Raw genomic sequence first — 56,470 nt, forward strand, 5'->3', positions numbered from 1 at the left:
GGGCACAGGAGAGGACGCAGCCTCACGGCGAGCCAATAGCGTCAGGACGATAGCCGACAACGAACCCCACCACCTGCGCCGACGACATCTCGCACGGCTTCAACGCGCTCCGACCGCCGGACAGGCGATAAAGGTTGAAGCTTACGCGGTCCGCGCCGCCGAGCTCCTCGGCGTAGAGCCAGACGCGGCGACGGTCGGGCGACACGTTCAGCGTCGCGCCGTAGCGCCGTCCTTCGAAGACACCCTCACTGTAGCCGCTCGGAAGGCGGTCGAGGGCGGCGAGGAAGGCGTCCATGATCACCGTCGCGTCGTTTTGATCCGCCATCAACGCGGCTGCGCCCAGGGTGGTGCCGCGTTCCGGATCGTTCATCCGAACCGGTCGCGCGCCACAGGTTCGGCGCGGAACGCGGGCGCGGTCGCTCCATTTCGTAGACACCGGCGGACTCGCCGCAACCATCGACGAGGACGGATGGCATGAGCGAGATCGACGCACGCAAGGCGGGCGCGTTCCGGGTCGGCGGCGACATCGAGGTCGCGCGCCTCGGCTTCGGCGCGATGCGGATCACCGGCAAGGGCATCTGGGGCGAGCCGGCCGATCGGGCCGGGGCCCTCGCGACGCTCCGGCGGCTGCCGGAACTCGGCGTGAACTTCATCGACACGGCCGACTCCTACGGGCCCGACGTGTCGGAGATCCTGATCCGCGAGGCGCTCCACCCCTATCCCGGCATGCTGGTCGCGACCAAGGGCGGTCTCCTTCGCACCGGACCGGATCGCTGGCCTCCGTGCGGGCGCCCGGACTACCTGCGCCAGCAGGCGCTGATGAGTCTTCGCCATCTCGGCGTCGAGCGGATCGACCTGTGGCAGCTCCACCGCATCGACCCGGCCGTTCCGCGGCAGGAACAGTTCGAGGCGATCAAGGCGCTGCAGGACGAGGGGCTCGTGCGGCATCTGGGCTTGAGCGAGGTGTCGGTCAAGGAGATCGAGGCGGCCTCGAAGATCTTCACCGTCGCCACCGTCCAGAACCGCTACAACCTCGTCGACCGCACCAGCGAGGCGGTGCTCGATCACTGCGAGGCGAAGGGGATCGGCTTCATTCCCTGGTATCCGCTGGCGGCCGGGAGCCTCGCCCGCAGCGGCACGATCCTCGACGAGACGGCGCGCCGGCACGGCGCCTCGCCGGGCCAGATCGCGCTCGCCTTCGTTCTGCGGCGCAGCCCCGTGATGCTGCCGATCCCGGGAACGTCCAACGTCGCGCATCTCGAGCAGAACGTCGCGGCCGCCGGCATCGCGCTGTCCGACGAGGAGTTCGGCGCGCTCGACGCGGAAGGGCGGAAAGCCTTCTCCCAGGGCGGATGACGGCGCGTCGTCGCACGCGGAGGCTTCGGTGCTCAGCAGCCCTTGGCGCGCACGTAGATCGCGTAGAGCGAGGTCGTCGCGGTGATGAAGAGGCGGTTCCGGCGCGGACCGCCGAAGCAAAGATTGGCGACGACCTCGGGCACCAGGATCTTGCCGAGCCGCGTCCCGTCGGGATGGAAGACGTGGACGCCGTCCTTCGCGCTCGACCAGACCCGACCCTCCGTGTCGCAGCGGATGCCGTCGGGCACGCCGGTCTCGAACGCCGCGAAGACCTCGCCGCCGGCGAGGCGATCGCCCTCCACCCGGAAGCGGCGGATGTGGCGCCGGCCCGTCGGATCGTGGCTGCCGACGCTGTCGGCGATGTAGAGGAGCGAGCCGTCGGGCGAGAAGGCGAGGCCGTTCGGCTGGCCGAAATCGTCGACGAGGCGGGTGATCGCGCCGCTCGCGGGATCGATGCGGTAGACGCCCTGGCAGGGCTGCTCCTGGACCCCCTTGTGGCCCTCGTAGTCGTCGCGGATGCCGTAGTTCGGATCGGTGAACCAGACCGAGCCGTCGCGGTGGACCACGACGTCGTTCGGCGAGTTCAGCCGCTTTCCCTCGAAGCCGTCGGCCAAGACGGTGATCGTCCCGTCGTGCTCGGTGCGGGTGACGCGGCGCGCGCCGTGCTCGCAGGAGACGAGCCGGCCGTAACCGTCGCGGGTGTGGCCGTTGGTGTGGTTGGCGGGCGAGCGGTAGACCGAGACGCCGACGTCCGGAATGTAGCGCAGCATCCGGTCGTTCGGGATGTCGCTCCACAGGAGGTGGCCGGCATCGCCGAACCAGACCGGCCCTTCCGCCCAGCGACAGCCGGTATGGAGGCGCTCCAGCTCGACGTTGATGAGGGCGACCTCGGAAAAGCGCGGGTCGAGGATCTCGTAGGGCATGGACTGTCCTCAGGCGCGGCCCGCGCGGGGACCGCCGGCGAGCGTGATGATGGCGATGATGATGAGGCCGGTCAGGAGGTAGCGCAGCCCCGCTCCGACGCCGAAGGTGTTGAGCATGGTGACGAGGAGGTAGAGGAAGAGCGAGGCGCCCCAGAGGCCCGACACGTTGGACTGCCCGCCGGAGACCGAGGAGCCGCCGACCACCACCACCGCGATCGAGGCGAGGAGGTATTCCTCGCCCATGTTGAGCGAGGAACCGCCGGAAAAGCCGGCGAGCACGGCGCCGCAGAGCCCCGCGAGGACGGCCGACAGGACGTAGGTGAGGAAGCGCACGCGATCGACGCGGATGCCGGCGAGGTGCGCGGCGCGGCTGTTCTGGCCGATGGCCGCGACCGAGCGGCCGTAGACGGTCCGGTGCAGGAGGACGGCCATGAGGACGGAGAGGAGGAGCGTCGCGATCGCGAGATAGGGCACGCCCATGACGCGGCCCGTCGCGAAATCCGCGAAGGCCGGGGGCGGGCGCACGCGAAGGCCGCGGCCATAGGCGATCGCCGATGACTGGACGAGAAAGCTCGCCGAGAGCGTAGCGATGATCGGCGGGATCTGGAGGAGGCGGATCAGCGCGTAGTTGAAGCAGCCGACCGCGACGCCCGTGCCGAGCGCGGCGAGGAGCCCGAGGGCGATCGAGCCGTCCTCGCCGCCCATGACCGTCATGGCGACGGCGCCGGCCAGCGCGATGGTGGCGGGGATCGACAGGTCGACATTGCCCGGCCCGGTGGTGATGACGAACATCTGGCCGAGGCCGACGATGACGTACATCGTCGCGAAGGTGAGCGCTGTCGACAGGATCTGCCCGCCGCCCGCGCCGCCGGTGAAGGCGAGGGTCGCGGCGAAGATCAGGCCCGCGCCGATGAAGGAGAAGGCCTGCGGCATCGGCGGCAGGCGCCGGCGGGCGCCGCGCGTTTCACTCTCGGCCGCGCTCATGCCGCCCTCCGTTCGGTGCGGTTGACGAGGGCGCGCAGCGCCAGGACGAGGATCAGGATCGCGCCCTGCGCGCCGATCTGCCAGTCCGGCGAGATGCGCAGGAAGGTGAGGAGCGAGCCCGCGAGCGTCAGCGTCAGCGCGCCGATCACGGCGCCGATCGGGGACACGCGCCCGCCCGTGAACTCGCCGCCGCCCAGGATCACCCCGGCGATCGACAGGAGCGTGTAGCGCAGCGCGATGTTGGCGTCGGCGGAGGTCGTCAGGCCGACGAGGCAGAGGCCGCTCAAGCACCCGAAGAAGCCGCAGAGCGCGTACATCGCCATCTTGGTTTTCAGGAGCGACCAGCCGGCGCGGCGCACCGCCTGCGGGTTGCCGCCGGCGCCGCGCAGAACCACGCCGAGCGACGAGCGCATCAGGAAGAGGTGGACGAGGAGCGCGAGGAGGGCGCTCGCCAGGATCGCGAAGGGGATCGCCGGAGTGCGCAGCTTCACCACGGCGGAGAGCCAGGCGGGCGCCGAGCCGCCGGGCGAGGGGAGGAGGAGGACGGCGGCGCCGAGCCAGACGAAGCTCATGCCGAGCGTCACCACGATGGCCGGCAGGTTTCGCCAGTGGATCAGGGCGCCGAGCGCGGCGTAGACGGCGATGCAGCCGGCGAGGGCGGCAAGGCCCAGCGCCGGGTTCTCGGGAAGGATCGTCGCGCCGATGCAGGCGACGAGGCTGACGAAGGCGCCGATGGAGAGGTCGAGGTCGTTGACGGCGATGACGCAAAGCTGGGCGATCGTCGCAAGCGCGATCGGCAGCGCCAGGTTCAGCATCAAGTTCAGGCCGAGATAGCTCATCGCCCGCGGCTGGATGGTGAAGATCACCGCCAGGAGGAGGATCAGCGAGACCGGCGGCAGCAGCGCGCGAAGCAGGCGCGGATTGGCGAGTGCCCCGGTCACGCGGCCTCTCCCTCGAAGGAGGACTGGAGGACGCGCGCTTCCGTCAGCTCGTGCCGGCCGAGCTCGGCGACGATCCTGCCCGAGCGGAAGACGTAGGTGTGGTCGCAGCTCTTCAGCTCGTCGAACTCCGTGGTGTACCAGATGAAGGTGCGGCCCTTGTCGGCCTCGGCCCGCACGAGCGCGTAGACCTCCTGCTTGGTGCCGATGTCGACGCCGCGCATCGGGTCGTCCATCAGGATGACCTCGGCGTCGGAGCCGAGCGCGCGGGCGAAGAGCGCCTTCTGCTGGTTGCCGCCGGAGAGGGTCAGGATGTTGTCGTCCATGTCGGGTGTGCGGATCTTGATGCGGGTGCGCCATTCCTCGGCGAGGCGCTTCTCGCGGGCGGGATCGACGAGGCCGAAGCGGCCGAGCCGCGACAGGGAGCGAACGGTGACGTTGCCTCCGATCGACCAGAGCGGAAAGACGCCGTCCGTTTGCCGATCGCCGGCGACGAAGGCGACGCGGCCGGTGACGGCGGCATAGCGCGAGCGGCCCTGCGCGGCATTGTGGAGGAGGACGAGAAGGCTCGTCTGGCCGTGGCCGGCGAGACCCGCGAGGCCGACGATCTCGCCGCGGCGCGCTTCCAGCCGGATCGATCCGCCCTTTGGCGTCGTGGCGCTGGCGACGACCGCGCCGCGGCGCCCCGCCTCGGCCGACACGAGCGTCTCGCCCGCTTCATGGGAAACCACGTGGCCCATCGCCTCGACGAGGCTCGCGCGGGTGAAGGCGCCGGCCTCCCGCAGGTCCACGACGCGCCCGTCGCTCATCACGGCGATGCGGTCGCAGGTCGACAGGATCTCGCCGAGGATGTGCGAGATCAGGATGACGCTGCCGCCGGCGGACACGAAGCGGCGCACATGGGCGAGGAGCTGGGCTGCGACGCTGTTGTCGAGCGAGGAGGTCGGCTCGTCGAGGATCACGAGGCGCAAGGGGGCCTCATGGTCGCCCTGCGCGAAGACGCTGGCGATCTCCACCATCTGGCGCTGGCCGAGCGGCAGGTCGGAGACGAGCGCCTGCGGGGCGATGCCGTGGCCGGGAAAGATCTCGTCGAGCGTTCGCGTGATGAGGCGCGCCGCGCGCCCGCGCCAGCCGAAGCCCTTGAGCGAGGCGTGGCGGATGCGGGCGTTCTCGAGGACGCTGAGATTGGGGCAGAGCGAAAGCTCCTGGAACACGCAGGCTATGCCCGCCTGGCGCGCCCGCGCGACCGTCAGGCGGCCCGCCACGTCCTCGCCTTGCACCGTGAAGCGCCCCTCGTCCGGCGACACGTTGCCGACGAGCACCTGCATCAGCGTCGACTTGCCCGCGCCGTTGTGGCCGGCGAGGCCGAGGCACTCGCCGGAGCGGACGTCGAGGTCGACGCCGCGCAGCGCCCGCACGGCGCCGAAGCTCTTGGCGACGGCGGCGAGGGCGACGAAGGGCGTGCCGGGCGGGGGCGCGGCGGTGGGATGGGGCATGGGGGTGCGAGCCTGTCGATACGAAGCGCTGACCCCATCGGAATGAGGCGCTTTCCCCTCGCCCGCTCGGCGGACGAGGGTGGGCCGGCGAAGGCCGGCCGGGCGAGGGTGTCGGCCGCGCAAGCGGCGGGGCCAAGGACCGATCCGAGACGCGGCGGCCTTCATAAGCCACCCTCACCCCCTGCCGGGGCCTTCTCCCGCTGGCGGGAGAAGGGAGAGCGTCGTCGCCGCACCTTGAACGGTCGGGTTTCAGCCGCCGGCCTTGGCCGCCTCGATGACCTTCTTGGCGTCGTCCAGCGAGTATTCGACGTTGGCCACGCCGCCGGCCTCGGTGTTCTCGAGCGCCTTCTCCAGGCCTGCCTGATCGATCGACAGGAAGGGAACGACGAGGTCCTTCGGGACCTCCTGGCCGTCGAGGATCTGCTGCGCGACCCAGAAGGCGAGGGTGGAGACGCCCGGCGCGATCGAGACGGACATGGTCTCGTAGCCGTTGGCGTCCTTCTGCTCCTTCCACCAGCGCAGCTCGTCGTCGCGATTGCCGAGGATGATGGTGGGCGTCGGGCGACCCGCGGCCTTGAAGGCCTCGGCCGCGCCGAAGCCGTCGCCGCCCTGCGTCACGACGCCCACGACCTCGGGCAGGCTCGGCAGCACGCCGGCCACCGACTTCTGCGCGACCGTCTGCGTCCAGTCGCCCTGGACCTCCGAGACGACCTTGAAGTTGGGATGGGCCGAAACGCCTGCCGCGATGCCCTCGTGGATCTCGGTGTCGACCGAGGTGCCGGCGAGGCCGCGGATCTCGAGGAGGTTGCCGCCGTCGGGATAGCGCTGCGCGAGGTAGTCGAGCTGGCCCGAGCCCATCTTCTTGAAGTCGACGGCGACGCGCCAGGCGCAGGGCTCGGTGACGATGCCGTCGAAGGAGACGACGATGATGCCCGCGTCGCAGGCTTCCTTCACAGCACCGTTCAGCGCCGTCGGCGAGGCCGAGTTGATGACGATGGCGCTGTAGCCCTGCAGGATCATGTTCTGGATCTGCGCGGCCTGCTCGGTCGCCTGGTTCTCGGCCGTCGTGAAGGCTTCGGCGCTCTGGACGACGCCGTCGGCGACCGCCTTCGCGGTGATGGTCTCCCAGCTCTTCAGCATCGCCTGGCGCCAGGAATTGCCGGCATAGTTGTTGGACAGCGCGATCGTCTTGTCGGACGTGTCGGCCTGAGCCGCGCCGGCGAGCGGCAGCGCCAGAAGCGCGGCGGACAGGATGGTGGCGTTTCGATTGAGCAAGGCTTCCTCCCGGGAGCCGGCCTCCCAGCCGGCGTTCAGCGCCCGCGGCGTGTCCCGCCTCGGGTCTCGGGCGGAACAGTGGGCGAGTTGCGCCGGCCTGTCCAAGGCCCGAGCCGCATCTTCTTTACGGGATCCCGCAAGATCCCTTCGGGGCGACGCACCCGTGCCGGCGCGTTCTCCCTTTCGCAGGGCCGCCCGACGTGGTGGTGTGGCGCGATGATCGCAGCCGCAGCCGCCCGCCCCAACCCCTCGCATCGCACCGAGGCCGCCCGCACGCGGCTCGGCGCCGAGGCCGTGTTCCGCCGCCTCCTTCTCGTCTCCAAGGCGCTGGCGGGCCAGCTCGACTTCCAGACCGCGATCCAGGCTGTGTCGGTGGAGCTCGCCGAGATCCTGCCGCACGACCACCTCGACGTCTGCATCCTGCGGCGCGACCTCCACGTCGCCTACGAGGCCGGCATCCACACCGACTGGAGCCTCAACGAGCGCCCCCTGCCCGTGGAGGGCAGCCCGATCCGCGCCGTCCTCCTGGGTGAGGCGCCCTTTCTCATCACCGGCGACGCGATGACCGATCCGCGCTTCCACTTCGCCGGCGCCTTCGCCCATCCGATCGTCGACGAGGCGCTCAGGAGCCGCCTCCACGTGCCGCTCCTCGTGCGCGGCGAGATCATCGGCGCCCTGTCCTGTTCCAGCCGGCGGGCCGACCTCTACGACGAGGCGGACGTCGAGACCGCGAGCCACGTCGCCGACATGCTGGCGCCCTACTTCTTCGCGCTGCGGGCTGCCGAGGATGCGCGCCGCCTCGCCATCGAGGAAGCCGAGGGGCGGGCGCGCGAGGAGGCCTTTCGCGAGGGCGCGCTGCGCCTGACGGAGGAACTGGAGCGCGAGCGCCAGCGCATCGGCATGGACCTTCACGACCTGACCCTCGCCGACCTCACGCGGCTGATGCGCCGCGTCGAGCGGCTGCGCGGCGAGACCGCCCTCTCCGCCGACATGCTGGAGCCGATCGCGGGCGGGCTCGACCGCTGCGTGCGCGAGCTGCGCGCGATCATCGACGACGCCCGGCCGAACGTCCTCCAGCTCTTCGGCCTGGCGGAAGGCATCGAGGACTTCCTCGGGCGGGCGCTCGACGGCGCCGGCATCGCCTGGCGGCTGGAGGACGCGGCGGGCGGCGCGCTGCACGACCTCGACGAGTCGCTGCGCGTCGCCCTCTTCCGCATCGTCCAGGAGGCGGTGAACAACGCCGCCCAGCACGCCGAGCCCTCGCTGATCGAGGTCGAGCTGAAGCGCGAGGCGCGCGCGGGCGGTTGCCACGCGGTGATCGAGATCCGCGACGACGGCATCGGCTTTGCCGCGCGCGAGCAGAGGAAGCGCGTCGGCGGCATCCGCAACATGCAGACGCGGGCGCGGCTCGTCGGCGCGCAGTTCGCGATCGCCCGGCGACCGGACGCGCGCGGAACGCTCGTCACCCTCGCTCTGCCGCTCGAGCCGCTCGGGGCCGCCCCGTGACGATGACCGTCCTGATCGTCGAGGACGATGCCGTTCACCGCGCCTTCCTGCGCGACGTGCTCGTCGGCACGCTGCCGGACTGCCGCCTGATCGAGGCGGCGGACGGGGTGGCCGGCGAGGCGCTGGCGCGCGAGCACGAGTCGATGAACGTCGTGGTCGACCTCCAGATGCCGCGGCGCACCGGCGTCGAGATGGCGAAGACGCTCTGGCGCGAGCGGCCGGCGACCGCGATCATGTTCTGGTCGAACTACGCGGACGAGGCCTATGTGCGCGGCGTCTCGCGCATCGTGCCGGAGGGCGCCGCCTACGGCTACGTCCTCAAATCCGCCTCGGAGGAGCGCCTGGCCCTCGCGCTGAAGAGCGTCTTCCTGGAAGGCCAGTGCGTCATCGACCGGGAGATCCGCTCGGTGCAGCAGAAGTCGGCCGACCGCTCCGGCTCCTTCACCGACGTCGAATACGAGATCCTCGTCGACCTCGCCCTCGGCCTCACCGACCGGCTGATCGCCGAGCGGCGCGGCATCTCGCTGCGAAGCGTCCAGAACCGGCTCGCCCAGATCTACGACAAGCTCGGCGTCTACGAGACGGAAGCGGGCTCCGACGTCTTCAACCTGCGCATGCGGGCCGTGACGCTGGCGGGCCTTCGCAAGCTCCTCAACCGCAACAGCCTGGAACAGGCCGAGGCCGAGCTCGCCGCCTGGCTCGCCGCGAGCCCTCGCGCGAGCGGCGGCCGGCGCTGAATCCCAGCCGCCACCGCCTATGCCATGCACCCTTCCGGCGCGGCCCGCGTTGTGACGAGGCGTGCTATCGGCGGCGGATCGAGCAAGCGGAGAGTGCATGACGAACGAACCGACAAGGGCCGCGGTCGAACTCGACGAGGACACGATCGCCTTCGCCGCCAAGGTCTTCAACTATTGCCGCACGGGCGAAACGGAGGTCATGGCCGACCTCCTCGCCGGGGGCCTGCCGGCGAACCTTCGCAACGACAAGGGCGACAGCCTCCTGATGCTGGCGAGCTATCACGGCCATGGCGCGCTGACGCGGCTCCTCCTGGAGCACGGCGGCGATCCCGACCTCGCCAATGATCGCGGCCAGACGCCGCTCGCCGGCGCCTGCTTCAAGGGCGACCTGGAGATCGCCCGGCTGCTGCTCGATCACGGCGCGAGCGTCGACGCGCGCGATCCGAACGGGCGCACAGCCCTGATGATCGCGGCGATGTTCGACCGCGTCGAGATCCTCGACCTTCTCCTGGCGCGCGGCGCCGACCCCAGCGCGCGCGATGCCGGCGGGGCCACCGCGGCCGCCGCCGCGCAGGCGATGGGCGCGGCCGCGGCCGCCGCGCGGCTGGCGCAGGCGCGGGCGATCGACGTGTGACGCCGGCCGGTCGGCCCGGTTCTCACATCGGCGGCGGGGTTCCGCCGGTCTCCACCGCCACGAAGTCGCTTTCGAGCCCGCCGTCCGCGTCCTCCATGGCGGGCACGAAGACGCGGCGACCCGGCGCGAGGTCGGGCAGGTCGGAGGCGACGAAGGTGACCACGGGCACGTCCGAGGGCACGCGCACCGTCTTCGTTTCCCCGGCGAAGGACAGGGTGACGAGCCGACCGTCGGGCGCTTCCGTCACCTTCGACACCCTCGCATTGGTCATGATGGAGCCCGGCACGAGGTCCCAGGGAAAGCTGCCCTCGCCGGTGCCTTCCATGCTGTCGGGAAAGACCAGGACTTCCAGCGCCCGGTCCGGGCCGGCGGGCTCGGGAAGCGAGCCGATCCCGACATAGTCGCCGACAGCGATCCGCCGGCCCGGAACGGGCTCGACCCCCGCGATGATGAAGCTCGGCAGGAGACGCACCTCCGCCAGATCGCCCTCGCGCGTCGACACGCTCAGCACCCCGCCGGCAAGGCTCGCGATCGTCCCGCGCAGGCGCACGAAGTCGCCCTCCGCCGCGGCGACGGGACCGGCGGCGAGAAGCAGCGCGAGAAGGGTGGGAGCGAGGCGCATGGCGGCGAATCCTGGGGAGTGCGTCCGCGAGACGTCGATCCCGCGACGCGCAAAGACAACCCGCACGCGACAAAGTGATGGCGGCGATCCGGCCGCCCATCCTTTCGCGGCGGGGCCCTTCCCTCCGCGCCCGGATGGCCACAAGATCGGATCGTCGGCGCGCCCACGCGTTCCGGCGTGTTGATCGTGCCGCATCGTCCGGCGGCGAAGCGGACAGGCTTCGCCCGGACATGCGCCAGCCACCGGGGTTCGTCGCCATGGCCGAACACGTTTCCATCCTTGGCGGCGAGCGCCACGTCTTCGCCGGCCTGACGAGCCTCCTCGCCTGCGCTTCGCCGAGGCGCGCGGGCGACGAGCTGGCCGGCCTCGGGGCCGAGACCGACGCCCGCCGCGTCGCCGCCCGCGTGGCGCTGGCCGACGTGCCGCTCGCCGCCTTCCTCCAGGACCTCGTCGTGCCCTACGAGACCGACGAGGTGACGCGGCTCATCGTCGACACGCACGACGCGGCCGCCTTCGCCCGCGTCTCGCACATGACGGTCGGGGCGTTTCGCGACTGGCTGCTCTCGGCCGAGGCCGACGCCCCGACGCTGGCGGCGCTCGCGCCCGGCCTGACGCCGGAGATGGCCGCGGCCGTCTCCAAGCTCATGCGCAACCAGGACCTCATCGCGGTGGCGCGCAAGATCCGCGTCGTCACCGCCTTCCGCACCACGCTCGGGCTGGAAGGCCGGCTCGGCTCGCGCCTCCAGCCGAACCATCCGACCGACGATCCGCGCGGCATCGCCGCCTCGGTCCTCGACGGGCTGCTTTACGGCGTCGGCGACGCGGTGATCGGCATCAACCCGGCGACCGACAACGTGCCGAACGCGATCCGGCTGATGGAGATGCTGGACGAGCTGCGCCAGGCCTACGAGATCCCGGCCCAGACCTGCGTCCTCACCCACGTCACCAACTGCCTGGAGATCATGGAGCGCGGCGCGCCGGTGGACCTCGTCTTCCAGTCTGTCGCGGGATCGGAAGCGGCGAACCGCTCCTTCGGCATCGACCTCTCGGTCCTGCGCGAGGCGCACGCCGCCGGCCTGTCGCTGAACCGGGGAACGGTCGGGCGCAACGTCATGTACTTCGAGACGGGGCAGGGCTCGGCCCTGTCGGCCGACGCCCATCACGGCGTCGACCAGCAGACCATGGAGGCGCGGGCCTACGCGGTGGCGCGGGCCTTCGACCCGCTTCTCGTCAACACCGTGGTCGGCTTCATCGGGCCCGAATATCTCTACGACGGCAAGGAGATCACCCGGGCCGGCCTCGAGGACCACTTCTGCGGCAAGCTCCTCGGCCTGCCGATGGGCGTCGACGTCTGCTACACCAACCACGCCGAGGCCGATCAGGATGACATGGACGGGCTGATGACCCTCCTCACCGCCGCCGGCTGCACCTTCCTGATCGCGGTGCCCGGCGCCGACGACATCATGCTGAACTATCAGAGCCTGTCCTTCCACGACCTCCTTTTCCTGCGCTCGACCTTCGGGGTGAAGGCGGCGCCGGAGTTCGAGAGCTGGCTGGAGCGGATGGGCCTGGCGACGCCCGACGGCCGCATCCGCGAGCTGAGCGCGCGCGATCCCGGCATGGCGCGGATGCTCGCGCGCATCGGACAGGTGGCGTGATGACCGGCTCTCCCGACGACGACAAGGTCGTGCCGCTGGATCGCGATCCCTTCGCGGCCCTGCGGCGCGCGACGAGCGCGCGCATCGGCCTCGGCCGCGCCGGCGAGGCGATGCCGCTCGCCTCGGTGCTCGCCTTCCAGCACGCCCACGCCAAGGCGCGCGACGCCGTCCACCTGCCGCTCGACGTCGAGGGGCTGGAGGCGCGGCTCGCGCCCTTCCGCCCGATCCGGGTGAAGAGCGAGGCGGAGACCCGCGCCACCTACCTCAAGCGCCCCGATCTCGGGCGGCGGCTGGCGGAAGCCTCGCGCGCGGCGCTGGCGCAAGTCGGCAGCGGCTTCGACGTCGCCGTTCTGATCGCCGACGGCCTGTCGGCGACGGCGGTGGACGCGCACGGCGCGGCCGTCTTCGAAGCCCTCGCCCGGCGGCTCGGCGCCTTCCGCCTCGCCCCGCCGGTGATCGCGACCCAAGGCCGCGTCGCGCTCGGCGACGATGTCGGCGAAGCGCTGGGCGCGCGGCTCGTCGTGGTGCTGATCGGCGAGCGGCCCGGTCTTTCCGTAGCGGAAAGCCTCGGCGCCTACCTGACCTTCGCCCCGCAGCGCGGCCGGCGCGACAACGAGCGCAACTGCGTGTCCAACATCCACGGCCAGGGCGGCCTGTCGGTCGAGGCGGCGGCGGACAAGATCGCCTGGCTCGCGCGCGAGGCGCTCGCCCGCGGCCTCACCGGCGTCGGCCTGAAGGACGAGGAGCCGGCGGCGCTCGGCGCGGCGCAGGCGCCGCCCACACTGCCGCCCGCCATGTGACGCAAGGGAATTCTTAGGCCGGCTGCCAGTCGGCGGCGAGCTCCTCGCGGAAGGCGAAGCGCACGAGGTGGCGCCAGACGACGTCCTGGAGCTGCGGCATGGTCTCGGCGTCCGGCGCGGTCAGGTGCATCTCGAGGACGCCCTCGCGCGCGTCGAGCCGGACCTCGCCGATGGTGAAGGTGATCGCGCCGTGATGCTCGTCGAAGGTGACGGGCAGCTTGTGGGCGAAGTGCTTGCAGAGCTGCTGCAGGTAGCGCGAGGCGTGGGGCGTCGCAACGCGGGCGATGCTCCGCACGGCGGCGGGGGCGTTGGTCTCGGACATGGGGTGTTCCTGACGTTTGGGAAGATAGGGCACGGCGGCACCATTCCGGCCGGCACCTTCGCGCCGATCCGCCCGGACGGAAAGGGCCGATCGCGTTAAGAATGGTTGCGAGGCGGTGCTTGGCCGACTGGCCGCAGACCCGCACCTTTTCGGGTCCGACCTCCACCCTTCCGCCTCGTCATCCCGGTCGACGAGCCGGGATCCATGCCTCCGCGCTCGTCACGACAGAAGCGGCGGACGTCGCGAGCCTGCTTTGGAGCCGAGGTGATCGCGTACGGCGGTTTGGAATGGATCCCGGCTCAAGGCCGGGATGACGAAGGTGGAGAAGTAGAGGGAGGCGAAGGTTGGGGCGAGGTGCCCCTCACACCGCTTCCCAACCCCCGTTGCGGCCCGAGCGGAAGAAGGCGTCGATGACGCGCATGTTGAGGACGGCGTCCTCGATGCCCCATTCGAGCGGCGCCTCGCCGCGCACGGCGGCCGAGAAGGCGTCGCCCTGGAGCGTGTACTGGTCGACGGTCGGGATCTCGATCACCTCGCGGCCGGAGCCGAAATGGTCGCGGCCGTCGTCGACGGTGATCCGCGTCGGGCGGTCGTTCGGGGCGTTGAAGGGGATCTCCACCGTCAGGCGGCCCTTCGTACCGAGCACCTCGACGCGCTGGGCGGGAACGAGCTGCGTCGAGCAGGTGAAGGCGAGATGGCGGTGGCCGGGAAACTCGGCGAGGCCGCTCGCCATGCGGTCGGTGCCCATGGCGGGATCGAAGTCGAAGGCCGCGACGACGCGCGCGGGCTCGGCGCCGAACAGGAAGCGGGCGGTCGAGATGGCGTAGCAGCCGATGTCGTAGAGCCCGCCGCCGCCGATGTCGGCCTGGTTGCGGATGTTGCCCGGATCGGCGTTGTAGTAGCTGAACAGGGTGTGGATCGCCTTCACCTCGCCGAGCCGGCCTTCGCGCACCACGTCGCGGGCGCGGCGCCATTGCGGATGGTGGCGCACCATGAAGGCCTCGGCGACGAGACGGCCCGTGCGCTTCGAGGCCTCGACCAGCGTTTCGGCTTCCCCCGCGGACAGCGCGATCGGCTTCTCGCACAGAACGTGCTTGCCCGCTTCCAGCGCCTGGATCGTGAGCGGCACGTGGAGGTGGTTGGGCAGCGGGTTGTAGACCGCCTCGATGTCGGGATCGGCGAGCAGCGCCTCGTAGGAGCTGTAGGCACGGGGAATGCCGAGCGCGTCGGCCGCCTCCCGCGCCTTCGCCTCGTCGCGCGAGGCAAGGCCCAGGAGTTCGATGCGCTCGCCCTTGCGCATGGCGGGCAGCACCTGCTTCGTGCCGATCTGTGCCGTCGACAGAACGCCCCAGCGGACCTTCGAGCTCATGCGGTTCTCCTCCCTCGTGCCGGATCGTCCGGCTTGCCTGCAGGCGTGAAGAGCACGGGCATGGCGGGGCGCGCAAGCGCGCGGGCGGCGGATCAGGAGCGCCGCAGCCCCTCGCGCGCGGCGCGAAGCAGCGCGAGCGCCAGGCCCCCGCGCTTTTCCGGTGCGCGTGCCGCATAGGCGGCGCCCTGGAGCGGCACGTAGAGGAGCGTCCGCAGCTTCCAGCGCAGCGGCACGTGGGGCAGGCGCAGGAGGCGGAACTGGTTGCGGACATAGGTGCCCATGCGCGCCGGGTTCTGCTGGGGAAAGGCGAGGGGGCCGAGCCGCACGACCCCGCCCCCGACGCTATGGGGCATCAACAGGTCCTCGACCATCCAGACCGAGCGCCCCCGCGCCCAGGCCCGGAAGCACCATTCGACGTCGACGGCGTCGATCCGGAAGGCCTCCGGAAACGGGCCGACGGCGTCCAGCGCCTCCCGCGTGACGAGGCTGCCCGAGGTGATGAGATAGTCGACGGGCACGAGACCGGCGCGGGGCGCGGCGTTTCGGCGCCGCCGGTAGCTCGGCGCCTTGGAACGGGCGGGATCGCGCGCCACCGGCCGCGGCCCGACCGCAGCGGGCCGCGCCCCCGAAGCGTCCAGCGCGGCGAAGGCCGACAGAAGCCGCTCGGCCATGTCGGCGGGCGGCTCGGAATCCTGGTCGAGAAAGATCACGCGGTCGCAGCCGGCCGCGCGCGCTCCCGCCGCCAGTCGGTTCAGCGCCGTGGCGATCCCTTCGTTGGCAGGCGCCTGGGCGAGAGCGAGGCGCGGGTCGGCGGCGAGGCGCGCGAGCGCTTGCGGCTCGATCGCTTCGCCGGTCGGGCCGTCGATCTGGAGGAGGATCGGCGCGCCCCAGCCCGCCACCGTGTCGATCAGCCGCTCGAGAAGCGGCAGGTCCGGCCGGTAGACGGTGATCGCGACGGCGAGGCGGAGGGCGGGCGCGTTCATGACGCCTCGGCGAGGAGGGCGCCGAGGCGTCGGGCGAGGACCAGGCCCACGGGGTCCAGCCCGTAGCGGGCGGCGAGCGAGCGGCGGGCGGTCTCGCCCCGGCGCCTCGCCTCGTCCGGATGGTCGGCGACGAAACGCATGGCCTCGACGGCGGCCTCGTGGTCGGGCTCCGCCCAGGACTGGCCGGCGCTCCAGGCATATTCGCCGGGCGCCACGGGGCGCAGGCGATAGGACACGGGAAAGCCGGTCTCGTGGGTCAGGAAGTCGGTCGAGCCGGAATAATCGGTGCCGATCACCGGCTTGGCGAAGAGCATGGCCTCCGCCATGCCCTGCCCGAAGCCTTCGGAGCGGTGCAGCGAGACGTAGGCGTCGGCGGCGCGCAGCAGCCCCAGCATGGCCGGCCGGCCGATCTCGCCGTGGACGAGGCGGATGCGCCCGTCCTCGCGCGCCTGCGCTTCCATCGCGGTGCGCACGTCGGGATGATGTCCGGCCTCGCCGTTGGACTTCACCACGAGGCCGACGTCGCCGCGCGTCGGCGGGAAGGCGTCGCGAAAGGCGCGGATGACCCCGAGCGGGTTCTTGCGGGTGGGATAGGAGAAGTAGTCGAAGCTGAACAGGAAGTGGAAGCGTCCCGGCGGCAGCGCGAAGGGCTCGCCCTCCGCGTCCAGGGAGGGCACCTCCATGGCCGGCGGCACGTGCCGGATCGGCCCCTCGAAGACGCCCGCGAAGGCGTCGGCGACGAAGCGGGTCGGCGCCCAGATCTCCGACACGCCGGCAAGGTGCGGAGCCCAGGCCGCCGGCGCGCGGGGAAGCTCCCAGTAGGTGCGGAGGATCAGGCGGGAGCCGACGAGGCGCGCAGGGCCGATCTCGGCGAGGACGGTCGGCAGCTGGTCGCTCGCCACCTCCACCAGGGTGACGGGGTAGCGGCCGCTCCGGTCGGTGCGCTCGGCCATGAAGGGGCCGGCGCGGCGCGTCTCGATGCCGGCCGAGACGGGGTGGACGGCGAAGTCGAGGCCGGTGGGCTCGACCGCCTTCAGATCGAGGCGGAGCGACTGGCCGAGCCCGAGCGAGCCTTCCGCGTAGCCGGCGAAGAGGACGCCTTCGCGCAGCGGCGCGGCCGTGGCGGCGGCGGTCGCGGCCGGCGCGGGCTTGGCTGCGCGGCGGGCGAGGGCGGGCTTCAGCGAGCGGCGCCAGGCGGCGGTCGCGGCAGGGCGCCAGCCGGCGGTCTCCAGCCCGTCGGCAAAGGCGGCCGCGAGGCCGGCCGCGGCGCGAAGGACCCGCGCGGCGCGGCCGCGCAAGGGGGCCGCCGGCGGCCGAGGCGGGGCCTCGCTCATCCGCCGAACTTGGACCAGTCGACGTTGATGCTCTCGCCGAAGGCGAAGCCCGCGCCCGCCGGCTGGACGGCCGGGGCGGGGGCGGCGGACTGCCGCCGCGCGGCCTCCACCAGGGCCTCGGCGTGGCGGGCCTGGAGCGCGGCGAGCTCGCCGAGCTTCTTCAGGTGCTCGCCCGAGAAGATCTGGGCATAGGCGAGCGACAGGACGCCCGCCCGCCGGAGCTGCCCGAGCTGTTCGTCGGACAGGGCGGCGAGCTTGGCCTCCGACAAGCGATGCAGCCCTTCAACCGTCCGTGCCTGGTCGCCCGTCCCGACCGTGATCGGCCAGGGCTCGACGATCCCCGCCTCCGCCAGGAGCCCGCAGGCGCGCGTCAGCTGCGCCTCGCCCTTGGCGATCTCCAGGAGAAAGGACCAGATCGACGATACGGCGGGCGAGAGCGCCTTCTCCCCGGCGAAGAAGGGCTCGACGCCCGCGCCGAGCGGCAGCTGCGCCGTTTCGTCGATGCACAGGATCGCTTGGTCGTTCTCGGCGACGCGGCCGATGCGGAAGGGGTATGAGCGCAACGCCGCGGGGACGTAGTCGCCGATCCAGCGTCCGTCGGGACCGACGAAGAGGTTCGTGCCGGGGCCGATGCCGAGCATGGCGACGAGCTGCCAGCCGCCGTTCTGCGGCACGAGGGCGAGCGGCATCGACATCATCGCCGTGACCACCTCGGCCGCGGCGAGCGGCGCGAGCGCCGCGCCGCGGGCGAAACCGTAGTCCGAGAAGCGCCGCCAGCCCGAGGTTCCGTGCCGCTCGAAGGTCAGCGGCTGGATGACGGGCGCGGGCGCGGCCGGCGGCTGTGTCTGGCTCATCGGGGCTTCTCCGGTCCCTGTCCGTCCCGAGGACGGGATCAGTCCAGCACCTTGTAGGGGAGGCGCGTCAGCATGGCGAGGCGAACCTGCTTCGCGGCCTCGTCCCAGGACACCACCGTGCCGCCGCTGACCGTCTGCCGCGCCCCCGCGAGCCAGGGCCGGACCGCCTCGACCCAGGCCTCGACCTCGCCGAGGGGCGCGTAGCGCGCCGCCTCGCCCCCGACCTCGCGCAGGACCGGGATGTCGGAGGCCACCACCGGCAGGCCGGCGCGCAGGGCTTCGGCCACCGGCAGGCCGTAGCCCTCGTAGGTGGAGGGAAAAAGGAGGAGGTTGGCGCGGTCGTAGCCGTGCGCGATGTCGGCGTCGGAGGGCTGCTCGATCCAGAGGAGGCGCCGCCCGAACTCGGCGTGTTCGCGGATGCGCCTCGTCAGCGCGTCGACGTGCCAGCCCGGCTTGCCGAGGAGGACGAGGCGGGCGGGCGAGCCTTCCGCCCAGAGCGCCTCCATCACGTCGAGGGCGAAGCCGTGGCGCTTGCGCACCTCGACGGTGCCGACCATCAGCGCGGCCGGTGCCTGCCCGTCGAAGGCCGCCAGGACGGCGGGGCTCGGCGTGCCGGCGGCCGGCAGGTTGGAACCGAGATGGAACCAGTTGACCTGGAGGCCGGAGCGGTGCGGCAGGCGCTCGCGCTCGATATAGGCCGTGACCTCGTCGGCGACGGCGCGCGAGATGCAGATGAGGCCGTCGCCGATCTCGGCCGCATGGGCCAGCCAGCGCTTGAAGGCGGGCGGCAGCGCCTCGCCGGTCAGCTCCGGATAAAGGATCGGCACGAGGTCGAAGACGCAGGTGTGGATGCGCCCGCCCGCGCCCCGCACCGCGTCGAAGAGTGGCTGGAACGCGGCGTATTCGAACCAGCTGGAATCGAGCATCAGGAGGATGTCGCCCGGCCGGACGGTCAGCTCCGCGTCGATGTCGGCGCCGGGCGCCTCGCCGTCGAGCGCCAGGGCGAAGCCGTCCGCCGTCAGGAAGCGGCCGTCCTCCGTGCGCACGAAAGCCTGGACGTTGAGGCCGTTCTCCCCGAGCGCGGCGTAGCTCGACCGCACGAGCTCGCGCACCACGCGCTGGATGCCGGTCTTGAGGTTGTGCCGGGCCGTGTGGCTGACGTCGATCAGGAGACGGCGCTCGGTTTCGAGCCCCGCCGCGAGGGCCGGCGCGGCGGCCGCGAGCGCGCGACCGGCAGTCTCGACGGCTCGGCCGGGATGCCCGGCGAGCGCCGTTCCCGCGGCCCGGGTCAGGCCGTCCACCGCGGCGGCCTGCCGGCCGTGCCGGATCGTGCGGCGCACCACCTCGGCATAGGCCCGGGCCGCGCCCTCGTGGGAGTGGCGCTCGCGCACGAAGGCGCGGGCCCGCGCGCCGATCGCCTCGCGCTCGGCCGGCGGCATGGCGCGCAGGCGCTTCAGCGTTTGGGCAAGTTCGGCCGGCTCGGGCTGCTCGGACAGCTTCACGACGAGGTCGGATGAATAGTCCGCGAAGTCGGCATAGGCGTTGACGATCACCGGCCGGCCGCAGCCCATGAGCTGGAGCACGGCCGCGGAGGTTTCGCCGCGGGTCGTCGCCCGCAGCTGCACCGCGACGTCGCAGGCAAGGCAGTAGTCGCCGAAGGTCTCGGCTTCGAGGTGGCCGGTGATGACCACCCGCCCCTTCGAGGCGGCGACCTTGGCGCGCAGCTGCGCCGTCCAGCGATCGTCGGCGGCGTCTCCCGCCAGCACCAGCCGCGCCTTGGGATCGCTGCCGAAGGCGGTGAGGAAGCCGTCGACCACCGCGTCGAGGCGCTTGGCCGGGCTGACGACGCCGATCGACACGACGAGGAACTCGTCCTCCGCGACGCCGAGGGCCGCGCGCGCCCGGTCGCGCGCCTCGGGTCCCGCGTCGTCGGGCGTCGCGCGGGGCTGGCGCACCACGCTCACCTTGTCGGCGAGCTCGGGATGAAACCGGCGGATCAGCGTCGCGGCGAAGTTCGAATGGACGATCACCGCGTCGGCGGCGGCGATCTCCGGACCGCTCGCCGGCCAGTCGGCGATGGCGCCGTCCGTGCCCTTGGCGCGCAGCGTCTCGCTCGCGGCATTTCCGTGGGAGCGGGCGAGGTCGCGCTCGAAGAGGCCGGGCGCCTCGCCCAGCCGGTCGATCCAGGCCTTGAGATTGCTGAGATAAACGTCGTGGAGGACGAGGATGCCGCCCGTCTGCGGCAGCAGCGACAGCATGTGGGTGTGAAAGGTCGAGTTGCCCATCTGGTAGACCACCGCGTCGAAGCCGGAGGCCTCCTCGGGCAGGCGCTCCCACGGCCGGGCGCGGTGGTTGCGGCAGGTTTCGGACGACAGGCTCTGCTTGTCGAGGAAGAGGTCGACCTCGGCATGCTCCGACAAGGGGCCGAGGAGGTCGGCCGTGTAGTCGGAGATGCCGCTGCGCGCCGGCGGCAGCGGCGACAGCATGGCGACGCGCGGGCGGTGCCCGGCCTCCGCCGCGTTGCGCCGGGCCAGGAACTCGCGGTGGTTCTCGTGGACGAGCCGGGCGGAGCGCTCCCAGGTGAAGAGCTTCGAGCGATCGAGGCCGAAGGCGGCGACCTCGGCGCGCTTCTCGCCGTTCTCGATCAGCCCGACCATGGCCGCGGCGAAGGCCTGCGGGTTCCGCTCGTCGAACAGGAGGTCGGCGCGCCCGACGACTTCGCGCAGGCTCGAATTGTCGCCGGCCAGGACCGGCGTCCCGCAGGACATGGCCTCCAGGAGCGGCAGGCCGAAGCCCTCGTAGATCGAGGGAAACACGAAGAGTTCGGCGAGGTTGTAGAGGAGAACGAGGTCGTCGTCCGACACGAAGCCGGTGAGGACGACGTCCTCGCCCGACAGGCCGAGGCTCTTGGCGCGGGCGAGAAGGCGCGCGCGCGTTCCCGGATCCATGCGGCAGACGATGGCGAGCTGGCGCGCGTCGCGAAGCTGGCGGGGCAGGAGCGCGAAGGCCTCGATCGCGCCTTCGAGGTTCTTTCGATGGTCGGCGCCGCCGGTGTAAAGGACGAAGGGTCGCTTCAGGCCGAGATCGGCGGCGAAGCGCGCGCGATGGGCTTCCGCGTCGGCGACCCGGCGGAAGCGGGAGTCCACCGCCGCGGCGATGTTGACGACGCGCTCGGGGGCGATGCCGAGATGCTCGATGAGGTCGCGCCGCGTCGCCTCGGAGATCGCGAACAGCATGTCGTAGGAGGCGAGGCACTCGAGCGCGCCGCGATACCAGGCGGCGTAGGCCTCGTTGGTGAGATAGAAGTCGGGAAAGAGCCGCGGGATGAGGTCGTAGACCGTCGCGGTCCGGATCGTGCCGGGCAGGATCTCGCGGGAATAAACGGGCAGCGCAGCGCCCTCCTCGTAGCCCTCGATCGGGCTGGAGACGTGGAGGATGTCGGGCGCCAGGGCACGGGCCGAGGCGGCGGCGGAAAAGCCGCGCAGGACCGACTGCTCGGCGACCGGTCCCTCCAGCCGTCCCGGGTCGCCGTAGCGGCGCAGGACCGACGGGGCCGGATCGCGCAAGGCGTCCTCGATCTCGCCGATCGCCTCGGGAAACGCCCCGTTGACGAAGCCGACGACGTTGAGAGGCTCGGGCGCGTCCGCCTCGATCCTCAAAAGCGCCTCGGCCAGGGACAGGGTGTAGCGGCCGATGCCGCGATGGCGCGAATTGGCCGTCTGGCAGCCCTGAAGGTCGAGAAGGAGCCGATCGGTCAACGGGCGGGGTCTCCGGAAATGAACAAGGACGCGGGCGAGGCGGCGCTCGGAGCGCCGGGCACGGCCGTCAGCGGCGCGCCAGCGCCTTCAGCCGGATGCGCCGGGCGAGCTCCTTGGACGCGTATTTCAGCTCCAGCCCGAGCGGTACGATCCCGCCCGCCGCCGCGCCGAACCGCGTCGGGCGGCGGAACGGCCTCAGCAGCCGGTGGGCGAGCCGCCGCGCCCGGTTCATTTGGCGGCGCGCGAACACCACGAGGCGCCAGGCTTTCGAGCGCTCGATCTCGGCAAGCTGATGCTGCACGCCCTGGAGTGCGTGATGGATGCGCTCGTGCTCGCGGGCGGCTGCGGAGAGGTGCTTCTCTAGCTCCGCCTGCGCGTCGGTCTCGCGCCGTTCGAGAGTCTCGCGATGTGCGGCTTCGAGCTCCGCCGCGTGGCGCTCGGCGGCGGCGCGCTCGGTGGTGAGCTGGTCGAGAAGGCCGGCATAGCTGGTTTGCGAGGCGTCGAGCGCCTCGCGCAGGCCGACCGTATAGGCCGTCTCGAACTCGTCGAAGACGTTGGGCGGGACGGCCAGCCGATCGGCGAGCTCGCGCCGTTCTTCGGCAACGTAGTAGCGGCTCAGCCCGTCGAAATAGGCCAGTTCGTAGCGATGGGAGAGAACGCGGTCCTCCCATGCCATATGGGTCGGCTCGGACCGGCTCGGGAAGGTCGCCTCGATCACGAGGATCCAGGGCCGGATCGCGTCGAGGTCGAGGCCGGCGAGGACCTTGTCCTCGGCGCCCTCGACGTCGATCTTGAGGAAGTGGATCGGCCGGTCGCGGATGTCGGCGAGGAGCTCGTTCAGCGTCGTCACCGGCACGCGCCGCTCCTCGACGGCGCGGCCCGCCTCGCGGTGGAAGCGCGCGACCTCGCCGTCGAGCGTCGACAATCCCGTCTCGCCGACGACGTGGAAGGTCATCTCGCCGGCCGTGTCCGACAGGGCGGCGAGGACGTTGCGGTCGCGCGGGCGATCGGCCTCGAAGCGGGCGTGGAATTCGGCCACGGGCTCGACGTTGATGCCCGACCAGCCCCGGTCGTAGAAAGCCTTGGTGACGCTATCGACCTTCGGATCGAAGGCTCCGACGTCGACATAGGTGCCGTTCCAGACGTGGGCGAGCGCCCGGTACAGGACGACGTCCTCGAAGTTCTGGGCGAAGGACACGAATTTCATGGCGGCACCGGATTGGCGCGCCGCGCGCGAGGCGCCAGCGCGAAGGGTCAGAACGTCACGGCTCCGCGCGCGACGCGGTCGTGGTCGGTCCGCGCCATCAGCGCGGCGAGCTCGCTCAGGTCCATGGCGGGCGACCAGCCGAGCCGCTCGCGCGCCTTGGACGCGTTTCCGACGAGGACGTCGATGTCGACGGGGCGGAAGAAGGCGGGGTTGACGGCCACGACGCGCTTGTTCGAGCGCCGGTCGAAGCCTTCCTCGCCCTCGCCCTCGCCGCGCCACTCGATCTCCAGCCCGATGGCCGCGCCCGCCGCCTCGACGAAGCGGCGCACCGTCGTGGTGGTGCCCGTGGCGAGGATGAAGTCGTCGCCGGCCGGCTGCTGCAGCATGCGCCACATGGCCTCGACGTAGTCGCCGGCAAAGCCCCAGTCGCGCTTGGCGGACAGGTTGCCGAGCTCCAGGAGCTCCTGGCGGCCCTGCGCGATCCGCGCGAGGCCGAGCGTGATCTTGCGCGTCACGAACTCGGCGCCGCGAAGCGGGCTCTCGTGGTTGAACAGGATGCCGCACGAGGCGTGGATGCCGTAGCTCTCGCGATAGTTCACGGTGATGCCGTGGCCGTAGAGCTTGGCGACGCCGTAGGGGCTGCGCGGCCGGAAGGGCGTGTCCTCGCTCTGCGGCATCTCGCGCACCGCCCCGAACATTTCCGAGGTCGAGGCCTGGAAGAAGCGCGTCTGCGGCGAGCGGGCGCGGATCGCCTCCAGGATGCGGCAGACGGCGACGGCGTCGATGTCGGCGGTGTAGAGCGGTTGCTGCCAGGAGGAGCCGACGAAGGACTGCGCGCCGAGATTGTAGAACTCGTCCGGCCGGACGCGCTCCACCGCGTCCTGGATCATCGACAGGTCGGCGAGGTCGAAGCGGCACAGCTCGACCTCTCCCGCGATGCCGAGTTCGACGAGGCGCGGCAGCGGCGCCTCGGGAAGCCGTCGCACGCCGCCATAGACCTTGTAGCCCTTTTCCACCAGGAGCTTGGCGAGATAGGCGCCGTCCTGGCCGGAAATGCCGGTGACAAAGGCTGTCGGGGCCATGGGGATCGGGTGCTCTCTGCTTGTCCGATGTTGCGGGGCATCAACACCAGCCCCCGGCATTCGTCAAGGCGAGCGCCGGCCCGCCCGCGCGCGCCATCACCTGCTTGGCAGCCGTCCGCGTTTAAGCTTTGATCAGGCTGGTCCCGCTACCATGCCGCAGCGCACGAAGCCTTCGCCGACCTTCAAACGCCTATCTTTTACTTCGGAGATCTTATTGTCATGGCTGAGATTGCGGATTACCGCGCCCTGTTGTCGGGCACGTCCTGGTATCGCGACGGGGTATCGAACCAGTCGGTCTTCCTGACCTATTCCTTCGACGCGACGGCGCAGAGCTACCTCAAGGCGCGCGATCCGGTCGGAGCCTCCACCTTCCAGCCGTTGAGCGAGGGCGAGAAGGCGGTGGTGCGCGCCGCGCTCGACGCCTGGGCGAGCATCAGCGGCATCCGCTTCTTTGAAACGACGCGCCACCAGGGCGACCTGACCTTCGGCTTCTTCGACTTCGCCCGCATGTCGCCGGCCTCGGACGCAGCGGGCTACGCCTACTTCCCCCAGGCGGTGGCGGTGCAGAGCGGCGGGACGGTGCGTCCCTATTCCGGCGAGAGCCTCGACGGCGGCGACGTCTACTTCGACGCCGGTTATCGCCAGAGCCCTTATTTCGCCGGCGACTTCATGCATGTCGCCCTCCACGAGATCGGCCACGCGCTCGGGCTGAAGCATCCCTTCGAAGCGTCCGATGCCAATCCGGACGTTCTGACCAGGGCGTCCGACAACGGCACCAACACGGTTATGAGCTACGACCAGGCGGTTCGCTCCTCCCGGCTCGGGCCCTTCGACGTCGCGGCGATCCAGTCGATCTACGGCGGACCTGCCGCCGACGGCACCCACGTCGCCTCCTGGGGCTGGGACCAGGCCAATGAGCGCCTGACGCAGAACGGCACGGCGGCGGCCGAGATCCTGCGCGGCACGGGCGCGGACGACGTCATCCGCTCCATGGGCGGCGCCGACGTGATCTCGACGCTGCAGGGGCGCGACTACATCATCCTGGCCGGCCAGGCGGCCGAGGTGAATGGCGGCTCGGGCATCGACACCGTGAACACGGGTCTTGCCAGCTTCAACCGCGCGGCCCTCGGCGGCACGGACGACCTGCGCCACCTCAGCCTCGCCGGCGGCGGCAGCCAGACCTTCATCAACGTCGAGCGCCTCGTCTTCGGCGCCGAAACGATCGCCTTCGACGTGGGCGGCCCCGCCGGCCAGATCTACCGCATGTACCAGGCCGCCTTCGATCGCACCCCCGACAAGGCCGGCCTCAGCTTCAACCTCGCCAACTACGAGAACAAGGGCTTCACGCTGAAGGACATGGCGAACTTCTTCGTCGTCTCGCCCGAATTCGCCAGGCTCCACGGCGCCAACGCCACCGACACCGCCTTCGTGACGGCGATGTACGCCAACGTCCTCGATCGTGCCCCCGAGGCCGCGGGCCTCAACTACTACCTGGAGCGGCTCGGCAGCGGCGTCTGGGACCGGGCGCACGTCCTTGCCGGTTTCTCGGAAAGCCCGGAGAACATTTCGCTCGTCGGCACCTCGATCGCGAACGGCATCTCCCTCGACACCGCGATCCTTCTTGCCTGAGGCTTTGCGCGATCCGCCCGGTTCCGCACGGAGCCGGGCACGCGCGTCTCATCCCTCGTAGCGCGTCATGACTTCCTCGAAGGGACCGTCGTCGACGATGCGGCCGTGTTCGAGGCGGATGGCGCGGGTGCAGTAGGGGGCGAGGATGCTCTTGGAGTGCGAGGCGAGGACGAGGATGCCCGCCTGGCCGATGAAGGACTGGATGCGCTGGTTGGCCTTTTCCATGAAGGCCGCGTCGCCCGCGCCGATGCCCTCGTCGAGAAGAAGGACCTCCGGCTTGATGCTGGTCGAGACCGCGAAGGACAGGCGCGTCTGCATGCCGGCCGAATAGGTGCGGATCGGCATGTCGAGGAAGGGGCCGAGCTCGGTGAAGGCGACGATGTCCTCCATCCGCCGCTCGACCTCCTCGCGGCTGAGGCCGAGATAAAGCGAGCGCAGGCGGATGTTGTCGTAGCCCGTGCCGTCCGGATCCATGCCGAAGCCGATGTCGAACAAGGGCGCGATCTTGCCCTCGACGCGGATCGAGCCGGTCTGGGGCGGGTAGATGCCGGACAGGACGCGCAGAAGCGTCGTCTTGCCCGCGCCGTTATGGCCGATCAGCGCGACGCGCTCGCCCATCCCGATGTCGATGTTGATGTCGCTGAGCGCCTGGACGCAGGCCCGGTCGTTGCGGTCGGAGCCGATCCGCCCGCCCGTCGCGCTCGCCATGATGCGGTTGCGTAAGGAACGCGTCGACGTGCCGTAGATCGGAAAGCTCACCGACACGTTCTGGAGACGAATGGAGTTCAAGGGGGCTCAGACCCAGTAGGGGATGCGCCAGCGGAAGCGGGCGTAGAAGAAGAAGGCGACGAGGCCCGTCGCCAGCGTGAAGGCGAGCGCGACGCTCCAGTTGGTCACCGAGGGCGCATGGCCCAGAAGCGGCCCGCGCACGACCTCGATGAGGTGGTAGAGCGGGTTCCACTCGGCGATGAAACGGCGCTGCTTGAGGTTCTCGACGTGCCAGATGACGGGCGTCACGAAGAACAGCGTCTGCGTGACGTTGGCCATCAGCGGCGGGATGTCCCGGAAGCGTGCGCTCAGCGTCCCGAAGAACAGCGCCAGCGACAGGCCGTTGACGAGGATCAGCGCGAGGCCGGGAATGACGAGAAGCCCCGCCCAACCCGGATTGATCTGGAAGATCAGGAGCGTGATGACGACGATGACGGCGTTGTGGAGGAAGGTCACCACCGAGCGCCAGACCAGGCGGATGGCGTGGAGGCTGAGGGGGGCCGGCATCTGCTTGATCATCGCCTCGGCCCCCGTGAAGGTGCCGCAGCCCTCCAGGATGAAGCCCGACAGCAGGGTCCAGACGACGATGCCGATGCACAGATAGGGTAGATATTCGGCAAGCGGCATGCCGAACAGCGCCCCGTAGGTGACGCCAAGGCCCGCCACGAAGGCGGCCAGCGAGAGCGTGATCCAGAACGGCCCGAAGATCGAGCGCCGGTAGCGCTGGCGCATGTCGAGCCAGCCCATCGTGCTCCACAGGTCCACGCGCCCGAAGCCGTCGGCGAGGTCGGCGAGCGTCGAGCGGACCGGCGCGCGCCGATAGGTGCTGGCGTCGTGATGGAGGATCGTGGACAGGACGGCTCTCCTTCGCGGCCGGCTCAGCGCGACAGGCGCTTGAGGTCGGCCTCGACCATCTCGGCGACGAGCTGTTCCAGCGTCGTCGTCGCCTGCCATCCGAGCTTGGCCTTGGCCTTGTCCGGATTGCCGAGAAGGACGTCGACTTCGGCGGGGCGCATGAAGCGCTCGTCGACGCGCACGTGGTCGGCCGCCTTGAGGCCGACATGGGCGAAGGCGAGGTCGCAGAAGTCGCGCACCGAGGTCGTGCGGCCGGTCGCCACGACGTAGTCGTCGGGCGTGTCCTGCTGGAGCATCAGCCACATGGCCTCGACGTAGTCGCGGGCATGGCCCCAGTCGCGCTTGGCGTCGAGGTTGCCGAGCGAGATGTGGTCGGCAAGGCCGAGCTTGATGCGCGCGACGCCGTCCGTGATCTTGCGCGTGACGAACTCGATGCCGCGCAGCGGGCTCTCGTGGTTGAAGAGGATGCCCGACGACGCGTGGAGACCGAAGCTTTCGCGGTAGTTCACCGTCATCCAGTGCGCGTAGAGCTTGGCCGCGGCGTAGGGGCTGCGGGGGTAGAAGGGCGTCGTCTCGGACTGGCGCGGCTCCTGGATGAGGCCGTACATCTCGGAGGTCGAGGCCTGGTAGAAGCGGGTCTGCGGCGACAGGAGGCGGATCGCCTCGAGGACGTTGACAGCGCCAAGGCCCGACACCGAACCCGTCAGCACCGGCTGCTGCCAGGACGTCTTGACGAAGGACTGGGCACCGAGATTGTAGATCTCGTCCGGCTTGACGGTCTGGATGACGCGGATGATCGAGGTGATGTCGGTCAGGTTGGCGTCGTGCATCTCGACGTCGCCGAGGATGCCGAGGAAGTTGAGGCGCGCGCCGATGACGTCCGCCGAGGCGCTGCGACGCAGAAGGCCGTGAACCGAATAGTTCTTCGACAGAAGAAGCTGGGCGAGATAGGCGCCGTCCTGGCCGGTAATGCCCGTGATGAGCGCTGTTTTCGCCATTGTCGCGACCTTGCGTTAAACGTTGGAGACCGGCGCCGACCTACTCAGAACGGTCCGGCGCGTCAACGGCTCGGCGCCGCGCGGGGCGCCCGGCGGCCGCGGACGGGGCCTTGATTCCGACACGAAGAAGGCTTTTGGGAGACCGGCCGGGCGAGGCGGCCGAGCATCGGGGATGCCCCGATCAAGCAAGAGCTTAGCCGCCCTCCCTTCCTGCAGGTGGCCGGATCGTGCTAAGCGCAAGCGGTTGAACGTCGCGGAGGTGGGCGCGTCGGATGGCCTGCATGCGCAGGGCGTTCCGCGGCGCAGGCGCCGGTCTTCGTCTTCGCTCAAGAACTTGAGTCCATAGTGACGATGTCGACAGCACTTCCGACTGCCAGGACGAGGGGATAGCAGTGTCATCCGAGGCGCAAAAGCAGCCCATGCTGCGCAGGGCTTTCGCGGTCTGCAAGAGCAATTTCCTCTTCGTCGTCCTGTTCAGCTTCTTCATCAACCTCCTGATGTTCGTCAGCCCGCTCTACATGATCCAGGTCTATGACCGGGTCCTGGCGAGCCGCAACGAAGTCACCCTGGTCATGGTGACGATCCTGGCCGTGGCGCTGCTCGTGGTCTACGCGGTGCTGGAGTCGATCCGCTCGCGCGTCCTGGTGCGGACCGGCGCGCGCTTCGACAAGTTCATCGGCGAGAGCGTCTTCAAGACGTCCTTCCGCGGCCATCTGCGCGCGCCGGGCGGCGGCTACTCGCAGCCGATCCGCGACCTCGACACGCTGCGCGAGTTCCTCACCGGCGGCGGCATCATCACCTTCTGCGACGCGCCCTGGATGCCGATCTTCCTGGCCGTCTGCTTCATGATCCACTTCTGGATCGGCGTCGTCGCGCTGATCGGTGCGATCGCGATCTTCGCGCTTGCGCTCGCCAACGAGCTCGCCACCCGCCGCCACCTGAAGGAAGCCTCCACCGCCTCGATCGGTGCCAACCAGTACGTTTCGACGACGCTGCGCAACGCCGAGATCGTCCACGCGCTCGGCATGATGGGGGCGATCAGCCGGCGCTGGAACGACCTCCACGACCGCGCCCTCGGGCTCCAGGCCCGGGCGAGCGACCGCGCCGGCACGATCCTGGCCATGTCGAAGTTCACCCGCACCGTGCTCCAGACCGCGATCCTGGGCGTCGGCGCCTGGCTCGTCCTGGAGTCGGAGGTTTCGCCCGGCGCGATGATCGCCTCCTCCATCATGATGGGCCGCGCCCTCGCGCCGGTGGAAGGGGCCGTCGCGCAGTGGAAGGGCTTCGTCGCCGCACGTTCGGCCTATGACCGCCTGGGCAAGATGTTCGCCTCCACCGAGGCCGAGCCGGAGCGCATGCGCCTGCCCGCGCCCACCGGCGCGATCAGCCTCGAGCAGCTCGTCGTCGCTCCTCCCGGCTCGCGCATCGCGACGCTGAAGAGCGTCAGCATGCAGATCCAGCCGGGCGAGGTGATCGGCGTGATCGGCCCCTCGGGCGCCGGCAAGTCGACCTTCGCGCGCGCCCTCACCGGCGTCTGGCCGCCGCTGTCGGGCCATGTTCGCCTCGACGGCGCGGACATCGACAACTGGCACGCCGAGCTTCTCGGCCCCCACATCGGCTACCTGCCGCAGGACGTCGAGCTCTTTGCCGGGACGATCGCCGAGAACATCGCCCGCTTTTCCGAGATCGACGCCGAGCAGGTCGTCGCCGCCGCCCGCAAGGCGGGGGTCCACGAGATGATCCTGCAGCTGCCGGACGGCTACAACACCCGGATCGGCGAGGGCGGTCGGGCGCTGTCCGGTGGCCAGCGCCAGCGCATCGGCCTGGCGCGCGCGCTCTACGGCGATCCGAAGATCGTGATCCTCGACGAGCCGAACTCCAGCCTCGACAGCAACGGTGAGGCCGCGCTCGCCCAGGCGCTGCGCACGGCCAAGGCCGAAGGGCGCACGGTGCTCGTGATCAGCCATCGCGCCTCGCTTCTCAACGAGGTCGACAAGCTCGCCGTCTTCACCGGCGGCACGCTCACCATGTACGGGCCGACGCGCGACGTGATGGCCCGCCTGAACGCGGGCACCGGCTCCGGCGCGGCGGCCCCCGCCGCGGCCGTGGCCAATTCGGCTCAGCCGATGGGGCAGGTGACGCACATGACGCGGGCGAGCGGCTGAGGCCGACACCGGCCTTGCTGCGAGCCGGCGCGCCGGCTGGACGAGACGAACAAAGGCAGGAACCATGACCGACGAGACCGCCGAGGGCTCATCCTCCCGCTCCCTCGCCAAGCTGTTGCCGACCGCCGTGGCGCGCCCCGTTCAATCGGGCGGCGAGGAGGTCAAGGACGTGGAGGTCGTCAAGGCGCCGGTTTCGGCGCGCGGCCCTATCACCTTCGGCCTGGTGATCATCCTCGTCACCTTCTTCGGCGCCGGCGTCTGGGCCTCGACCGCACCCCTGGCCGGGGCGGTGGCGGCGCCGGGCACGGTGATCGTCGCCGGCAAGCGCCGGGCCGTCCAGCATCTGGAAGGCGGCATCGTGAAGGCCCTCCACGTGCTGGAAGGCCAGGAGGTGAAGGCGGGCGATCTCCTCATCACGCTCGACGAGACGCAGGCCAACGCCACGGTGACGCGCCTGCGCACCCAGCTCGACACCCAGCTCGCGCTCGAGGCGCGTTTGAGCGCCGAGCAGAGCGGCGCGGACGCGATCGAGTTCCCCGCAGCGCTTCTCGATCGCACCACCGATCCCAAGGTCGGGGAGATCCTGGCCGGTCAGCGCCAGGAATTCGACGAGCGCCAGAAGACGCTGGTGGGCACCGTCGACCTTCTCAACCAGAAGATCGGCCAGCTCCACCAGACCATCGACGGCCTCGGCGCGCAGAAGACCTCGAAGGAGCAGCAGGTGAGCCTGATCCGCGAGGAGCTCGGCGCCCTCGACAGCCTCCTGCGCAAGGGCCTGACCAACAAGTCGCGCGTCCTCGAGCTCCAGCGCGCGGCCGCCCAGCTCGACGGCGAGATCGGCGAGATCTCCGCCCAGATCGGCCGATCGCAGCAGCAGATCTCCGAAGCCGAGATGCAGATCATCCAGACGCGCCAGCAGTTCCGCGAGGACGTCGTCGCGCAGCTGCGCACGGCCGAGTCCAAGGCGGCCGACCTCCAGCAGCAGCTCTTCGTGGCCAGCGACGTGGCCAAGCGCCTGGACATCCGCGCGTCCCAGAGCGGCACGGTGCAGAACCTCGTGGTCACCACCATCGGCGGCGTCATCGCGCCGGGCGAGGTCCTGATGGAGATCGCGCCCAAGGACGGCGACTTCCTCGTCGAGGCGCAGGTCTCGCCGCTCGACATCGACAGCGTCAACATCGGCCAGGTGGCCGAGGTGCGCTTCTCCGCCCTCGACCTGCGCACGACGCCGGTGATCATGGGCAAGGTCGTGTCGCGCTCGGGCGACCGCATCGAGCAGAACAACCGCGCGCCTTACTTCCGCGTCCAGATCGAAACGCCGCCCGAGGAGATGGCCAAGCTCAAGGGGCGGCAGCTCCAGGCCGGCATGCCCGCCGAGGCGCTGATCCAGACGGGCGAGCGCACGCTGATGAACTACCTGACCAAGCCGCTGACCGACCAGATCAACCGCGGCATGAAGGAGCAATGAGCCGGACTGACGGTTCGAGGCTGGAACGGCCCTTGATTTTCGCGGCCGCCGACCTCAAACCGGACGCGGCGTCCCTGGAATCTTCCGGATTTTTGTCTTAAGTTCCGGGGAGCGGCGACGTGGCTTCGGTCCAGGTCGCCTACGGCCCGGCCAATGGGCTGGCAAGGGTTCCAGATGATGACGACGCAAACGGTTCCGGTCGAGGACATGGCGCGCCAGCGCCTCCGCAAGGAGGGAGGCGCTTGGTTGAAGCAGCGCCGCGAGGCGGCGGGCCTGTCCCAGCGCGAGCTGGCCGAGCGCGTCGAGGTCGGCTACTACACCTTCGTCTCGCAGATCGAGGCCGGCCGAGGCCGCATCCCGTCCGAGCGCTACAGCGTCTGGGCCGACGCCCTCGACATGGACGCGCGCGACTTCGTGCGCAACATCATGGCCTATTACGAGCCGACGACCTATCAGATCCTGTTCGGCGACGAGCGCAAGGCATGACGGAACAACCGCTGGCGGATGGCACGAGGCCGTTCGCGAGCGGTCCGGCCCGGCGGATCGCCCGCCGCTCCGGCCCCGAGATCGGCGTCGCGCCCCACGGGCGCGGCTGAGGCAGGCGGCAACATCGGATCGGCACGGTGACGGCAGCAATCCTTTCCTTCGGACGGCGCAAGCCCAACGCGGCTCCTCTCCCGTCCAAGATGCCGTGGCAGAACCAGGACCTCGCCGAACTCTACCGCGTGCGCGACCGTCTCTGCGCCGCCGGCCTGTCGGTCGAGGTGGAGGGCGGCGTCAGTGACGAAGGCGATCCCTGGTTCGTCTACTGCCAGTCCGGCACGGACAACGTCGTCGTCCACATCGCCCGGCTCGGCACCGAGATCCACGTCATCAACTGCGTGACGGGCGGCACCTATGTCGGCTCGAGCTTCCGCGACGTGTCCGACCGCATGCTGGACGACGCGCCGGTGGCGCTCGGCGCGCAGCTCCGCCGGTCCTCCAACGTGGTCCTTCATCCCAGCGCCTTCCTGACCGCTTTCGTCGCGGCGGCGCTCATGCTCGTCGATCTTCTGGAGCACGGTCGTGCCGAGGCTGCCGAGACGCATGGCGGGCACCACGGCTCGGACGGCGCCTTCGGCGTCGTGATCGAAGGCACGAGCGGGCGCATCCCGGCCCAGGGCCTCTCCGATCCGGCCGAGAAGACCCCGCAGCACGCCGGCCTCGCCGCGAGCGAGGCGTCCACCGACGAGGGCGATGGCCCGCTCACCCGGCGCCTCCAGAAGGACGGGCCGAGCGGATCCGTCGCGCCGACGCAGAGCGCCGCTCCCGCGTCGCATGCCGGGTTTCTGGCCGACGCGCCGGCCAGCGTGCTCAGCACCACCCTGTCCGTCGGCCTGTTCGCGGCCGAGCTCCTGCGCATCTTCGCCCAGGAACAGGCCAGCGTCCGCGAGGACGATTTCGACGCCGCCGTTTCGAACGAAATCGTGTCCGCGCTTCCCATGAGCGACCATCGAGACGCGCCTTCCGGCCTGCATGATGCTTCGTCGGCTCTTGCCGGCGGCTCTCTCGAGTCCGTGCAGAGCGCCAATGCCGCCAGCGCGAAGGTCGACGTTCCGCTCCATCCGCTGACGCTCGCGCCTCAGGCGACGGTGCCGGCGGCTCACGCGCCCGAGGGCGAATTGGCGCCCGCTCCGATCGGGAAACCCGGCGCAAGCCCTGCCGCCGCGCCGCACCTCGACAAGGCGGCCGAGGCAAGTGCGGGCACGAATCTCGGGGGCATGACGGCGGCCCCGGCGGCGCACGCCCCGTCCGATCAGCCCACCGCCCCGCCGGCCGGTCCTCCGGAATCCGCCGCGCCGACTTCTGCTGTGCCGGCTCCTGCGATCCGCGCCGAAGCCGCGGCCGTGGTCGTGGCCACGACCCTCGACCTCGATCTCGTGGTCTCCCGCCTCGCCAAGAGCACCGAAGCCTTTCACACCGCCTCGCTCGCTCAGGCGTCGCCCAAAGCGCCCGCCGATACCGGCAAGGCAGTGGATGGACCGCCGGCCGCCGGCGGCGTCGATCTCACCAGCGGCGGCAAGACCGCGATTCCGGCGCTCGACGATCACGGCAAGGGGAGCGCTCTTCCTCCGCTCTTGCCCGATCACGCCGACGCCGGCGGAGGCTCCTTCGTGCCCGACTTCGTCCGCGGCAAGGTGGACATTCTCCTCTACGAGGCCGGTCAGAACATGTCCGTCGAAGGCTTCGTTCTGTTCGAGGACATCCTGACCTTTGCCGACCAGGTGACGGCTGCCACCTTCTTCAACAGCTTCGCGCGCGACGGCAACGATATCGTCTTCGGCGATGCGGATCACGGTCAGCTGCGCCTCGTCGGCGTGCTCCTCGATCCGGTCGCCCTGGCCGCCGAAGGACCGTCACCCCACGCCGGCTGACGGGCGCGGCGCGGGCTCAGACGCCCTCGCGAGCGAGCGCCTGCAGGTAGAGCCCGTACTGGCTCTTGCCGAGTTCCTGGCCGAGGCGGGCCAGCTGAGCTGCGTCGATCAGGCCGAGGTTGAAGGCGATCTCCTCGGGACAGGCGATCTTGAAGCCCTGCCGATGCTCCAGCGTGCGCACGAATTCGCCCGCTTGCAGGAGCGAGTCCGGCGTGCCCGTATCGAGCCAGGCGAAGCCGCGACCCATGGTCTCGACGCCGAGGCGCCCCTCACCGAGATAATGCTTGTTGAGGTCCGTGATCTCGTACTCCCCGCGGGCCGAGGGCTTGAGGCCCCGGGCGATCTGCGGGGCGCGCTCGTCGTAGAAGTAGAGGCCGGTCACGGCCCAGTTGGAGACCGGCTGCTTCGGCTTCTCGACGATCTCGACGGCCCGGCCCTCCCGGTCGAAGGACACGACGCCGTACCGTTCGGGATCCCGGACATGGTAGGCGAAGACCGTCGCGCCGCTCTCGCGGCTGCCGGCTCTCAACAGGAGGTCGGGCAGCCCGTGCCCGTAGAAGAGATTGTCGCCCAGGATCAGGACGCACGGCGCGCCATCCAGAAACGCTTCGCCGATCGTCAGGGCCTGGGCGAGCCCGTCGGGCCTCGGCTGTTCCGCATAGCTGAGCGAGAGGCCCCAGCGCTCGCCCGTTCCCAGCAGGGTCCGAAACTGGGGCAGGTCGTGGGGCGTGGAGATGATCAGGATATCGCGAACGCCCGCGAACATCAGCGTGCTCAAGGGGTAGTAGATCATCGGCTTGTCGTAGACCGGCAGGAGCTGCTTCGAGCAGCCGATCGTCATCGGATGCAGCCGCGTTCCGCTGCCACCTGCCAGGATGATGCCTTTTCTCACCGGGCGCGCTCTCCCCTTCCGGTCGCGACTGCATCCTGACCTCGTATCCCCGGCGCCGCGGCGGTGCCAGCACGAGGCGCGAGAATGTTTTCCCGCAAAGCGGGCTCGGCTATGGAGGGGCCTGAGCCGGCGCCCATCACGTCCGACGGCAGGTAGAAGGATCCTCGATGCTCGACGTGAAACGACTGGAGATCCCCGAGGTTCTGGAGCTGACGCCGCGGCGCTTCGGCGACGATCGCGGCTTCTTCGCCGAAACGTTCAACCGCGAGCGGATGGCGAAGGCGGGGATCGCGATCGACTGGGTGCAGGACAACCAGTCCTTCTCGGCGGAAGCCTTCACGCTGCGCGGCCTCCACTACCAGGAGCCGCCCTTCGCGCAGGCCAAGCTGGTGCGGGTGCTGTCGGGGCGCATCCTCGACGTCGCGGTGGACATGCGGCGCGGCTCGCCCACCTTCGGGCGCTTCGCGAGCCTGGAACTCTCGGCCGATCGCTTCAACCAGATCCTCGTGCCGGTCGGCTTCGCGCACGGCTTCCTGACGCTGGAGCCGAAGACGGTCGTCTTCTACAAGGTCTCCGCGCCCTATTCCGGCGCACATGACCGCTCGATCCGCTTCGACGATCCCGCGCTTCGTATCCCCTGGCCGCTGGAGGGGCACCAGCCCGTGCTCTCGGCCAAGGACACGGATGCGCCGAGCCTCGCGGAAGCCGATCCGCCCTTTATCTATTCGGGAGCCGCCTCGTGAAAATCCTCGTAACGGGCGGCGCCGGCTTCATCGGCTCGGCCGTCTGCCGCCACCTGATCGGCGAGACGGACCATTCCGTCGTCAACCTGGACAAGCTGACCTACGCGGCGAGCCTGACCTCGCTCGCCGCCATCGAGGCCGATCCGCGCTACCGCTTCGTGAAGGGCGACATCTGCGATCGCGCCATGGTGCGGGCGCTCCTCGACGCGGAAGCGCCCGACGTCGTCATGCATCTTGCCGCCGAGAGCCACGTCGACCGCTCGATCGACGGACCGGGCGCGTTCATCCAGACCAACATCGTCGGCACCTACGAGCTTTTGGAGGCCGTGCGCGGCTACTGGTCGAGCTTGCCCGCGGGCCGGCGCGAGGCCTTTCGCTTCCACCACGTCTCGACCGACGAGGTCTATGGCGACCTGCCGCTGGAGGGCGGGCTCTTCACGGAGGACACGCCATACGCGCCTTCCTCGCCTTATTCCGCGTCCAAGGCGGCCTCCGACCACCTCGTCATGGCCTGGCACCACACCTACGGCCTGCCGGTGGTGCTTTCCAACTGCTCCAACAATTACGGCCCCTACCACTTTCCCGAAAAGCTCATCCCCCTGATGATCCTCAACGGGCTGGAGAGGAAGCCGCTGCCGGTCTACGGGCGCGGCGAGAACGTGCGCGACTGGCTCTATGTCGACGACCATGCCCGCGCGCTGGAACTCGTCGCGACGCGAGGTGAGCCGGGGCGCTCCTACAACATCGGCGGGCGCAACGAGCGCTCGAACCTGGCCGTCGTCGAGGCGATCTGCGACGCGCTCGACCGCTTCGCGCCGGGGGAGGGCGGCGGCTCGCGGCGCGCGCTGATCTCGTTCGTCACCGACCGGCCGGGGCACGACCTGCGCTACGCGATCGATGCCGGCCGCATCGAGACCGAGCTCGGCTGGCGGGCGCGCGAAACCTTCGAGACGGGGCTGGAGAAGACGGTGCGCTGGTACCTCGACAACGAAGCCTGGTGGCGGCCGATCCGGGCCGAGCGCTATGCCGGCACGCGCCTCGGCGCGTCGAGCGCGAAGGTCTGACAGGCCATGCGGCTTCTCGTGACGGGACGCAGCGGACAGGTCGCCCAGTCGCTCGCCGAAGCGGCCGGGGGCGACATCTCGGTGGTCGCGCTCGGGCGGCCCGAGCTGGACATCACCGACCGGGACAGCGTCGCGCGGACGATTGCGGCGCATCGGCCGGACCTCGTCGTCTCGGCCGGCGCCTACACGGCGGTGGACAAGGCCGAGAGCGAGCCGGAAGCGGCCTTCGCGGCGAACCGCGACGGGGCGGGCAACGTCGCTGCGGCCGCGGCAGAGGCAGGCCTGCCGGTGATCCACCTCTCCACCGACTACGTGTTCTCCGGCGATGCGGCGGGGGCATACCGCGAGGACGATCCGACCGGTCCGCAGGGCGTCTACGGGCGCTCCAAGCTGGAGGGCGAGGCGGCGGTGCTCGCCGCCAACCCGCAAGCGGCCGTCTTCCGCACGGCCTGGGTCTACAGCCCCTTCGGACACAACTTCGCCCGCACCATGCTGCGCCTCGCGGCCGAGCGCGACGTGCTGCGGGTCGTTGCCGACCAGCGGGGCACGCCGACCTACGCGCCCGACATCGCGGCCGGCATCTTCGCCGCGGCGCGGCTGATCCTGGCGAACCCCGGCGATAAGCGCTTGGCCGGCGTCTTCCATCTCGTGGCCGAAGGCGAGACGGACTGGGCGGGCTTTGCCGAGGAGATCCTGCGCCAGTCGGCGCTGCGCGGCGGACCCTCGGCCCGCGTCGAGCGGATCGCGACGAGCGACTATCCGACGCCGGCCAAGCGCCCGGCCAACTCGCGGCTCGACACGCAGAAGTTCCGGGACACCTTCGGCCACGTTCCGCCGGACTGGCGGAACGGCGCGTCGCGCTGCCTCGACCGGCTGGTCGGGCCGACCGCCTGAACCGAGCGGCCGGCCCGCGGCCGATCAGGCCGAGCGGCGCTGCTCGGCCGCCCGCCCGTCGGCAAGAAGCGACTGCGCCTCCGCGTCCGAGAGCGCCGCCGGGCGCTCGCAGGTCGATTCGATCGCCACCGTCCGCTCTTCCTGCGCCGAGCACAGGATCGCCAGCATCACCTCCAGCGTGTGGAAGGCCCAGTCGCCGTTCACCCGCGCCTGACGGCCGTTCTCGATGGCGTTCGCCATCTCGGCGAGGCCGAGGCCGCGGAAGTTGGCGTGAACCGGCTTGTCGAAGGGATAGGTCGGCTTGCCGAAGAAGCGGCCGGACGTGTCCGTCGCCTCCCAGGCATCCCGGTCCTTCGCCAGCTCGATCCGGCCGCCGAAGAAGTTGGGGTCCGGCACGCGCAGCGAGGCCGAGACGCCGTGCAGCTCGATCGGCAAGTGGGCGTGCTTCCACACGTCCCAGCTGGCGAGAAGCGTCACCTGCGCGCCGCCCGCGAAGGTCAGGACGGCATGCACCGTCGTCGGCACCTCCACGGCGATGCGCTGGCCGACGTTCGGGCCGGGCGCGGTGACGGTGCGCTCGGGGAGGCCGACGCGCGCGGCCGCCGTGACCTTGGCGACCGGGCCGAGAAGGGTGACGAGGGCGCCGACATAATAGGGGCCCATGTCGAGGACCGGACCGCCGCCGGGGCGGAAGTAGAAGGCGGGGGCGGGGTGCCAGTGCTCCATGCCGCGCGACATGATGGTGGCGACGCCCGAGACGACCTCCCCGACCGTGCCGTCGTCCACCATGCGCCGGCAGGTCTGGAGGCCGGGGCCGAGGATCGTGTCCGGGGCCGAGCCGACCTGGAGGCCGCGTCCCCGCGCCGTCTCGACGATGCGCCGCCCGTCCTCCAGCGAGGTCGCGAGCGGCTTCTCGCCGTAGACGTGCTTGCCGCTGTCGAGCGCCTTGAGGGCGACGGCGGCGTGGGCGTCGGGATTGGTGAGGTTGAGGACGATGTCGACCTCGGGCGAGGCGTAGAGCTCGTCGAGGGACAGCGCCTGGAGGCCGTACTCCGTCGCCCGCTGCTCCGCCGCATCGCGGCGCATGTCGGCGCAGGCGGTGAAGCGAATGTCGCGGAACAGCGCGGCGTTGCGCAGATAGATGTCGGAGATGACGCCGCAGCCGACGAGACCGATGCGCTGGACCATGGTTCAGGCTCCCTTGGAATAGGTCTGCATCGCCGCGATCGTGGTGCGGGCGAAGCGCTCGAAATCGGACGGGTTGTCGTGCTCGGCGACCATGAGGTCGGCGCCCGCCTGGCGGCCGGCGGCAAACAGCGCCGCCCAGTCCATGGTACCCTCGCCGACGTCGGCCCAGCCGTCCTCGTCGCTCTTCGTGCCGGCCGGCGCGATGTCCTTGACGTGGAGGGCCGAGACGCGGCCGGAATAACGCTTCAACCAGGCGGCGGGATCGGCGTTGCCGCGTACCACCCAGGCGAGATCCGCTTCCCACTCGACGGCGGGATCGGCGTCGAGGATGAATTCGAGCGGGCAGCGCCCGTCGGCGCCCGGCACGGCATGCAGCTCGAAGTCGTGATTGTGCCAGGCGCAGCGCAGCCCTTCCGCCTTGACGCGCCGGGCCGCCGCCGCGACGCGATTGCCGACGGCTTCCCAGCCGGCCACGTCGTTCGGCCGGTCGGCCGGCATCAGGTAGGGGATGACCAGGATCTCGCTGCCGAGGGTGCGGGCGATTCCGATCGCGCGCTCGAACTCGGTTTCCAGGAGGTCGAGACTGTAATGGCCGCTGCGCGCCGTGAGGTCGTTGGCCTCGAGCCCGGCCTTCAGCCCCTCGACGTCGTCGTAGAGGCCGCGGAACGGCTCGACGTCGGTGTAGCCGAGCGCGGCGAGGCTCTTCAGCCGATCGCCTAGGGGCGGGAAGTTGCGGGCGGAATAGAGCTGCATGGAAAGGGTGGTCATGCGAAGGCCTCGTGGGGTGATAAGGGATCGGGACGGGGCGCTCACGGCGACGCCGCGCCCCCTTCTCCCGTTCACGGGAGAAGGTGCCCCGAAGGGGCGGATGAGGGGGTGGTCCGCTGCCGCGATCCCTGGAAAAACCCTCACCCCCCGCCTTCGGCGGGACCCTCTCCCGTGAACGGGAGAGGGGGAGGGCGCCTCCTTCGAGATCGCCGCGGCTTCGGTGTTGCTACAGCCGCTCGCCGTCCTCGCCGAAGAGCGAGGCCTTGGCGGGATCCACGGCGAAGCGGATCTCGTCGCCGGGGCGGACTGTCGCCTCGCCGTCCGTGCGGATGGCGAGGGGCTGGCCGCCGAGGCTCGTCCAGACCAGCGTGTCGGCGCCCATCGGCTCGACCACCTCGACGCGCCCGATCAGCGCCACCGTGCCGGGCGCGGCCTCTCCGAGGCGGATATGCTCGGGCCGGATGCCGAGGCTGGCCGGTCCCGACGTGCCGGGGGCGGCGAAGTCGTAGCGCTCCAGGGAGATGGTCTCGCCGCCGGCGCGAAAGGCGCCGTTCTCGACGCGGCCCTCCAGGAAGTTCATCGCGGGCGAGCCGATGAAGCCGGCGACGAAGCGGTTGACCGGGCGGCGGTAGACCTCGCCGGGCGGCCCGAGCTGCTGGATGATCCCGCCCTTCATGACGGCGATGCGGTCGGCGAGCGTCAGCGCCTCGATCTGGTCGTGGGTCACGTAGATCATGGTGTTGCCGAGCTCCTGGTGGAGCCGCTTGATCTCGACGCGCAGCTCCGCCCGGAGCTTCGCGTCGAGGTTCGACAAGGGCTCGTCGAACAGGAAGACGTCGACCTCGCGCACCAGCGCCCGGCCGATGGCGACGCGCTGGCGCTGGCCGCCGGACAATTCGGCCGGCCGGCGCTTCAGGAGCGGCTCCAGCTGCAGCATCTTGGCGGCCTTGGCGACGCGGGCCGCGATCTCGGCCTTGGGCGTGCGACCCATCTTGAGGCCGAAGGACAGGTTGTCCTCGACGCTCATCCGGGGATAGAGCGCGTAGGACTGGAACACCATGCCGATGCCGCGGTCCTTGGGCTCGGCCCAGGTGACGTTCTTGCCCGAGATCCAGATCTCGCCGTCCGAAATGTCGAGGAGGCCGGCGATGGCGTTGAGGAGGGTGGACTTGCCGCAGCCCGACGGCCCGAGAAGAACGAGGAACTCGCCCTGCCGGACCTCGAGGTCGAGGTCGTCCAGCGCCTTGTGCGCGCCGTAGCGGATGTCGAGGTCCCGGATGGACACGCTCGCAGGCCTCGAGCCGGGAGCAGGACCTTCTGGGTCGGTCCGCCGGGTCCTGTACCCGCCGGACGTCGTTGCCGGTACTCGCCCATGCTCTGCATGGGCTGTGCCCGGCGCCTCGCCGGCAGCCACAATCCCTCGGCGGCCCTCCGCCAGAAGGTCCTGCTCCCGGCTCTTGATCTCGGACATCATCATCCCTTGACGCTCCCGGCTGCGATGCCGCGCACGAACCAGCGGCCCGACAGGAAGTAGACGGCAAGCGGCACGAGGGCCGTGAGGATCGTGGCCGCCATGTTGACGTTGTAGAGCTTCTCGCCCTGGGCCGAGTTGACGATGTTGTTGAGCTGCACCGTCATCGGCAGGTTCTCGCGGCCCGCGAAGACGAGGCCGAGAATGAAGTCGTTCCAGATGCCCGTGACCTGGAGGATCGCCGCGACGATCAGGATCGGCGTCGACATGGGCAGAAGAACGTGGACGAAGATCTGCCAGAAGCCGCCGCCGTCGACGCGCGCCGCCTTGAAGAGCTCGGGCGGCAGGCTGGAATAGAAGTTGCGGAAGAGCAGCGTCATGATCGGCAGGCCGAAGATGACGTGGACGAGGACGATGCCCGGCAGCGTGCCGTAGAGGCCGACCATCGAGAACATCCGCACCAGGGGATAGATGAAGACCTGGTAGGGGATGAAGGCGCCGAGCAGGAGTACGGCGAAGAGGAGGTTGGCGCCCCGGATCTTCCACAGCGAGAGCGCGTAGCCGGTGACGGCGCCGAGCCCGATCGACAGGACGAGGCTGGGCAGGAGGATCTTCACCGAGTTCAGGAAGCCGACCTGGATCCCCGAGCAGTCGAGGCCGGTGCAGGCCGTCGACCAGGCGGCGACCCAGGCGTCGAGGGTCGGGGCGGCGGGAAAGGCGAAGATCTCGGCGAGCCGGATCTCGTCCATGGTCTTCAAGGAGGTGACGACCATGATGTAGAGCGGCAGGAGAAAGAACGCCGCCGAGAGCGCCAGGAAGGCGTAGAGCCCAACCCGGCCGGCCGTCAGCTTCCTCGGGCGCCGGCCGCGATGGGCGGCCGCCCGGTCGAGGGTGGCCGGGGCGAGGGTCTGCGTCACGGTGCTCATGCGGCGCTCCCTTTCGCCTTGCGGAAGTATTCGCTGTAGAGCCAGGGCGCGAGGACGCAGAGCACCGTCACCAGCATGACCGTCGAGGCGCTGGCGGCGAGCCCGATGTTCTGGCGCTCGAAGAGGTAGTCCATCACGAACTTGGCGGGCACCGCGGTCGCCGTGCCGGGGCCGCCGTTGGTCAGCGCCACGACGAGGTCGTAGACCTTCACCACCGCGATCGACAGGAGCACGACGGAGGTGACGATCATGGGTTTGAGGAGTGGCAGGACGATCGAGACGTAGACCCGCCATGTCGGGATGCCGTCGACGCGCGCCGCCTTCCACAGCTCCTCGTCGACGCCGCGCAGGCCCGCCAGCATCAGAGCCATCACGAGGCCGGCCGACTGCCAGACGCCGGCGATGACCACGGCGTAGATCGCCATGTCGCGCCGGACCACCCAGTCGAAGCGGAAGCTCGTCCAGCCGAGCGCCTGGATGCTTTCCTGGATGCCGAGCGTCGGATTCATCATCCACTGCCAGACGAGGCCGGTGACGATGAAGGACAGCGCGTGGGGATACAGGAAGATGGTGCGCAGACTGTCCTCGGCGCGCACCCGCTGGTCGATCGCGACCGCGAGAAGGAAGCCGAGGACGAGGCAGATGCCGATGAACAGGACGCCGAACAGCGCCAGGTTCTGCACCGCCAGGAGCCAGCGCGGATCGCCGAACAAGCGCTCGTACTGCGCCGAGCCGGCGAAGCTGTTGACGGGAAGGAGCCTGGAGCTCGTGAACGAGATCCAGATCGTCCAGAGCATCGTCCCGACATAGGCGAGAAGGACGATGAGGATGCTCGGGGTGAGCGCCACGACCGGTGCGGCCGAGCGCCGGATGCGGGTCGCCATGGGCGGCCTCCCTGCGCTGACGGTGCCTGAAAGGAATGGGGCCGCCGCGATGCGGGCGGCCCCGGCGGGCGATCAGTCGGCCGCGCTCATCACGTCGGCGAAGTTCGCCGCGAAGTCCTCCGGCGTCGCCGAGGCGTCGTTGAAGTAGGAGGTGATCGTGTCCTGGAGGGCGCCGACCGTGTCGGCCGACACCAGGAAGTTGACGGACGGCACTTGGTTCGCCTCGTCCTTCACCAGCGCCGCGCCTTCCTGGGCGCAGGCGTCCATCGACGAGGTGTCGACGTCGGTGCGCACCGGGATCGAGCCCTTCACCTTGTTGAAGGCGATCTGGACTTCCGGGTCGAGCATGGTCTTGGCGAGCAGCGCCTGCCCTTGCGTCGGCGCGTCGCCGAGCTTGGGGAAGACGAAGACGTCGCCGCCCATGACGTAGCCGTTGTTGCCCGGAACCAGCGCGCAGCCCGCCTGTTCGCCCGGCGTCATGCCGGCGGCGATGAAGTCGCCCTTGGCCCAGTCGCCCATGATCTGGACGCCGGCCTTGCCGGTGATCACCATGGCGGTCGCGTCGTTCCAGTTGCGGCCCGGCGCGCCTGCATCGACGTAGTCGCGCATGCGGTGGAAGGTTTCCGCCACCCGCTTGAAGTCGTCGGACTGGATCGCCTCGGCGTCCTTGTCGCGATACACTTTGAAGAACAGCTCCTTGCCGCCCTGGCCGAGGAGCACGGCGTCGAAGACGAGCGCTTCCTGCCAGGGCTGGCCGCCCCAGGCGATCGGCGTGAGGCCGGCCGCCTTCAGCTTGTCCATGGCGGCGAAGAATTCGTCGAAGGTCTTGGGCGCCTCGGCGATGCCGGCGTTCTTGAAGGCTTCGGCGTTGAAGAACATCCAGTTCTGGCCGTGGATGTTGACGGGAACGGCGTAGAACTTGCCGTCGCGCGAGGCCGCCTCGACGATCGGGCCGGGAATGGCGTCCGACCACTTGTTCTCGCTCGCTACGGCGTCGAGGTCGATCAGGAGGCCCTGGCCGACGAGGTCGTCGAACTGGCGGCCGGTGTTGAACTGCGAGGATGTCGGCGGATTGCCGCCGACGATGCGGTTGATGGCGGCGGCGCGCAGGTTCTGGCCGCCGGCCACCGCGCTGTCGACCCAGGTGCCGCCGGCCTTGGTGTAGGCGTCGGCGAAGACCTTGACCGCCGCGGCCTCGCCGCCGGAGGTCCACCAGTGCATGACTTCGGCCCGCAGCGGCTCCTGCGCGCCGGCGCCGGACACGAAGGCGCACGTCATCGCGGCGCCGGCAAGGGCGCTCCGCATCAGCTTCAACATGTGATCTCCTCCCAGAGATGGCTCGATCAACTGATGTAATCGATTACAAATACGATCCTAATCGACACTGAAATCGATTACAAGTATGGGATACCAGAATTCGATCGTGCGGAGCAGCATGGACTTGGTTCGCGGCAAGCAGAACGGCGCGGCGCGCGGCGCGCGCATCGGCGACGTGGCGCGGGAGGCGGGGGTCTCCACCGCGACGGTCAGCCGCGCCCTCGCTCATCCCGCCCAGGTGAGCAAGGAGCTGCGCGAGCGCGTCGGCGCGGCCGTGGCCAAGCTCGGCTACACGCCGAATGCGGCGGCGCGCCAGCTGCGGGTCAAGCGCAGCCGCACGGTTCTCGTGGTCACGCGCCGACGCTGGAGCGCGCCCTTCTTCGCCGAGGTGCTGCGCGGTCTCGACGCCGAGTTGTCGGCGGCCGGCTACGCCATGGTTCTCGCCAATTTCGACGGCGACGGCGGCAATCGCAGCCGGCAGCTCGTCGATATGATGTTCTCCGGCACTATCGAGGGCGCGGTGATGCTGTCGGGCATCGTCGTGGCCGCGGAGGGGCGCACCATGCTCGATGCCGGCCTGCCGCTGGTTTCGCTCTGCGCGGCGGCGGAGGGCACGCACACCGTCCTGACGAACGAGGCCGAGTGCATCGTCGAGGGCGCGCGGCGGCTGGCCGCGCTCGGGCATACCGACTTCCTCTACCTCGCGGGTCCGCCGAGCAACTACAACGAACGGGTCCGCTGGGCGGCGCTGTCCGCCTTCTTCGCGGAGCCGCGCCAAGCCGGCCTGCGGCTGCGCCGCGCGGAAAGCGGCGACTTCTCGACGGATGGCGGGCTCTTGACCGCGCAAGCCTTTCTCGGCCTGTCGCCGCGCCCGACGGCGGTGATCGCCTCGGCCGACGAGATCGCCATCGGCTTCATGAAGGCGGTACGCGCCGCCGGGATCGGCGTGCCGTCCGACGTGTCGGTTCTCGGCTTCGACGGCATCGAGTTCGCCGATTTCTGCGAGCCGGTCCTGTCGACCATCCGCCAGCCGCGCGAGGCGCTCGGGCGGTTGGGCGCGCGCGTCCTGATCGAGGCGATCGAGGCCCCGAGCCTGCCGCCGCTCAGCCACCACGTCCTGCCGAGCCGGCTCGACTTCCGCGCTTCGACAGGGCCGGCCCCTGCGGGCGCCGCCGCGCCCAGGCCTCAGGCCGCGCCCGCGCCGAAGCGGAAGAGCGCGCGGGCGCGCGTTCCGGCTCCGGCGGAGGGGCGCTGAGGCCGGAGGCTCAGTTCCGCGTCAGCGTGCGCCGCACGGCGTCGGACCAGAGGGTCAGGCGGCGGCCGCGCTCGACGGCCGGCATCGCCGGCTCGAAGCGGGACTCGCGCCGCCAGCTGCCGGCGAAGCCCTCCTGGTCCGGCCAGACGCCCGCCTTGTGACCGGCGAGCCAGGCGGCGCCGAGCGCCGTCGTTTCCAGCACCACCGGCCGGTCGACCGGCGCGTCCAGGAGGTCGGCGAGGCGCTGCATGGTCCAGTCGCTCGCCACCATGCCGCCGTCGACGCGCAGGACCGTCGGCTCGCCACCCTCCCAGTCGCGGTTCATCGCCGACAGGAGGTCGTGGGTCTGGAAGCAGACGGCCTCGAGCGCGGCGCGCGCCATCTCCTTCGGACCGGTGCGGCGGGTGAGGCCGAAGATCGCGCCGCGCGCGTCCGGATCCCACCAGGGCGCGCCGAGGCCGGTGAAGGCGGGCACCATGACGACGTCCTGCGCCTCGTCGGCCTCGGCCGCGAGCGGCCCCGTCTCGTCGGCGCGCGACACGAGGCCGAGCCCGTCGCGCAGCCACTGCACCGCGGCGCCGGCGACGAAGATCGAGCCTTCCAGCGCGTAGGTCGTCTTGCCCGACAGGCGGTAGGCGAGGGTGGTCAGGAGGCGCGAGCGGGAGGCGACGCGCGTCTCCCCCGTGTTGATGAGCGCGAAGCAGCCGGTCCCATAGGTCGACTTCACCATGCCCGGCCGGAAGCAGGCCTGGCCGATGACGGCGGCGTGCTGGTCGCCGGCGACGCCGAGGATCGGGATCGCCGCGCCGAACAGCGACGGATCGGTCGTGCCGAAGTCGGCATCGCAGTCGCGCACCTCCGGCAGGACCGCCATGGGCACTTTGATAAGCCGGCATAATTCATCGTCCCAGGCGCCCGTTCCGATGTCGTAAAGCTGGGTGCGCGCCGCGTTCGTCGCGTCGCAGGCGTGGACGCGCCCGCCGGTCAGGCGCCAGAGAAGAAAGGAGTCGATCGTGCCGAAGGCGAGACGTCCCGCCTCGGCTCGGGCGCGCGCGCCCTCCACGTGATCGAGGATCCAGGCGACCTTGGTGCCGGAAAAATAGGGATCGACGAGGAGGCCGGTCTTCTCGATCAGGAGCGCCTCCAGCCCGTCGTCGAGGAGGCGGCGGCAGGTCTCGGCCGTGCGCCGGTCCTGCCAGACGACGGCGTTGTGGATCGGCTTGCCCGTGTCGCGGTCCCAGACGACCGCCGTCTCGCGCTGGTTGGTGATGCCGATCGCCGCGACGTCCGAGGCCGAGATCAGCGCCTCGGCGAGCGCGGTGCGCACCGTCTGGACCGTGGAGGTCCAGATCTCCTCGGGATCGTGCTCCACCCAGCCCGAGCGCGGGAAGTGCTGCTGGAACTCCTGCTGCCCGACGCCGCGCACGCGATAGGTCTCGTCGAAGACGATCGCCCGCGTCGATGTCGTGCCCTGGTCGATCGCGACGATGAAGCCGGCCATGTCGATCTGTCTCCTCCCACCGGCCGCGCGGCGCGCGGCCCGCCCTGAAACCATAGGCGCGCTCGGGCGTCGCTTTCCAGCACCGGCCGCCGCGCCGAGGCGGCGTCCCGTCGGGATGATTTCGCTTTTTCGCGAAAAAGAAAAGAGGCGAAAGAGAAGCGAAGGGGCGGAGGGTATTAAGCCGCGCTTCGCGCCTCCCCGGCCGCCTCGCCCTTCGCCTCGATCAGGCGCACGCCGGCCTCGCGGCAGGCCTCGCGGATCGGCTCGGGCGCACGATCGGTGACGAAGCTGTGGACCTGCGCGAGCCGGGCGATGCGCACGGGCGCCGAGCGGTCGAACTTCGAGGCGTCGGCGGCGAGCACCACGTGGCGGGCGTTCTCGATGATCGCCTGGGCGACGCGGACCTCGCGATAGTCGTAGTCGAGGAGCGAGCCGTCGGCGTCGATGGCCGAGGCGCCGATCACGGCGAAGTCGACCTTGAACTGGCGGATGAAGTCCACCGCCGCCTCGCCGACGATCCCCCCGTCCGCACGGCGCACGACGCCGCCGGCGATCACCACCTCGATCTCCGGGTAAGGGCGCAGCAGCGAGGCGACGTTGATGTTGTTGGTGATGACCATGAGGCCCGAGCGGCGCAGGAGCGCCTGCGCGACGGCCTCGGTGGTCGTGCCGATGTTCACGAAGAGCGAGGCGCCGTCCGGGATGAGGTCGGCGACCGCCCGGCCGATCGCGGCCTTGGCCTCCGCCGCGATGAGGCGGCGCGCGTCGTAGCCGACGTTCTCCGCGCCCGAGCCGAGAACCGCGCCGCCGTGGGTGCGGGACAGGAGGCGCGCCGCGCACAGGTCGTTGAGATCCTTGCGGATGGTCTGGAGCGAGACCCCGTGCTCCTCGGCGAGGTCCTCCACGGCCACGCGACCGAGGCGCCGGGCGGTTTCGAGGATGACGCGCTGGCGCTCCGACAGCATGGCTCGATGTCTTTCTCTTCGGCTTCGCGCCCGCAGGGTGGCGAAGCCGGCTGCCAAGGGCAAGGGGTTGATCGACGGCCACCGCGCCTCGGTGCCGCATCCCGGAAAGATGGGATTGCGGGCGATCGCCGTCCGGCCGAAGGGATCCGTCGCCCCGCAAGGATCTCCGCATGGCCCGTCGCGCTTCCTCCCCCGCTTCCGCTCCCGCTCCCGTCCGCTTGCGCCGTCCGGCCGCCCTCGGCCTCGCGCTCGCCCTCCTCCTGCCGCTCGCCGGCTGCCTGGGGGGCGGGATCGGGGGCGTCGGGGCGGCGGACGAGGCGGAGGCGATCGCCCGCGTCAACGCCTTCCGCGCCGAGAACGGCCTGCCGCCGGTGCGCCGCAGCCCCGCCTTGAGCCGGGCGGCCGCCGATCATTCGCGCCGCATGGCCGCGGCCGGCACGGTCAGCCACATGCTGGGCGGGCCCCTGACGGCGCGCATCCGCGCGGCGGGGGTGACGCATTGGTGGGGCGCGGCGGAGAACCTCGCCATGGGGCAGCCGACCTATGGCGCGGCGGTGACGAGCTGGATGCGCTCGCCCGGCCACCGCCGCAACCTCCTCGATCCCGTGGTCACCGAGGCGGGCATGGCCGCTTCGCCGGCGCCGGGCGGGGGCGGGCGGCCCTATTGGACGATGATCCTCGCCGCCCCGCGGTAGGATCGACAGCCGGCTTCGGAACGCTCCTGCGCGACGCGCGGTTGTCGGCTGAGACAACCAAGGAGTTTCGATCGATGCCGATCGTGAAGACCAAGGACGACATCGCCCTCCACGTGAAGGACATGGGAACCGGGCGCCCGGTGGTGCTGATCCACGGATGGCCGCTGACGGGCGACATGTTCGAGTACCAGACGCTCGCCCTTCTCGAGGCCGGCTATCGGGTGATCACCTACGACCGGCGCGGCTTCGGCCAGTCCGGCCACCCGGCGGAGGGCTACGACTACGACACCTTCGCCGACGACCTGAAGGCCGTGCTGGACGGCACCGGGGTCGAGGGCGCGACGCTCGTCGGCTTCTCGATGGGCGGCGGCGAGATCGCCCGCTATCTCGGCCGCCACGGCACCGCGCGCGTTTCCAAGGTGGCGCTGATCGGCGCCGTGGTGCCCTACCTCCTCAAGGACGAGAGCAATCCGGACGGCGTCGACGCCTCCGTCTTCGAGGGCATGAAGGCTGAGATCCGCAAGGACCGCTTCCACTTCCTCGGCTCCTTCGCCAAGCAGTTCTACGGCGTTGGCCTCGTATCGAGCCCGGTCAGCCGCGAGCTTCTCGACTGGACGTTCATCCTGGCCGTCATGGCGAGCCCGCTCGCGATGATCCGCTGCGTCGACGCCTTCGGCCGGACCGACTTTCGCCCGGACCTCAAGGCCTTCACCGTGCCGACCCTGATCATCCATGGCACGGCCGACCGGACGGTTCCGATCGCGACCTCCGGCGCCGCCGCCGCCAAGGCCATCCCGCACGCCGAATACATCGAGTACGAGGGCGAGCCGCACGGCCTCTTCGCCACCGCCCCCGACCGGCTGAATGCCGACCTCCTGCGCTTCATCGGCTGAGCCTTCGGCCTCCTTCGGACGACGGCGCGGGCATCCGTCCGCGCCGCCCCCTGACCGATTGATGGCGGGGCCGCGGCGCTCGAAGCGTCGCAAGCAGCACAAGTCCTTCACCTCAGACAATGTCGGCGGCTCGACTGCGTGATCAGATCGATCCGGAAAGCGCGACGACGTTTCGGGAGGAGGTGGGATGATCATTCCGATACGGGTTCTGGTCTGTGGCGGGGAGCGCTCGACGGATCGCGAGGCCGTGTTCGCCGCCCTCGACGGGATCGCCCGCGATTACGCCGCGCGCGTTCTTCCCTCCGTCGGCGCCATCCACCTGACGATCATCCACGCCGCGCGCCGGACCGGCGTCGATCCCTTCGCCGACGAATGGGCGGACCTTCGAAAGGTGTCGGTGTGCGAGTTTCCGTCAAGTTGGCGCAGCAGCTTCGCGCAGCGGAACCAGCAGATGATCGCGGAGGGAGAGCCCGACGTCGTTCTCGCCTTTCCCGGCGATCGTAACGCCCTCGACATGGTGGCGCGCGCCCGCCGAAACGGCGTCCGCGTTGTCTTCGCGAGCTGGCCGCGCCGGCATGCCCCGCGCGCGCGCCTCGCGAGGGAACGCGACTAGAAGTGCAGAAGCACTATGTCGACTGATGCACTGAGATCCATTTCCTCGAACAAAATCAGCCAGCTATGCGTGAAGGGCAACACCCGTCAGTTGCAACGCGGTCGGACGGAGGATAGAAGCGGCCTCCGATCTCGACCGTCCTGTCGGCGCAGATCGCGAGCAGCTTTCCCGCGGCGCGCAGAGCCATGGCCGCCGATCATTCGCTCGACCGCGAGGCGCGAGGCTGTCCGGTCATCGGCGATCGAAGACGCGATGCCGGGGCGCAGGTTTTGCTCGCACCGATCGAGAATTCAGTTCTCACTCCCTCCTTATCTTTGATGTGCCCCAACGGCGTGCCGTAGATAATCGCCGGCATCATTTGCCGTGCAATAAACTATCTTGAGGTTATATGTGGCTCATTTGCGATTTAGTTGATTTTGCTTAATCAGACATGTTGACTTTGCGGAGGTCTGGAGGCTTCATCGTCAATGTCGAAGTTCGGCGATCCGACGGGGCCTGACGGCCCGGCATCGCGGCAAGCGATGTCGGGCGCGGCGGCGATCAGGGACGGTCGGCCGGGAACTGGACGACATCGGGCGGGCGCGGTTGCGCGCCGCGGCGATCGTGGTGCGAGAAGGAGGGGTTGGCGCTGCAGGGCGAATGCAGTGGCGGGGTATGCCGAGGCTGCGCCCCGGGCTTCAAACGAACGGTGATCTCGCAAATGGAACGGGCGCCGCGCGACGGACTCGCGGACCGGATCCCGTGCGGGATCCTTTATCCGCCAAAGGATCGACTTGCATGCTGATCTCAAGCATACCGTTCATCAGCCGGATTCGACAGCACGTGTCGGGGGCGAATGCGGGGCTCGAAGCGTTGGATCGCTTGGCCGTACGCAGCAGTTGGACGCCGAAAGGCGGCGAAATCGCGATGTCCGGCGCGACGGGCCGGCAGATCGTATCAGTGGGCGCCGGCATCGCCATGCGCTATCGGCTGCTGCCGGACGGCGGCCGCCAGATCATCATGTTCCTGTTTCCCGGGGACGCCTGCAACGTCAACCTCTACAGCCCGAGCCCCTTCGACGACTCCCTCGCCGCCGTGACGGCGGTGCGGATCGACCGGATCAACCACGACTCCATGCTCGACGTGCTGCGGGTGGAGCCGGCCGTGAATGCCGGCCTCTGGGCGATGGCGGACGAGCAGAGCGCCATCATCCGCAACCAGGTCACCAGCCTCGGGCGGTGCGACACGCGGGTCCGCATCGCGGCGCTGCTCTGCGACCTCGTCAAGCGCTTCGCCGCCGGCATGGGCGCTTCCGCCGCCCTCGCTTTGCCGATCACGCAGTCGCTTCTCGCCGACGCGGTGGGCGTCACCCACATCCACTTCAACCGGGTCGTCGGCGAGTTCGGGAAGATGGGTCTCGTCGAGACCCGGCGCGGCACGCTCTTCATCCGGGACGTTTCCGGATTGGAGGACATCGCCAAGCCGCTGAGGTCCTCGACCTACTGGCACTGACCGCGACGCTCGCGGCGCTCCATAGCACAAAGCATCGCGCCACCGGAGCACAAGTTCCGGTGGCGCGATGCTTTGTGCCTCCACCTCGGATGTCGACATTCATTTGACGGGAGTTGGTTGATAATTTGTGATCATTATCTTGATGCAGATTAAAGAAAGAATTTCGCACTGCGGTACTCTGCGGCAATCGATCAACCGACGGGGTGCATTCCATGAAAATCTCGATCTTCGGGGCAGGCTACGTCGGAGCGGTATCCGCGAGCTGCCTTGCCCATGACGGGCATCAGGTGATCGCCGTCGATCCCGACCCGAACAAGATCGCGCCGCTCCTCCAGGGTCACTCGCCGATCGTCGAGCCCGGCCTCGACACGCTCATCAAGGAGGGTGTCGTCAGCGGGCGCTTGTCGGCCACCTCCGATGCCGAGGACGCGATCCTGTCGACCGACCTGTCGCTGATCTGCGTGGGCACCCCCTCGCAGGCCGACGGCAGCCTTTCGACCCAGTACCTGGAAAAGGTCGCGCTGGAGATCGGCGCGGCGCTGAAGAAGAAGCAGAGCTTCCACTCCGTCGTCGTGCGCTCGACCTGCCTGCCCGGCACCACGGAGGAGGTCATCGTGCCGGCGCTGGAGAAAGCATCGGGCATGAAGGCCGGCGAGGGCTTCGGCATCGCCTACTTCCCCGAATTCCTGCGCGAAAGCACGGCGATCCGCGATTACCACGATCCCGGCGTCATCGTCTTCGGCGTGCGCGACGAGATCACGCTGGGGCGCCTCCGGTCGATGCACGAGCACTTCGACCGGCCGAAGTTCACCGTCGACATCCGCACCGCCGAGGGCGTGAAGTATACCAACAACGCCTGGCACGCCGTGAAGATCTCCTTCTCCAACGAGATCGGCAACATTCTGTCCAAGGCCGGGATCGACAGCCACGTCGCGCTCGACATCCTGTGCGCCGACGACCGGCTGAACATCTCGCGGGCCTATCTCAAGCCCGGCTTCGCCTTCGGCGGTTCGTGCCTGCCCAAGGACCTTCGCGCCATCATCTCGATGTCGCGCCGCCAGGGAACGCCCGTGCCGCTCCTGGAAGCCACGCTCTCCGCCAACGAGGCGCAGATCAACCGCGCCTATTCCATGATCGCTGCCCACGGCCAGCGGCGGATCGGCTTCATCGGCCTGTCCTTCAAGCCGGACACGGACGACCTGCGCGAGAGCCCGCTCGTCGAGCTCGCCGAGCGCCTCTACGGCCGCGGCTACCAGATCAAGATCTACGACCCCAACATCCGTTTGAACCGCCTGACCGGCGCCAACGCCAATTTCGTGCGCTCGCGCCTGCCCCATCTCGCCGACCTCCTGAAGGACGACATCGAGACGGTGATCGACGATTCCGACGTCATCGTCGTCGGCAACGGCGCCGAGATGAACGGCTCGATCAAGCGCGTCCCCGCGGGCACGCCGATCATCGACCTCGTGCGGCTCGACCGGGCGCGGCGCTCGGAGGGGAACTATCATGGCATCTGCTGGTGACTTCTCGGAACGTCCGGTCGCTCACCTGCTCTTCATCCTGGGCGTCGCCGTTCTGGCGACGTCCCTTCCCAAGCAGGCCTACGCGATCATCGATTCCAAGACCGGCCTCGCGATCGGCCTCATCGGTGCGTGGCGCTACGGCTGGGGGCTCCTTCATTTCGGGCGCAGCGTCCTTTATCGCAGCTTCGCCTTCCCGCGCATGAAGCGCCGCGCGGCCCGGGCGGTCGCCGACCGTCCGCCGCCGCCGGCCTATTTCCTCGTCACCTCGTTCCGCATCCCGACCGCCACGACGGTCGAGGTCTACCGGGCCGCGATCCGGGCCGCGCTCGCCGCGCCCGCCCGGACCACGATCGTCGCCTCGATCGTGGAAATGTCCGACCAGCGCCTCATCCGGCGCTTGTTCGACGCCATGGTGAAGCCCGGCGACGCGGTGGACCTCGTCTTCGTGCGCATCGACGGGACGGGCAAGCGCGACGCGCTCGCCTTCGGCTTCCGCGCCATCTCGCGCCTCATGCCGCCGCCCGACGCCATGGTGGCGGTGATCGACGGCGACAGCATCGTGCCCGACGACCTCGTCGCGCGCTGCTACCCCTTCTTCCACGATCCCAAGGTGGGCGCGCTCACCACAGACGAGACGGCGCGCGTCAACGGCTCGAAGCTCTTCAAGCAGTGGTATTCGCTGCGCTTCGCCCAGCGCCACATCCTGATGTCCTCCATGGGCCTGTCGCGCCGCGTTCTGACGCTGACGGGCCGCATGTCGATGTTTCGCGCCTCGATCGTCTGCGAGCCGAACTTCGTGCGCCAGGTCGAGGTCGACTTCATCGACCATCCCCGCTTCGGCCGCTTCAAGTTCCTGACCGGCGACGACAAGTCCTCGTGGTTCTTTCTGCTGCGCAGCGGCTACGAGATGCTCTACCTGCCGGACGTCAAGGTCGTGACCATCGAGGATCCGCCGACCGACAGCTTCTTCGGCTCGGCCGCCATGCTGATGGTGCGCTGGTACGGCAACATGCTGCGCACCAACGGCCGCGCGCTGGCGCTGGGTCCCCGCCGCATCGGCGCCTTTACCTGGTGGGCGATCCTCGACCAGCGCGTGTCGATGTGGACCTGCCTCGTCGGCTTCACCTCGGCGATCCTGGCGACGCTCTTCGTCTCGCCCTTCACCATCCTGGTCTACGCGATCTGGATCCTCGCCTCGCGCTACGCGCTGACGCTGCTGCTCCTGTCGTCGCGGCCGCGGGTGTCGATCACCTATCCGTTCCTTCTCTACTTCAATCAGATCTACGGCTCCCTGATGAAGACCTACATCTTCTTCCGGATGGACCGTCAGAAGTGGACCCGGCAGAAGACGACGCTGAAGAAGAAGACCGGCTCCTCGCCGCTCGCCGCCGCCAGGACGGTCGAAACCGTCGCCTTCCATTCGGCCAGCGTCCTCGCCCTCGTCGCCCTTTGTTCCTGGATGATCGGCATCACCAGGTTCGTCCCTTGAGCCTCCTTCAGGCCGTTTTTCGATAGGAGCCGCCGCCGTGGCATCGATCCGCTATGAAGCCGAGACGCAGCGCCAGCACCCGCGCTACCGCCTTCCCATGCAGGCCTACGTGGGAGGCCGCGCCTACGAGGTCCTGGACTGGTCGCTCGGCGGTTTCGCCCTGAAGGCCGGATCCGAGTTCCGGCCGGGCGAGCGCGTCCTCGCGGAGCTGCGCGTGCCGCTCGGCGGCTACGACCTCGGCATCTCGGTCCAGGCCGAGGCGCGCTACGTGGCGCCGGACGGCACGCGGGCGGGCTTCGCCTTCGTCGACATCAACGAGCGCCAGGCGAGCCTCCTGCGCTACGTCGCGGACGCGATCCTGACCGGCGAGATCGTCGAGGTCGGCGAGGTGCTGGACGTCGCCGGGCGAACCGGCTCGGGCCGCTCGCGCAACCCGCCCGCGGCCGAGGTGCCCGGCTTCATGGGGCGGATGGCCGGCCTCGGTCGCCGCCTCGCGACCGCCACGGCGGTCATGGCGATCATCGGGGCGCTCGGCGCCTTTCTCTGGGCTAACGTCTACGACGAGCTCTACGTCGTGCGGGCGCAGACCGCGAGCGTCGCCGCCAAGACCGTCAACCTCGCCTCGCCCGCGATCGGCCGGATCGGCTTCGTCAACACGAAGAGCCAGGTCGCGCTCGGCGAGCCGATCCTCACCGTCAACCCGCCGGTCGGCAACCCGATCGTGATCCAGTCGCCCTGCGACTGCCTCCAGGTCGACCAGCGCTTCTCCAACGGCGACTTCGTCAAGACCGGCGACACGGTGCTCCAGCTGATGCGCCGGGACGCGCCGGTGATCGTCTCGGCCCTCGTGCCGCCCGACCAGCTGATGAGCCTCTACAGCGTCAGCAAGGCGACCATCGTCTACGCCGACGGCAGCCGCGTCGACGACGCCGACATCCTGTGGCGGCCGGGGCAGGGGGGCGACGAGACCCTGCCGCGCGACCCCTTGACCGTGGTGCTCGATCCCGAGCGCGCTTTGTCCTCCTCGATGGTCGGCCAGCCGGTGGAAGTGACCTTCGATCTCTTCACCGACTCCACCCTCGGCCGCGTGGTGCATTCGGTGCTGCGGCCGAGCACCGTCGCGGCCGCCGACCGGCCGGACGGCATCAGGGGAACCTCGGACCGGCTCCGGGCCGACTGAGGCCGGCCGGCGCATGACCCGACCTCACGGGTCGGTTCACGCGGTGCCGGAGGACGTATCTGCGCCGCGCGATCGCCCGCCGCGCGGCAACGACCAAGACGGGCCGCTCCAAACGCGCGGCGGCGTGACGCCGAGCCGCAATCGACCGGCCGGCCCGTCCGGGCCGCCGGGACCCCGCCAACGCGACAGGATCCGATCGATGCCCGCGCTGCGCCCGCCCTTTCTGCTTCTTCGCGTCGCCTGCCTCGCCGCGGGTCTGGCCGTCGCCGCCCCGGCATTCGCGAGCTTCGACGACGAGCTCGTCGCCGCGACGTCGATCGTCGAGGCCAACGCGTCCGCGATCGACGCGGCGCGCGATCCGCAGGAGCGGGCGCGGCTCCTGCGCGGCTCCATCGAAGCGATCGACATCCTGGCCGGCTTCGCCTCGCCTGAGGTCGGCTCCCAGGCCGCCCGGGACGCGCTGACGCGGCTCGGGCGCGAGGGGCTGACGCCGGACGTTCTGCGCATGTCGCTCGTCGACGTGCTGCTGCCGAGCCTCGGCGCCGGCGCCACCGGCCTCGACGTCGAGATCAAGGCCACGGCC

Annotated in this window: 50 protein-coding genes (1 of these 50 cut by a window edge); 23 read left to right on the forward strand and 27 right to left on the reverse strand. The window is 70.1% G+C overall.

Features of this window, described 5'->3' with window-relative positions; all coding sequences use genetic code 11:
• Positions 1-22 precede the first annotated feature (22 nt).
• Positions 23-325 (reverse strand): hypothetical protein, encoded by a 303-nt coding sequence (locus FZN60_RS25465; RefSeq protein ID WP_158876603.1) that lies wholly within the window; start codon positions 323-325, stop codon positions 23-25.
• Between the two features lie 149 nt (positions 326-474).
• On the opposite strand from FZN60_RS25465, the gene FZN60_RS25470 reads away from it, so the two are divergent.
• The gene (locus FZN60_RS25470; protein ID WP_158876605.1) at positions 475-1,356 is read left to right on the forward strand and encodes an aldo/keto reductase; all 882 of its coding nucleotides are present in this window, start codon (positions 475-477) and stop codon (positions 1,354-1,356) included.
• 32 nt (positions 1,357-1,388) lie between these two features.
• Here the strand turns inward: FZN60_RS25470 and FZN60_RS25475 are convergent, their stop codons facing one another.
• The 5 genes from FZN60_RS25475 to FZN60_RS25495 form a co-directional block, all read right to left on the reverse strand.
• The gene (locus tag FZN60_RS25475) at positions 1,389-2,279 is read right to left on the reverse strand and encodes an SMP-30/gluconolactonase/LRE family protein (protein WP_158876608.1); all 891 of its coding nucleotides are present in this window, start codon (positions 2,277-2,279) and stop codon (positions 1,389-1,391) included.
• 9 nt (positions 2,280-2,288) lie between these two features.
• Complete coding sequence (locus tag FZN60_RS25480) at positions 2,289-3,263, reverse strand: ABC transporter permease (protein WP_158876610.1); 975 nt, start codon at positions 3,261-3,263, stop codon at positions 2,289-2,291.
• A complete protein-coding gene (locus FZN60_RS25485) occupies positions 3,260-4,204 on the reverse strand; it encodes an ABC transporter permease (RefSeq protein ID WP_199266650.1) in 945 nt (314 codons plus the stop codon). Before FZN60_RS25485 ends, FZN60_RS25480 begins: the two co-directional genes overlap by 4 nt.
• The gene (locus FZN60_RS25490; RefSeq protein ID WP_158876613.1) at positions 4,201-5,697 is read right to left on the reverse strand and encodes a sugar ABC transporter ATP-binding protein; all 1,497 of its coding nucleotides are present in this window, start codon (positions 5,695-5,697) and stop codon (positions 4,201-4,203) included. The genes FZN60_RS25485 and FZN60_RS25490 overlap by 4 nt, the downstream gene beginning before the upstream one ends.
• A 249-nt stretch (positions 5,698-5,946) precedes the next feature.
• Positions 5,947-6,972, reverse strand: coding sequence for an ABC transporter substrate-binding protein (locus FZN60_RS25495; protein WP_158876616.1), 1,026 nt, complete (start codon positions 6,970-6,972; stop codon positions 5,947-5,949).
• A gap of 216 nt (positions 6,973-7,188) precedes the next feature.
• On the opposite strand from FZN60_RS25495, the gene FZN60_RS25500 reads away from it, so the two are divergent.
• From FZN60_RS25500 to FZN60_RS25510, 3 genes are all read left to right on the forward strand, one after another.
• Positions 7,189-8,478: a GAF domain-containing sensor histidine kinase gene (locus FZN60_RS25500; protein ID WP_158876618.1), complete on the forward strand. Its 1,290-nt coding sequence runs from the start codon at positions 7,189-7,191 to the stop codon at positions 8,476-8,478.
• 2 nt (positions 8,479-8,480) lie between these two features.
• Positions 8,481-9,215 (forward strand): response regulator transcription factor, encoded by a 735-nt coding sequence (locus tag FZN60_RS25505; protein WP_158876736.1) that lies wholly within the window; start codon positions 8,481-8,483, stop codon positions 9,213-9,215.
• A gap of 97 nt (positions 9,216-9,312) precedes the next feature.
• On the forward strand, positions 9,313-9,849 hold the full coding sequence (locus FZN60_RS25510) for an ankyrin repeat domain-containing protein (RefSeq protein ID WP_158876621.1): 537 nt from the start codon (positions 9,313-9,315) through the stop codon (positions 9,847-9,849).
• A gap of 22 nt (positions 9,850-9,871) precedes the next feature.
• Here FZN60_RS25510 and FZN60_RS25515 read toward each other — a convergent pair whose 3' ends face one another.
• Positions 9,872-10,471 (reverse strand): hypothetical protein, encoded by a 600-nt coding sequence (locus tag FZN60_RS25515; protein ID WP_158876624.1) that lies wholly within the window; start codon positions 10,469-10,471, stop codon positions 9,872-9,874.
• Between the two features lie 257 nt (positions 10,472-10,728).
• On the opposite strand from FZN60_RS25515, the gene FZN60_RS25520 reads away from it, so the two are divergent.
• Positions 10,729-12,129, forward strand: a complete 1,401-nt coding sequence (locus FZN60_RS25520) for an ethanolamine ammonia-lyase subunit EutB (protein ID WP_158876627.1) — start codon at positions 10,729-10,731, stop codon at positions 12,127-12,129.
• Positions 12,129-12,929 carry an ethanolamine ammonia-lyase subunit EutC gene (gene eutC, locus FZN60_RS25525; RefSeq protein ID WP_158876629.1) on the forward strand — a complete coding sequence of 267 codons (801 nt, stop codon included), beginning with the start codon at positions 12,129-12,131 and terminating at the stop codon, positions 12,927-12,929. Before FZN60_RS25520 ends, eutC begins: the two co-directional genes overlap by 1 nt.
• A gap of 13 nt (positions 12,930-12,942) precedes the next feature.
• On the opposite strand, the gene FZN60_RS25530 is transcribed toward eutC, so the two are convergent.
• From FZN60_RS25530 to FZN60_RS25565, 8 genes are all read right to left on the reverse strand, one after another.
• On the reverse strand, positions 12,943-13,251 hold the full coding sequence (locus FZN60_RS25530) for a DUF2218 domain-containing protein (RefSeq protein WP_158876632.1): 309 nt from the start codon (positions 13,249-13,251) through the stop codon (positions 12,943-12,945).
• Positions 13,252-13,612: 361 nt separating this feature from the next.
• Positions 13,613-14,620, reverse strand: a complete 1,008-nt coding sequence (locus FZN60_RS25535) for a Gfo/Idh/MocA family protein (protein ID WP_158876634.1) — start codon at positions 14,618-14,620, stop codon at positions 13,613-13,615.
• Between the two features lie 92 nt (positions 14,621-14,712).
• Positions 14,713-15,603: a glycosyltransferase gene (locus FZN60_RS25540; RefSeq protein ID WP_158876637.1), complete on the reverse strand. Its 891-nt coding sequence runs from the start codon at positions 15,601-15,603 to the stop codon at positions 14,713-14,715.
• Complete coding sequence (locus tag FZN60_RS25545; protein ID WP_158876640.1) at positions 15,600-16,937, reverse strand: glycosyltransferase family 4 protein; 1,338 nt, start codon at positions 16,935-16,937, stop codon at positions 15,600-15,602. The genes FZN60_RS25540 and FZN60_RS25545 overlap by 4 nt, the downstream gene beginning before the upstream one ends.
• A complete protein-coding gene (locus FZN60_RS25550; protein WP_158876643.1) occupies positions 16,934-17,791 on the reverse strand; it encodes a SapC family protein in 858 nt (285 codons plus the stop codon). The genes FZN60_RS25545 and FZN60_RS25550 overlap by 4 nt, the downstream gene beginning before the upstream one ends.
• Positions 17,792-17,829: 38 nt before the next feature.
• Positions 17,830-21,549: a glycosyltransferase gene (locus FZN60_RS25555; protein WP_158876646.1), complete on the reverse strand. Its 3,720-nt coding sequence runs from the start codon at positions 21,547-21,549 to the stop codon at positions 17,830-17,832.
• A gap of 67 nt (positions 21,550-21,616) precedes the next feature.
• On the reverse strand, positions 21,617-22,756 hold the full coding sequence (locus FZN60_RS25560; protein ID WP_158876649.1) for an FkbM family methyltransferase: 1,140 nt from the start codon (positions 22,754-22,756) through the stop codon (positions 21,617-21,619).
• A gap of 47 nt (positions 22,757-22,803) precedes the next feature.
• Positions 22,804-23,838: a GDP-mannose 4,6-dehydratase gene (locus tag FZN60_RS25565; protein WP_158876651.1), complete on the reverse strand. Its 1,035-nt coding sequence runs from the start codon at positions 23,836-23,838 to the stop codon at positions 22,804-22,806.
• 219 nt (positions 23,839-24,057) lie between these two features.
• Here FZN60_RS25565 and FZN60_RS25570 point away from each other — a divergent pair, with 219 nt between their 5' ends.
• Entirely contained in the window at positions 24,058-25,467 is a 1,410-nt protein-coding gene (locus FZN60_RS25570; protein ID WP_158876654.1) for a DUF4214 domain-containing protein, read from the forward strand.
• A gap of 48 nt (positions 25,468-25,515) precedes the next feature.
• On the opposite strand, the gene FZN60_RS25575 is transcribed toward FZN60_RS25570, so the two are convergent.
• From FZN60_RS25575 to gmd, 3 genes are read right to left on the reverse strand one after another with little or no spacing between them, the layout of a single operon-like run.
• Positions 25,516-26,256, reverse strand: a complete 741-nt coding sequence (locus tag FZN60_RS25575; protein WP_246727195.1) for an ABC transporter ATP-binding protein — start codon at positions 26,254-26,256, stop codon at positions 25,516-25,518.
• A 6-nt stretch (positions 26,257-26,262) separates the two neighbouring features.
• Positions 26,263-27,189 carry an ABC transporter permease gene (locus FZN60_RS25580; RefSeq protein WP_246727197.1) on the reverse strand — a complete coding sequence of 309 codons (927 nt, stop codon included), beginning with the start codon at positions 27,187-27,189 and terminating at the stop codon, positions 26,263-26,265.
• Complete coding sequence (gene gmd / locus FZN60_RS25585) at positions 27,114-28,088, reverse strand: GDP-mannose 4,6-dehydratase (protein ID WP_158876660.1); 975 nt, start codon at positions 28,086-28,088, stop codon at positions 27,114-27,116. Before gmd ends, FZN60_RS25580 begins: the two co-directional genes overlap by 76 nt.
• A 419-nt stretch (positions 28,089-28,507) precedes the next feature.
• On the opposite strand from gmd, the gene FZN60_RS25590 reads away from it, so the two are divergent.
• From FZN60_RS25590 to FZN60_RS25605, 4 genes are all read left to right on the forward strand, one after another.
• Positions 28,508-30,253: a type I secretion system permease/ATPase gene (locus tag FZN60_RS25590; protein ID WP_158876663.1), complete on the forward strand. Its 1,746-nt coding sequence runs from the start codon at positions 28,508-28,510 to the stop codon at positions 30,251-30,253.
• 64 nt (positions 30,254-30,317) lie between these two features.
• The gene (locus FZN60_RS25595; protein WP_158876666.1) at positions 30,318-31,721 is read left to right on the forward strand and encodes an HlyD family type I secretion periplasmic adaptor subunit; all 1,404 of its coding nucleotides are present in this window, start codon (positions 30,318-30,320) and stop codon (positions 31,719-31,721) included.
• A gap of 174 nt (positions 31,722-31,895) precedes the next feature.
• Complete coding sequence (locus FZN60_RS25600; protein ID WP_422570113.1) at positions 31,896-32,207, forward strand: helix-turn-helix domain-containing protein; 312 nt, start codon at positions 31,896-31,898, stop codon at positions 32,205-32,207.
• Positions 32,208-32,344: 137 nt separating this feature from the next.
• On the forward strand, positions 32,345-34,135 hold the full coding sequence (locus FZN60_RS25605; protein WP_158876669.1) for a hypothetical protein: 1,791 nt from the start codon (positions 32,345-32,347) through the stop codon (positions 34,133-34,135).
• Positions 34,136-34,151: 16 nt separating this feature from the next.
• Here the strand turns inward: FZN60_RS25605 and rfbA are convergent, their stop codons facing one another.
• Positions 34,152-35,027, reverse strand: a complete 876-nt coding sequence (gene rfbA / locus FZN60_RS25610; RefSeq protein WP_255476117.1) for a glucose-1-phosphate thymidylyltransferase RfbA — start codon at positions 35,025-35,027, stop codon at positions 34,152-34,154.
• Positions 35,028-35,194: 167 nt separating this feature from the next.
• Between rfbA and rfbC the strand changes: the two genes are divergently transcribed.
• Genes rfbC through rfbD form a run of 3 tightly spaced genes read left to right on the forward strand, consistent with a single transcriptional unit; the run spans position 35,195 to position 37,728 of the window.
• A complete protein-coding gene (gene rfbC / locus FZN60_RS25615; protein ID WP_158876672.1) occupies positions 35,195-35,770 on the forward strand; it encodes a dTDP-4-dehydrorhamnose 3,5-epimerase in 576 nt (191 codons plus the stop codon).
• Entirely contained in the window at positions 35,767-36,834 is a 1,068-nt protein-coding gene (rfbB, locus tag FZN60_RS25620) for a dTDP-glucose 4,6-dehydratase (RefSeq protein WP_158876674.1), read from the forward strand. Before rfbC ends, rfbB begins: the two co-directional genes overlap by 4 nt.
• 6 nt (positions 36,835-36,840) lie before the next feature.
• Positions 36,841-37,728, forward strand: coding sequence for a dTDP-4-dehydrorhamnose reductase (rfbD, locus tag FZN60_RS25625; protein WP_158876677.1), 888 nt, complete (start codon positions 36,841-36,843; stop codon positions 37,726-37,728).
• Between the two features lie 24 nt (positions 37,729-37,752).
• Here the strand turns inward: rfbD and FZN60_RS25630 are convergent, their stop codons facing one another.
• From FZN60_RS25630 to FZN60_RS25655, 6 genes are all read right to left on the reverse strand, one after another.
• Positions 37,753-38,916 carry a Gfo/Idh/MocA family protein gene (locus tag FZN60_RS25630; RefSeq protein WP_158876680.1) on the reverse strand — a complete coding sequence of 388 codons (1,164 nt, stop codon included), beginning with the start codon at positions 38,914-38,916 and terminating at the stop codon, positions 37,753-37,755.
• Between the two features lie 3 nt (positions 38,917-38,919).
• On the reverse strand, positions 38,920-39,684 hold the full coding sequence (locus FZN60_RS25635; RefSeq protein ID WP_158876683.1) for a sugar phosphate isomerase/epimerase family protein: 765 nt from the start codon (positions 39,682-39,684) through the stop codon (positions 38,920-38,922).
• A 226-nt stretch (positions 39,685-39,910) separates the two neighbouring features.
• The gene (locus FZN60_RS25640; RefSeq protein WP_246727199.1) at positions 39,911-40,969 is read right to left on the reverse strand and encodes an ABC transporter ATP-binding protein; all 1,059 of its coding nucleotides are present in this window, start codon (positions 40,967-40,969) and stop codon (positions 39,911-39,913) included.
• A 188-nt stretch (positions 40,970-41,157) separates the two neighbouring features.
• Positions 41,158-42,081 (reverse strand): carbohydrate ABC transporter permease, encoded by a 924-nt coding sequence (locus FZN60_RS25645; protein WP_158876686.1) that lies wholly within the window; start codon positions 42,079-42,081, stop codon positions 41,158-41,160.
• The gene (locus tag FZN60_RS25650; protein WP_158876689.1) at positions 42,078-42,965 is read right to left on the reverse strand and encodes a carbohydrate ABC transporter permease; all 888 of its coding nucleotides are present in this window, start codon (positions 42,963-42,965) and stop codon (positions 42,078-42,080) included. The genes FZN60_RS25645 and FZN60_RS25650 overlap by 4 nt, the downstream gene beginning before the upstream one ends.
• Before the next feature lie 72 nt (positions 42,966-43,037).
• Positions 43,038-44,282 carry an ABC transporter substrate-binding protein gene (locus FZN60_RS25655; RefSeq protein WP_246727201.1) on the reverse strand — a complete coding sequence of 415 codons (1,245 nt, stop codon included), beginning with the start codon at positions 44,280-44,282 and terminating at the stop codon, positions 43,038-43,040.
• A gap of 118 nt (positions 44,283-44,400) precedes the next feature.
• Between FZN60_RS25655 and FZN60_RS25660 the strand changes: the two genes are divergently transcribed.
• Positions 44,401-45,537, forward strand: a complete 1,137-nt coding sequence (locus tag FZN60_RS25660) for a LacI family DNA-binding transcriptional regulator (RefSeq protein ID WP_158876692.1) — start codon at positions 44,401-44,403, stop codon at positions 45,535-45,537.
• A 10-nt stretch (positions 45,538-45,547) separates the two neighbouring features.
• Here the strand turns inward: FZN60_RS25660 and glpK are convergent, their stop codons facing one another.
• Both glpK and FZN60_RS25670 read right to left on the reverse strand, forming a co-directional pair.
• Positions 45,548-47,038 (reverse strand): glycerol kinase GlpK, encoded by a 1,491-nt coding sequence (glpK, locus tag FZN60_RS25665; protein WP_158876695.1) that lies wholly within the window; start codon positions 47,036-47,038, stop codon positions 45,548-45,550.
• Between the two features lie 176 nt (positions 47,039-47,214).
• Complete coding sequence (locus FZN60_RS25670) at positions 47,215-48,003, reverse strand: DeoR/GlpR family DNA-binding transcription regulator (RefSeq protein ID WP_158876698.1); 789 nt, start codon at positions 48,001-48,003, stop codon at positions 47,215-47,217.
• A 170-nt stretch (positions 48,004-48,173) separates the two neighbouring features.
• On the opposite strand from FZN60_RS25670, the gene FZN60_RS25675 reads away from it, so the two are divergent.
• From FZN60_RS25675 to FZN60_RS25710, 8 genes are all read left to right on the forward strand, one after another.
• Complete coding sequence (locus FZN60_RS25675; protein ID WP_158876700.1) at positions 48,174-48,698, forward strand: CAP domain-containing protein; 525 nt, start codon at positions 48,174-48,176, stop codon at positions 48,696-48,698.
• Positions 48,699-48,772: 74 nt separating this feature from the next.
• Positions 48,773-49,591 carry an alpha/beta fold hydrolase gene (locus tag FZN60_RS25680; protein WP_158876703.1) on the forward strand — a complete coding sequence of 273 codons (819 nt, stop codon included), beginning with the start codon at positions 48,773-48,775 and terminating at the stop codon, positions 49,589-49,591.
• A gap of 187 nt (positions 49,592-49,778) precedes the next feature.
• Entirely contained in the window at positions 49,779-50,204 is a 426-nt protein-coding gene (locus tag FZN60_RS25685) for an SLOG family protein (protein ID WP_158876706.1), read from the forward strand.
• A gap of 906 nt (positions 50,205-51,110) precedes the next feature.
• Positions 51,111-51,695 (forward strand): Crp/Fnr family transcriptional regulator, encoded by a 585-nt coding sequence (locus tag FZN60_RS25690; RefSeq protein ID WP_158876708.1) that lies wholly within the window; start codon positions 51,111-51,113, stop codon positions 51,693-51,695.
• A 212-nt stretch (positions 51,696-51,907) separates the two neighbouring features.
• A complete protein-coding gene (locus FZN60_RS25695; RefSeq protein ID WP_158876710.1) occupies positions 51,908-53,218 on the forward strand; it encodes a UDP-glucose dehydrogenase family protein in 1,311 nt (436 codons plus the stop codon).
• Entirely contained in the window at positions 53,202-54,707 is a 1,506-nt protein-coding gene (locus FZN60_RS25700) for a glycosyltransferase (RefSeq protein WP_158876712.1), read from the forward strand. The genes FZN60_RS25695 and FZN60_RS25700 overlap by 17 nt, the downstream gene beginning before the upstream one ends.
• Before the next feature lie 37 nt (positions 54,708-54,744).
• Positions 54,745-55,887: a PilZ domain-containing protein gene (locus FZN60_RS25705; protein ID WP_158876714.1), complete on the forward strand. Its 1,143-nt coding sequence runs from the start codon at positions 54,745-54,747 to the stop codon at positions 55,885-55,887.
• 199 nt (positions 55,888-56,086) lie between these two features.
• On the forward strand, positions 56,087-56,470 hold the 5' end (the start) of the coding sequence (locus tag FZN60_RS25710) for a NosD domain-containing protein (RefSeq protein WP_158876716.1). 3,300 nt of this gene lie beyond the right edge of the window; only the first 384 of its 3,684 coding nucleotides appear in the window; the start codon lies at positions 56,087-56,089; the stop codon falls past the right edge of the window.

It is taken from the genome of Antarcticirhabdus aurantiaca (genome assembly GCF_009765365.1).
Taxonomy (GTDB): domain Bacteria; phylum Pseudomonadota; class Alphaproteobacteria; order Rhizobiales; family Rhizobiaceae; genus Antarcticirhabdus; species Antarcticirhabdus aurantiaca.

What these genes read in the sequence shown, in the direction of transcription:
- FZN60_RS25545 (WP_158876640.1), bottom strand. Translation starts at nt 16,937, where the DNA reads ATGAGCGAGGCCCCGCCTCGGCCGCCGGCGGCCCCCTTGCGCGGCCGC.
- FZN60_RS25590 (WP_158876663.1), top strand. Translation starts at nt 28,508, where the DNA reads ATGCTGCGCAGGGCTTTCGCGGTCTGCAAGAGCAATTTCCTCTTCGTC.
- FZN60_RS25650 (WP_158876689.1), bottom strand. Translation starts at nt 42,965, where the DNA reads ATGGCGACCCGCATCCGGCGCTCGGCCGCACCGGTCGTGGCGCTCACC.
- FZN60_RS25685 (WP_158876706.1), top strand. Translation starts at nt 49,779, where the DNA reads ATGATCATTCCGATACGGGTTCTGGTCTGTGGCGGGGAGCGCTCGACG.
- FZN60_RS25490 (WP_158876613.1), bottom strand. Translation starts at nt 5,697, where the DNA reads ATGCCCCATCCCACCGCCGCGCCCCCGCCCGGCACGCCCTTCGTCGCC.
- FZN60_RS25630 (WP_158876680.1), bottom strand. Translation starts at nt 38,916, where the DNA reads ATGGTCCAGCGCATCGGTCTCGTCGGCTGCGGCGTCATCTCCGACATC.
- rfbD (WP_158876677.1), top strand. Translation starts at nt 36,841, where the DNA reads ATGCGGCTTCTCGTGACGGGACGCAGCGGACAGGTCGCCCAGTCGCTC.
- FZN60_RS25695 (WP_158876710.1), top strand. Translation starts at nt 51,908, where the DNA reads ATGAAAATCTCGATCTTCGGGGCAGGCTACGTCGGAGCGGTATCCGCG.
- FZN60_RS25600 (WP_422570113.1), top strand. Translation starts at nt 31,896, where the DNA reads ATGATGACGACGCAAACGGTTCCGGTCGAGGACATGGCGCGCCAGCGC.
- FZN60_RS25675 (WP_158876700.1), top strand. Translation starts at nt 48,174, where the DNA reads ATGGCCCGTCGCGCTTCCTCCCCCGCTTCCGCTCCCGCTCCCGTCCGC.
- rfbC (WP_158876672.1), top strand. Translation starts at nt 35,195, where the DNA reads ATGCTCGACGTGAAACGACTGGAGATCCCCGAGGTTCTGGAGCTGACG.
- FZN60_RS25540 (WP_158876637.1), bottom strand. Translation starts at nt 15,603, where the DNA reads ATGAACGCGCCCGCCCTCCGCCTCGCCGTCGCGATCACCGTCTACCGG.
- FZN60_RS25655 (WP_246727201.1), bottom strand. Translation starts at nt 44,282, where the DNA reads ATGTTGAAGCTGATGCGGAGCGCCCTTGCCGGCGCCGCGATGACGTGC.
- FZN60_RS25480 (WP_158876610.1), bottom strand. Translation starts at nt 3,263, where the DNA reads ATGAGCGCGGCCGAGAGTGAAACGCGCGGCGCCCGCCGGCGCCTGCCG.
- FZN60_RS25670 (WP_158876698.1), bottom strand. Translation starts at nt 48,003, where the DNA reads ATGCTGTCGGAGCGCCAGCGCGTCATCCTCGAAACCGCCCGGCGCCTC.
- FZN60_RS25475 (WP_158876608.1), bottom strand. Translation starts at nt 2,279, where the DNA reads ATGCCCTACGAGATCCTCGACCCGCGCTTTTCCGAGGTCGCCCTCATC.
- FZN60_RS25465 (WP_158876603.1), bottom strand. Translation starts at nt 325, where the DNA reads ATGGCGGATCAAAACGACGCGACGGTGATCATGGACGCCTTCCTCGCC.
- FZN60_RS25560 (WP_158876649.1), bottom strand. Translation starts at nt 22,756, where the DNA reads ATGAAATTCGTGTCCTTCGCCCAGAACTTCGAGGACGTCGTCCTGTAC.
- eutC (WP_158876629.1), top strand. Translation starts at nt 12,129, where the DNA reads ATGACCGGCTCTCCCGACGACGACAAGGTCGTGCCGCTGGATCGCGAT.
- FZN60_RS25570 (WP_158876654.1), top strand. Translation starts at nt 24,058, where the DNA reads ATGGCTGAGATTGCGGATTACCGCGCCCTGTTGTCGGGCACGTCCTGG.
- FZN60_RS25565 (WP_158876651.1), bottom strand. Translation starts at nt 23,838, where the DNA reads ATGGCCCCGACAGCCTTTGTCACCGGCATTTCCGGCCAGGACGGCGCC.
- FZN60_RS25550 (WP_158876643.1), bottom strand. Translation starts at nt 17,791, where the DNA reads ATGAGCCAGACACAGCCGCCGGCCGCGCCCGCGCCCGTCATCCAGCCG.
- FZN60_RS25505 (WP_158876736.1), top strand. Translation starts at nt 8,481, where the DNA reads ATGACCGTCCTGATCGTCGAGGACGATGCCGTTCACCGCGCCTTCCTG.
- FZN60_RS25580 (WP_246727197.1), bottom strand. Translation starts at nt 27,189, where the DNA reads ATGGCAGGCGACGACGACGCTGGAACAGCTCGTCGCCGAGATGGTCGA.
- FZN60_RS25680 (WP_158876703.1), top strand. Translation starts at nt 48,773, where the DNA reads ATGCCGATCGTGAAGACCAAGGACGACATCGCCCTCCACGTGAAGGAC.
- FZN60_RS25660 (WP_158876692.1), top strand. Translation starts at nt 44,401, where the DNA reads ATGGACTTGGTTCGCGGCAAGCAGAACGGCGCGGCGCGCGGCGCGCGC.
- FZN60_RS25595 (WP_158876666.1), top strand. Translation starts at nt 30,318, where the DNA reads ATGACCGACGAGACCGCCGAGGGCTCATCCTCCCGCTCCCTCGCCAAG.
- FZN60_RS25515 (WP_158876624.1), bottom strand. Translation starts at nt 10,471, where the DNA reads ATGCGCCTCGCTCCCACCCTTCTCGCGCTGCTTCTCGCCGCCGGTCCC.
- FZN60_RS25530 (WP_158876632.1), bottom strand. Translation starts at nt 13,251, where the DNA reads ATGTCCGAGACCAACGCCCCCGCCGCCGTGCGGAGCATCGCCCGCGTT.
- glpK (WP_158876695.1), bottom strand. Translation starts at nt 47,038, where the DNA reads ATGGCCGGCTTCATCGTCGCGATCGACCAGGGCACGACATCGACGCGG.
- gmd (WP_158876660.1), bottom strand. Translation starts at nt 28,088, where the DNA reads ATGGCGAAAACAGCGCTCATCACGGGCATTACCGGCCAGGACGGCGCC.
- FZN60_RS25635 (WP_158876683.1), bottom strand. Translation starts at nt 39,684, where the DNA reads ATGACCACCCTTTCCATGCAGCTCTATTCCGCCCGCAACTTCCCGCCC.
- FZN60_RS25700 (WP_158876712.1), top strand. Translation starts at nt 53,202, where the DNA reads ATGGCATCTGCTGGTGACTTCTCGGAACGTCCGGTCGCTCACCTGCTC.
- FZN60_RS25690 (WP_158876708.1), top strand. Translation starts at nt 51,111, where the DNA reads ATGTCCGGCGCGACGGGCCGGCAGATCGTATCAGTGGGCGCCGGCATC.
- FZN60_RS25470 (WP_158876605.1), top strand. Translation starts at nt 475, where the DNA reads ATGAGCGAGATCGACGCACGCAAGGCGGGCGCGTTCCGGGTCGGCGGC.
- FZN60_RS25500 (WP_158876618.1), top strand. Translation starts at nt 7,189, where the DNA reads ATGATCGCAGCCGCAGCCGCCCGCCCCAACCCCTCGCATCGCACCGAG.
- FZN60_RS25645 (WP_158876686.1), bottom strand. Translation starts at nt 42,081, where the DNA reads ATGAGCACCGTGACGCAGACCCTCGCCCCGGCCACCCTCGACCGGGCG.
- FZN60_RS25535 (WP_158876634.1), bottom strand. Translation starts at nt 14,620, where the DNA reads ATGAGCTCGAAGGTCCGCTGGGGCGTTCTGTCGACGGCACAGATCGGC.
- FZN60_RS25520 (WP_158876627.1), top strand. Translation starts at nt 10,729, where the DNA reads ATGGCCGAACACGTTTCCATCCTTGGCGGCGAGCGCCACGTCTTCGCC.
- FZN60_RS25510 (WP_158876621.1), top strand. Translation starts at nt 9,313, where the DNA reads ATGACGAACGAACCGACAAGGGCCGCGGTCGAACTCGACGAGGACACG.